The following is a 44484-nucleotide window of genomic DNA, read 5'->3' on the forward strand; positions in this document are numbered from 1 at the left end:
GGTCGGCAGCACCACCCGCGCCCCCGAGACCTTGCCCAGAACCCGCGCGCAGGCGGCGGCCAGACCGGCGGCGGCCCGCCGCATCAGCGCCCCCTCGGGCAGTCGCGCCATCAACCGCCCTTCGGCGGCCCGGACATCGTGCACGGAGTAAGCGATACGCATGGCACCCAGTCTGGCCCGGACCGGCCACCGGCGCCGCCGGGCCGCGCCCGATGGCGCCCAGCGGGCCGCGCCCGACCGCGATGTCCTCAGCCCTCGGCGATGACCACGGCCGAGGCGATGCCCGCGTCATGGCTGAGCGAGACATGCCAGGAGCGCACCCCCAGCTTCTCGGCACACGCCAGAACCGTTCCGGTGACCTTCAGGGTGGGGCGGCCGCTGTCCTCGGCGACCACCTCCACATCCGTCCAGCGCAGCCCTCCCGGCGCACCGAGCGCCTTCGCCAGGGCCTCCTTGGCGGCGAACCGGGCGGCCAGCGAGGCGACACCCCGGGGCTCGCCGTCGGGCAGCCGGAGCTCCGCGTCCACGAACAGCCGGTCGGCCAGTGCCGGGGTGCGGCGCAGCGACTCCCGGAACCGCTCGATCTCCGCCACGTCGATGCCCACTCCCACGATCACAGCGCCGCCACCTCGCCCCGCGCGTCGTCACCGGAAGCGGGGTGCGGAACGGCGGCCGCGCGGCGCGCGCGCCCGGCGTGCGCGGGGTGCCCGCCCAGGTGGCCCACCATGCCTGTCATGGTCAGCGAGCCTAGCCAGCTCCCGGTCCGCACGGCCACCCGGCACCGGGCCCGGAGGTGACGCGTGCGGCCGGAGCGCGCGACGGCGCGGGGGCGGTGCCCGGGCGGCGCGGGGGTGGCGCGCACAATGGGTGACGTGTCCACGCAATCGCATCCGCGCCCGCCCGTCGACCCGTCGGCCGGATCCGGCCCCGCCCGCCCGGCGGCAACACCCGCCGGGGCCGCGCCCGCCGGGGCCGCCCCAGCCCACGGCGGGACGAGCCCGTACGTGGACCTCAGCCGCGCCGAGTGGTCCGCACTGCGCGAACGGTCCGCCTCCGCCGCCCCGCTGGCCGCCGAGGAGGTGGCACAGCTGCGCGGCCTGGGCGACGTCAGCGACCTCGACGAGGTGCGCGAGGTCTACCTCCCGCTCTCCCGGCTGCTGAACCTCTACGTCGGCGCCACCCACGGCCTGCGCGGCGCGCTCACCACCTTCCTCGGCGACGCCGCCGGCGAAGGCGCCCGCCAGGGGACGCCGTTCGTGATCGGGGTGGCCGGCAGCGTCGCGGTCGGCAAGTCCACCGTCTCCCGGCTGCTGCGCGCACTGCTGGCGCGCTGGCCCGAGCACCCCCGGGTGGAGCTGGTGACGACCGACGGGTTCCTGCTGCCCAACGCGGAGCTGCGGCGGCGCGGCCTGATGTCACGCAAGGGGTTCCCCGAGTCCTACGACCGGCGCGCGCTCACCCGGTTCGTGGCGGATGTGAAGGCCGGGAAGCCGGAGGTGTCCGCGCCGGTCTACTCGCACCTGATCTACGACATCGTGCCCGGCGAGCGGCTGACCGTCCGCCGCCCGGACATCCTGATCGTGGAGGGGCTCAACGTCCTCCAGCCGGCTCTGCCGGGCGCCGACGGCCGGACCCGGGTGGCGGTCGCGGACTTCTTCGACTTCTCCGTCTACGTGGACGCCAGTACCGCCGACATCCGCGCCTGGTACCTGGACCGCTTCCGGAAGCTGCGGCAGACCGCCTTCCAGGACCCGTCCTCCTACTTCCGCCGCTACACCGAGGTGTCGGAGGACGAGGCCCTGGCCTACGCGCGGACCATCTGGGACACCATCAACGAGCCGAACCTGGTCGAGAACATCGCCCCCACCCGCGGCCGCGCCACCCTCATCCTCCGCAAGGGCGCGGACCACACCGTGCAACGTCTCGCCCTCCGCAAGGTCTGACCGGCCACCGTTCTGAGCCGCTCCGTCAGATACCGGACGGCGGCGGACCCTGCCCCCGGGCGCGCAGCCGGAATCGTTCCTCGAAGTCGATCTCACCGAGGTTGTGGAGGCGGTCGATCATGGAGGAGACGCTGACCGCGCCGCGCGGCAACGACAGTCGGCCCGGCCACGGAGTGGCGTCGGCCATCACGGGCGGACAGGCGCCACCACCGCGGCCCGACCAAGTTCATTCACCCACACGGGTGAGAACGCTCTGTCATGTCTCACCACGGCGCCCCCGCCGAACGCAGCGGGGGCGGAGCACGCGGAACGGACCGGGTCAGGGGCCGGCCGGGGCCGGGACCTCGATGGAGAGGCTGGAGCGCACCACACCGGCGAGCCGTTCGGCGACGGCCGCCGCCCGGTCGGCGTCGGCGGCCTCGACCATGACGCGGACCAGCGGCTCGGTGCCCGAGGGGCGCAGCAGCACCCGGCCGGTCTCCCCCAGCTCCCGCTCGGCGTCCGCGACGGCGGTGGCCAGTTCCTCGGAGGTGGCCGCGCGGCTCTTGTCGACACCACGGACGTTGATCAGGACCTGCGGCAGGCGGCGCATCACCCCGGCCAGGTCGGCGAGGCCGCGGCCGGTGGCGGCCATGCGGGCGGCGAGCAGCAGGCCGGTGAGGGTGCCGTCGCCGGTGGTGGCGTGGTCCAGCACGATGACGTGCCCGGACTGCTCGCCGCCCAGGGCGAATCCGCCGGCCTTCATCTCCTCCATGACGTAGCGGTCGCCGACAGCGGTCTGGCGCAGCGTCAGGCCCTCGGCCTCCATGGCGAGTTTGAAGCCGAGGTTGGACATCACGGTGGAGACGACGGTGTCGTGGCGGAGCTTGCCGGCCTCCCGCAGGGCGAGGGCGAGCACGGCCAGGATCTGGTCGCCGTCGACGTCGGCGCCGGCGGCGTCGACGGCCAGGCAGCGGTCGGCGTCGCCGTCGACGGCGATACCCAGGTGGGCTCCGTGCTCGACGACCGCGGCGCGCAGCGGTTCGAGGTGGGTGGAGCCGTAACCGTCGTTGATGTTGAGGCCGTCCGGGTCGGTGCCGATGGTGATCACCTCGGCGCCGGCGCGGGCGAACGCCTCGGGGGCGACCCGGGAGGCCGCGCCGTGCGCGCCGTCGACCACCACCTTGAGCCCGTCGAGGCGGTTGGGCAGCACCCCGATCAGGTGGGAGACGTAGGTGTCCAGCCCGGCGGCGTGGTCGGTGACGCGGCCGACGCCGGCCCCGACGGGGCGGTCCCACGGCTTGCCCTCGGCCATGTCCCGGTAGACGGCCTCGATGCGGTCCTCCAGCTCGTCGGCCAGTTTGAGGCCGCCGCGGGCGAAGAACTTGATGCCGTTGTCGGGCATCGGGTTGTGGCTGGCGGAGAGCATCACGCCGAAGTCGGCGCCCAGGGCGCCGGTGAGGTGGGCGATCGCCGGGGTGGGCAGCACTCCGACGCGCCGGACGTCGACACCGGCGGCGGCCAGACCGGCCACCACGGCGGACTCCAGGAACTCGCCCGAGGCGCGCGGGTCACGGCCGACGACGGCGACGGGCCGGCGGGATTCGCCGCTGCCGGGCGCCACCAGCACTCTGGCGGCGGCGGAGGAGAGTCCGAGGGCCAGCTCTGCCGTGAGTTCCACGTTGGCGACGCCACGAACGCCGTCGGTGCCGAACAGTCGTCCCACAGTTTTCCTCCGAGATAGCCGGGCCGCCCCCACACGATTAACCTTATTAACCATATCCCGTGGATTTCAACGCGCCGCTATTCACGCACATGAGTTGTTCACAGGATTTACGCGCACAGCAACGCCCCGCCAGTGAATCGTCACTGGCGGGGCGTCAGCGAACGTCGTCAGACGGCGTGAGCCGACATTAACGCTTGCTGTACTGCGTACCCTTACGGGCCTTCTTGAGACCGGCCTTCTTGCGCTCAACGGCGCGGGCGTCACGGGTCAGGAAGCCGGCCTTCTTGAGCGGGGCGCGGTTGTTGTCCGCGTCCGCCTCGTTCAGGGCGCGGGCCACACCGAGGCGCAGCGCACCGGCCTGGCCGGAGATGCCGCCGCCGGAGATGCGGGCGACGACGTCGTAACGCTCGTCGAGCTCCAGCACCTTGAAGGGCTCGTTGACTTCCTGCTGGTGCACCTTGTTGGGGAAGTACCCCTCGAGGGTGCGACCGTTGATCTTCCACTTGCCGCTGCCCGGCACGATGCGCACGCGGGCGATGGCGTTCTTGCGACGGCCGGTGCCGGCGCCCGGCAGCGGGTCGCCGAAGTGCGCGGTGGCGTCGGCGGCGAAGTCCTCGGAGGGCACGCTCTCGGTCGTGTACTCCTGGACGTCCGGCACGGCGGCGTCGAGGGTCTCGGTCTCGGTCTCAGTGGTGTTCTCGGCCACGATTTTCCTCAGATTCTCTGTGTCTTAGGGGTGGCCGGGACTACTGCGCGACCTGGGTGATCTCGAACGGCACCGGCTGCTGGGCACCGTGCGGGTGCTCGGCGCCGGCGTACACCTTCAGCTTGGAAAGCATCTGGCGACCCAGGCTGTTCTTGGGGAGCATGCCCTTGACGGCCTTCTCGACGGCCTTCTCCGGGTTCTTCTCCAGCAGCTCGTCGTAGCGGATCGACCGCAGACCACCCGGGTAGCCGGAGTGGCGGTAGGCGAGCTTCTGGGTCCGCTTGTTGCCGGACAGGTGCACCTTGGCGGCGTTGACGATGATGACGAAGTCACCGGTGTCGACGTGCGGCGCGTAGACGGGCTTGTGCTTGCCGCGCAGGAGGGTCGCGGTCTGGGATGCCAGACGGCCGAGAACGATGTCCTCGGCGTCGATGACATGCCACTGACGCTGGACGTCGCCGGGCTTGGGGCTGTACGTACGCACGGTCGTAGCCTTCGCTTAAGTGTGAGTGGGTCCTTAACTGGCCGGCAAAAGACTCAGCGGACCCGTCGCACCACGGTGACGCAACCGGGTGAGAAGGTCCGATGATCCTCCGGACGACCGGCGCAAGGCCCCTCTCGTGAGATCGAGCAAGCCATACGCATATCGACCAGGCAGAATACCGGGCTCCACCCGGACGGGTCAAAACGGGTCCCCGCCACCCACCCGGCGACCACCTGCCGCCGGCCCCCGCCGACCACGTCGCCGCTGGTCGAGCCGCCATCGACCGACTCGACTCCGCCACGTTCGTCAACATCTCACATACTTTCTCCCGTCTGGGCGAATGTGTGTGCGATGAGGGATATCCGCCCTGCGGGAAGCCAAGGATCCCGGTGCGGCGCCCACCCACCGCCCCGCCTCCGGGCGGCCCGACCGTGAGGATCCGCAGTGACCCATCTCTCCCGCACCCCCACTTCCGCCACCGCGACGGACCCGGCCCCGACGCCGACGGCCGGGCGGCCCGGCTCCGGCGGCGGTCGCCTCAGCGGGCGCGGACCACCCTGGCCTCGTCCCAGACGGGCTCCGGGACCTCCCGCACCACGCCGTCCGAGCCGAAGACCAGATAGCGGTCGAAGCCGCGCGCGAACCAGCGGTCGTGGGTGACGGCCAGCACGGTGCCCTCGTACGCCTCCAGCCCGGTCTGGAGCGCCTCGGCGCTCTCCAGGTCGAGGTTGTCGGTGGGTTCGTCCAGCAGCAGCGCGGTGGCGCCGCCCAGTTCCAGGAGCAGGATCTGGAAACGCGCCTGCTGCCCGCCTGAGAGCCGTTCGTAGGGCTGCTCGGCCTGGCGGTCCAGCTCGTACCTGCGCAGCGCCGACATGGCCGCTCCGCGGTCCTTGGCGTGCTCCTTCCACAGGATCTCCAGAAGCGTCCGGCGCGGGGTGGCCCGGCCCGGGGCGGTCGCCGACGGCTCGGCCGTCACCGGGGCGCCCTCGCGCGGCGCCGTCGGCGACGGCGCGGTGAGCGCGTTGGTCTGCGAGAAGTGGCCGGCCACCACACGGGCGCCCAGCTTCCACTGCCCGCCGTGCGCCACCTGCTCGCCCGCCAGCAACCGGAGGAAGTGCGACTTGCCCGAGCCGTTGGAGCCCAGGACGGCCACCCGCTCGCCGTAGAAGACCTCCAGCGAGAACGGCTTCATCAGCCCCGTCAGCTCCAGCCCCTCCGCGGTGACGGCGCGCACCCCGGTGCGGCCACCGCGCAGCCGCATGGTGATCTCCTGCTCGCGCGGCGGCTGCTGGGGCGGGCCGGCCTCCTCCCACTTCCGCAGCCGGGTCTGGGCCGCCTGGTAGCGCGAGGCGAGTCCGTCGTTGAAGGCGGCCTTCTGCTTGAGCGTGTGGACCAGTTGCTTGAGCTGGGCGTGCTTCTCGTCCCAGCGGCGGCGCAGCTCCTCGAACCGCGCGAACCGCTCCCGCCGGGCCTGCGGGAAGTCCTCGAAGCCGCCGCCGTGCACCCACACGTCGGAGCCGGCCGGTCCGGGCTCCACGCTGATGATCTTCTGTGCGGAGCGGGCCAGCAGCTCCCGGTCGTGGGAGATGAACAGCACCGTCTTGCGGGTCTCGCGCAGCTGCTCCTCCAGCCACCGCTTGCCGGGGACGTCGAGGTAGTTGTCCGGCTCGTCCAGCAGCAGCACCTGGTCGCTGCCGCGCAGCAGCGACTCCAGGACCAGCCGCTTCTGCTCGCCGCCGGAGAGCGTGTTCAGCTTCCGCCACTGGGCCTGGTCGTAGGGGACGCCGAGGGCGGCGGTGGTGCAGATGTCCCAGCGGGTCTCGGCCTCGTACCCCTGCGCCTCGGCCCAGTCGGCCAGGGCCTGCGCGTAGCGCATCTGGTCGGCCTCGGTGTCGGTGGTCATCACGGCCAGCTCGGCCGCGTCCACGGCGAGCGCGGCGTCCCGCAGCCGCGGCGGGGCCACGGAGACCAGCAGGTCGCGGACGGTCCCGTCGTCGCGGGTCGAACCGATGAACTGCGGCATCACCCCGAGACCACCGCTCACGGTGACCGTGCCCGCGTCGGGGCTCAGCTCACCCGCGATCATCCGCAGCAGGGTCGTCTTCCCGGCGCCGTTGGCGCCGACCAGGGCGACGGCGCTGCTCTCCCCCACCCGGAACGAGACGTCCTGGAGGAGCGGACGCCCGTCCGGCAGTACGTAGTCCAGATGCGCGACCTCAACATGACCCATGGCACCGATTGTCAGGGGTCACGGCTGCCGTTCCCAACCGTTTTCCGGCGGGCTCCGGCGCGGGCGGCGCCCGTGCGGCCGGATTGTGACCGGCCGGGCGGCGGCCGGTGACCGGCCGCTCCCTAAAATGCGGCCATGAGTTCTTGGCAGGGGGGACCGCAGTGGAGTCCCGGAGATCCACAGTGGGGGCAGCAGCCCCCCACCACGTCCGCGCCGGACTGGGACCAGCTGGCGGCTGAGGCCGACCAGCGGCGCAAGCGCAAGCGGCTGCTGGTGATCGGGGGCGGAGCCGCGGCCACGCTGGCGATCGGCGCTGCCGTGGCCTTCGGCATCGTGCGCGAGAGCGGCGGTGACGACGATGTCGCGGGAGGCCGGAACGCCACGTCCGACCCGGCCGCGGCGGATTCGCCCAGTGACAGCCCCTCCCCGGAGCCCAGCTTCGAGGAGACCTCGCTGCCCCCGCTGCCCAAGCCGCGGGAGTTCATCACCGACGCCGACAAGGACATCGCGCCGTTCAGCGCCGAGTCCTTCTTCGCGGGCGAGACCATGGAGATCGACGACCGCGAGTACACGCGCCGGGCGGTGGCGGACTCCGACAGCTGTGTGGACGGCGCGACCGTCGCGCTGGGCGAGGTGCTCTCCGAGCACGGCTGCTCGAGGCTGGTCCGGGCCACCTTCACCGGGGGCTCGGTCGCGGTGACCGTCGGCGTCGCGCAGTTCCCCACGGAGACCGACGCACAGGCGGCCAAGGAGGCGGCGGCGTCCCACATCACGGCTCTGACCAGCGGCGACGCCCCGGCGTTCTGTGAGCGCGGCGGCTGCCGGACCACCAAGAACCAGGTGGGCCGCTACGCGTACTTCACCATCGCGGGCAACAGCGACAACACCCCCGACCGCGGAGACGGGACCCCCGCGCAGCAGGCGGCCCGGGACGGCAACCAGCACGCCCACGCCCGGATCGTCCAGCGCGGCGAGAACCAGGCGTCGGAGTCGGCCGACGCGATCATCCGCGAGCGCAACAGCGGCGGCGCGGGCGAGGAGGCCGAGGACTGAGCCACCGGGTTCGGGCCGTGCACCGGCGGTGGCTCCTCGCCCCGCCGGTGGTCAGCAGCAGCCGCCGGACACCGGGAGCGTGCGACGGTTGCGCGCCTCCCGGTTACGGGCGGCCAGCAGCTCCGCCGAGGGGTAGCCGACCTCCTCCAGCGTCAGCCCGTGCGGCCGGACCACGTGCACCGCGGAGTCGCGCACCCGGGCGGCCAGCACCTCGGACGCCCAGCCCGGAGGCCGGTGACCGTCGCCCACGAACAGCATCGCGCCCACGAGCGAGCGCACCATGTTGTGGCAGAACGCGTCGGCCTGGACCGTCGCCTCCAGCACCCCGTCGGGGTGCCGCTCCCACTCCAGCCGCCGCAGGGTGCGGATCGTCGTGGCCCCCTCGCGCTTCTTGCAGAACGCGGCGAAGTCGTGCTCGCCCAGCAGGCCCGCCGCGGCCTCGTTCATGGCGTCGAGGTCGAGCGGCCAGTTGTGCCACAGCACGTGCCCGCGCCGCAGCGGGTCCACCCCGCCGGGGTGGTCGCTGACCCGGTAGGCGTAGCGGCGCCACACGGCCGAGAAGCGGGCGTTGAAGTGCTCGGGGGCCGCCGCCACCCGCCACACCCGCACGTCCTGCGGCAGCCTGCCCGCCAGCCGCCGCAGCAGCTTGTCGTGCTGCTCGGCCCAGACCTCCTCGGGCAGGTCCACGTGGGCCACCTGCCCACGGGCGTGGACGCCCGCGTCGGTGCGCCCGGCGACCGTCAGCTCGTATCGCTCCGGGGAGCGGGTGACGACGCGCAGCGCCTCCTCCAGCTCCTCCTGCACCGTGCGGCGGCCGCCCTTCTGCCGCGCCCAGCCGGAGAAGCCGGCACCGTCGTAGGCGAGGTCCAGCCGCACCCGGACCATGCCGGGCGCCACGTCGTCCCGGTGGCCCCGCGCGGCCCCGTCGGCCGTCCCGTCCTGTTCGTGCCGCTCCACCCCGGCGTCCTCCGCTTCCCGCACGTTCGTCCCTCGCCTCGTCACGTCCTGCCCGTCCCGCCCACGTCCCGCGCCACCGCGCCCGACCGACCGCCCGCCCGACCGCGCCACCGCGCCCGACCGACCGCGCCACACACCCCGCACCGGCCACGGACGGCGAACGGGCCCGCCCCCTGGTGTGGGGGCGGGCCCGTTCGACGAGCGGAGTCCGGGCGCCTGGATCAGGCGTCCTTCTTCTCCTCGTCCTTGGCCTCGGTGCCCTCGGCCTCGGCGGCGTCGGACTTCTTCGCCAGCGAGTCCTCCTTCACCGCGCGCTGGGTGGCGGCCTCGGCCTCGCCGACCGCCTCCTGCTGCACGGTCAGGGCCTCCACCAGCTCGATGACCGCCATCGGGGCGTTGTCGCCACGACGGGGACCGATCTTGGTGATCCGGGTGTAGCCACCCGGACGGTTGGCGAACTGCGGACCGATCTCGGTGAAGAGCGAGTGGACCACGCTCTTGTCACGGATGGTCTGCATCACCTGGCGGCGGTTGTGCAGGTCGCCCTTGCGCGCCTTGGTGATCAGGCGCTCGGCCAGCGGGCGGAGCCGGCGGGCCTTGGCCTCGGTGGTCTTGATGCGGCCGTGCTCGAACAGCGCCGTGGCGAGGTTCGCCAGCATCATCCGCTCGTGGGCGGGGCCACCGCCCAGCCGGCGGCCCTTGGTGGGCTTCGGCATGGTGTTTCTCCTCCGTGTCTGCACCGGCCGTGTCAGGTACCGATGTCAGGGCCCGCGCGGGCGGATCTGCCCACGCGGGTCTCCGGGCGAGCCCGGAAGTCAGGGTGCTGCACGGCGGGCGGGCACAGGGCCCGCCCGCCGGCCGCCGCGGACCGGCTCGGGAGCCGGACCGCTCAGTACTGCTCGGTCTCGACGAAGCCGGTGTCGCCGTCGTCGTCGGCGCCGAAGGCGTCGGCGGCGGTGGTCGGGTCGAATCCGGGCGGGCTGTCCTTGAGGGCCAGGCCCATGCCGGCCAGCTTCGCCTTGACCTCGTCGATCGACTTGGCGCCGAAGTTGCGGATGTCGAGCAGGTCCGCCTCGGAGCGGGCCACCAGCTCGCCCACCGAGTGGATGCCCTCACGCTTGAGGCAGTTGTAGGAGCGGACAGTCAGCTCCAGCTCCTCGATCGGCAGCGCCAGATCGGCGGCGAGCGCCGCGTCGGTCGGCGAGGGGCCCATGTCGATGCCCTCGGCGTCGACGTTGAGCTCACGCGCCAGGCCGAACAGCTCGACCAGGGTCTTACCGGCGGACGCCATGGCGTCACGCGGACGCATGGCCTCCTTGGTCTCGACGTCGACGATCAGCTTGTCGAAGTCGGTCCGCTGCTCGACTCGGGTCGCCTCGACCTTGTAGGTGACCTTGAGCACCGGGCTGTAGATGGAGTCGACCGGGATGCGGCCGATCTCCTGGCCCGCCTGCTTGTTCTGGACGGCCGAGACGTAGCCGCGACCGCGCTCGACGGTCAGCTCCATCTCCAGCTTGCCCTTGGCGTTCAGCGTGGCCAGGACCAGGTCGGGGTTGTGCACCTCGACACCGGCCGGGGGCGCGATGTCGGCGGCGGTGACCAGGCCGGGGCCCTGCTTGCGCAGGTACATCACGACCGGCTCGTCGTGCTCCGAGGAGACGACCAGCTGCTTGATGTTGAGGATGAGGTCGGTGACGTCCTCCTTGACGCCCGGCACGGTGGTGAACTCGTGCAGGACCCCGTCGATCCGGATGCTGGTGACGGCGGCACCGGGGATCGAGGAGAGCAGCGTGCGGCGCAGGGAGTTGCCGAGGGTGTAGCCGAAGCCCGGCTCCAGCGGCTCGATCACGAACCGCGAGCGGAACTCGTCGACGACCTCTTCGGTCAGGGAGGGACGCTGAGCGATCAGCATGGGTGATGACTCCAGTCTCCGGCACCCACTATTTGATGCCGGGCCAGACGACAGCGAGTGTCGTACTCCGTGGTGGTGCGAGATGGTGCGGTACTGCGGTACTGCGGTGGTGCGGTACTGCGGTGGTGCGCCGTGGCGGAGCGCCCCGCTCTGCCACGGTACGGCCTCCCCCGCCGAACGGGAGAACCCGCGAGGGGCGGGCCCGCCTCGCGGCGGACCCGCCCCCGGGTACGAACGGCGTCCCGGTCACCCGGGGGCCACCCGGCGGACCGGGTGGTGCCGGGCGTCAGACGCGGCGGCGCTTGGGCGGGCGGCAGCCGTTGTGCGGGGTGGGGGTGACGTCCTGGATGGAGCCGACCTCCAGGCCGGTGGCCTGGAGCGAGCGGATCGCGGTCTCACGGCCGGAGCCGGGACCCTTGACGAAGACGTCGACCTTGCGCATGCCGTGCTCCTGCGCGCGGCGGGCGGCCGACTCGGCGGCCATCTGCGCGGCGAACGGAGTGGACTTGCGCGAGCCCTTGAAGCCGACGTGGCCGGCAGAGGCCCAGGAGATCACGTTCCCGGTCGGGTCGGTGATCGAGACGATCGTGTTGTTGAACGTGCTCTTGATGTGAGCGTGCCCGTGGGCGACGTTCTTCTTCTCCTTGCGGCGCACCTTCTTGGCGCCGGCCGTACGGCCCTTCGGAGGCATATGGATGTACTCCCGTGGAGGTGGTCGGTCCTGTGCACACGGACCTGAGAATCAGAGACCGGTGAGGACTACTTCTTGCCCGGCTTCTTCTTGCCGGCGATCGCGCGACGCGGGCCCTTGCGGGTGCGGGCGTTGGTCTTGGTGCGCTGGCCGTGGACCGGCAGGCCCCGACGGTGACGCAGACCCTCGTAGCAGCCGATCTCGACCTTGCGGCGGATGTCGGCCTGGATCTCGCGACGGAGGTCACCCTCGGTCTTGAAGTTGGCGTCCACGTAGTCGCGGAGCTTGACGAGGTCTTCCTCGTCGAGGTCGCGAACGCGGGTGTCGGGGCTGATGCCCGTGCTGCTCAGGGTCTCCTTGGCCAGCGTGCGGCCGATCCCGAACACGTAGGTCAGAGCGACCTCGACGCGCTTTTCGCGCGGGAGGTCAACGCCTGCGAGGCGTGCCATCTACGGCTCCATGTATTCGTCGGAGGTCTTCCGCAGCACCGTTCCCGTAAGTGTGTTACGAGCCGGGTCCCCGGCCTCCGACCGGGGGTGTCGCCGCCGCGCGGACGCGGTGGCGGGTGTCTGCGTATTAAGGGTGATGTCGCGTGATGCGTGCGTCGCGCGAAGCTGCCGCGAGAAGTGCGGGCGGCTGCGTCAGCCCTGGCGCTGCTTGTGGCGCAGGTTGTCGCAGATGACCATGACCCGGCCGTGGCGGCGGATCACCTTGCACTTGTCGCAGATCTTCTTGACGCTCGGCTTGACCTTCATGAGGTGAGGTTCTCCGGGACTTGATGATCTACGGATCTCCCCGCAGGGGCGCGGGGACCTACTTGTAGCGGTAGACGATCCGCCCGCGGGTCAGGTCGTAGGGAGAGAGCTCCACCACGACCCGGTCGTCGGGAAGAATACGGATGTAGTGCATCCGCATCTTGCCGCTGATGTGCGCGAGGACCTGGTGCCCGTTCTGGAGCTCCACTTTGAACATGGCGTTCGGCAGAGACTCGACGACGGTGCCCTCGATCTCGATGGCCCCTTGTTTTTTGGCCATACTTGAGCGCTTCACCTTCCGGGATCGGCTACCTGGACAGCCCTCATACATAGGTGTACCAGGACCGACGCACCAGTCTACGGTACGTCGCCCGAAAAGACGAATCCCGTATGTATTCCCCACCGGCCCCCGGGATATGCACGCGATCCCGCGGTCTCCCGCGACGGCGCACACCGTACATCCGGACGAGGGATGAGACGGCGGTGCGGCCCTTGCCGCCCCCGTCTGAGCTTCAGGCCAGCGGGTCCGGCGCCACGGTGACGCCCAGCTCGGCCAGCCGCGCCCGCCCGCCGTCGGGAGCGGTCAGCACCAGCGGACCGTCCTCGGTCAGCGCGACGGAGTGCTCCCAGTGCGCCGCCCAGGTGCCGTCGTCGGTCTTGACCGTCCAGTCGTCCTCCAGGACGTGGGTCCGGGCGGTGCCGAGCGAGATCATCGGCTCGATCGCCAGGCACATCCCCGGGACCAGCTTCGGTCCCCGGCCGCGGCGGCGCTCGACGTAGTTCAGCACGTGCGGGTCCATGTGCATCTCGCTGCCGATGCCGTGGCCGCCGTACTCCTCGATGATCCCGTAGCGGCCCGAGGCGGGCTTGGGGCGGCTGCGGACGAGGTTCTGGACGGCCCGGGAGATGTCCACCAGCCGGTTGCCCTCACGCATCGCCGCGAGCCCGGCCCACAGCGAGTCCTCGGTGACCCGGCTCAGCTCCAGCAGCTGCGGGTCGTGGCCCTCCCCGACGAAGACGGTCACGGCGGCGTCCGCGTGCCAGCCGTCGACGATCGCGCCGGCGTCGATGGAGAGCAGGTCGCCGGAGTTCAGCGTCTCGGCGTCGGAGGGGATGCCGTGCACGACGACGTCGTTGACCGAGGTGCAGATGTTTCCGGGGAAGCCGCCGTAGCCGAGGAAGTTCGGCTTGGCGCCGTGGTCGGCGAGGACCTGGGCGGCGATCCGGTCCAGCTCCCCGGTGGTGGCCCCCGGCACCGCGGCCTCGGAGCACCGGCGGTGCATCTCCGCCACCACCAGACCGGCGGCACGCATGCTGGCGATCTGCTGGGGGTTCTTGAGTTCCACCATCGGGGGTTCCTCACACATTCGGCGGCGTCGGGCGCAAGGCTACGGCCGTGGCGCCCGGCGGGGGCACCACGGCCGGGGCCGTGCGGGGCCGGCGGGCACGGGGCCCGCCGGCCGGAAGGGCGGTGGTGACGCCGCTCAGGCGGCGTCGCCGGAGCGGAGCGCCGCGAGCGCCCGCTGGGTGACCTCGGGGACCGCGCCGAGCGCGGACAGCGTCACCACGAGACCCTGCTCGCGGTAGTAGTCGATGATCGGCTCGGTCTCCTGGTGGTAGACCTCCAGGCGCTTGCGAACCGTCTCCTCGCTGTCGTCCTCGCGCTGGTACAGCTCGCCACCGCAGACGTCGCAGACGTCCTCGACGGCCGGCTTGGAGTACTCGGCGTGGAAGATGTGGCTGCTGTCCTTGCGGCACATCCGGCGGCCGGCGATCCGGCGGACCACCTCTTCCTCCGGGACCTCCAGGTCCAGCACACCGTCCAGGGCGAGCCCGGCCTCCTCCAGCTGCTTGTCCAGCGACCTCGCCTGCGCGATGTTGCGCGGGAAACCGTCCAGGAGGAAGCCGTCCTCGGCGTCCGGCTGCGCCATGCGCTCCGTCGCCATCCCCACGGTGATCTCGTCCGGCACCAGGTTGCCCTCGCGCATGTAGCGCTGGGCCTCGCGCCCGAGCTCGGTGCCCTGGCTGATGTTGGCGCGGAAGAGGTCTCCGGTGGAGATGTGCGGGATGCCGAGGTTCTCGGCGAGCAGCGCGGCCTGCGTGCCCTTGCCCGCACCGGGCGGTCCGACGAGGACGATTCTCATCAGCGGAGGAACCCTTCGTAGTTTCGCTGGTGAAGCTGGCTCTCGATCTGCCGGCAGGTCTCCAGACCGACGCCCACGATGATCAGGATGGAGGTTCCGCCGAAGGGGAACTCACCCTGCGCACCGAACATGATCAGCGCGACCGCGGGGATCAGAGCGATCATGCCCAGATAGAGGGCACCCGGCCAGGTGATGCGGTTGAGCACGTAGCTCAGGTACTCCACCGTGGGGCGGCCGGCCCGGATTCCGGGAATGAACCCACCATACTTCTTCATATTCTCGGCCACGTCTTCGGGGTTGAAGGTGATGGCCACGTAGAAGAAGGCGAAGAAGACGATCAGAGTGAAGTAGGTGACCAGGTAGACCGGGCTGTCCATGGACTCCAGGTTGCGCTGGATCCAGTCGGCCCAGGCGGCCTCGGAGTCGCTGAAGGTCACCAGCAGCATCGGGATGTACAGCAGCGACGACGCGAAGATCACGGGGATGACGCCGGCCTGGTTCACCTTGAGCGGGATGTAGGTCGAGGTCCCGCCGTAGGCGCGTCGGCCGATCATCCGCTTCGCGTACTGCACCGGGATGCGGCGCTGGGCCAGCTCGACGAAGACCACCAGGAAGACGATCGCCAGACCGACCGCGACGACGACGCCGAACTCGATCCAGCCGTCGGCCAGGTCGCCGCCCTGCTTGATGGACCACAGGGCCGCCGGGAAGCCGGAGGCGATCGAGACGAACATCAGCATCGACATGCCGTTGCCGATACCGCGGTCGGTGATGAGCTCACCCATCCACATGATGAGCGCGGTCGCGGCGGTCAGCGCGATGATCATCAACAGCGTGGTGTAGATACTGTCGTCAGGGATGATGTCCCGGTCACAGCCGCCGAAGAGCGAGCCGCTGCGCGCGGTGGCGACCAGGCCGGTGGCCTGCAGCACGGCGAGGGCGACGGTCAGGTAGCGGGTGTACTGCGTGATCTTCGCCTGACCCGACTGCCCTTCCTTCTTCAGGGCTTCCAGTCGAGGAATGACCACCACCAGCAGCTGGAGGATGATGCTCGCCGTGATGTACGGCATGATCCCCAGGGCGAAGATGGTCAGCTGCATCAGCGCGCCACCACTGAACATGTTGACGAGGCCGAACAGTCCGGCGTTGCCGTCGTCGATCCGGTCCATGCAGTACTGGACGTTCTGGTAGCTGACGCCCGGCGTGGGCACATGGGCCCCGAACCGGAACAGCGCCACAACGCCGAGCGTGAAGAGCAGCTTCTTACGCAGGTCGGGGGTCTGGAACGCCCGGGCGAACGCGGTGAGCACGGTTCCTCCTGCGCCCCCCGCGGTACCGCGAGAGGTGACGGTCTTGATGGTTCAACGGATAAGTCGGGTCGGGCACATGGGACGGCCACCGGGGCTGACGGACGTCACGCGGCCCCGACCCTCGTGCGGGGCGGAACGCATGGCCCGTCAGGCCCCGGAAGTCGGCACCGGCAGACACCTTACCGGCGCAGGCGCTCCGCCGGAACGAGCGACCGGGGATGCCCTTGATGGGCATCCCCGGTCACCTCTGCATCGTTGGGCTCAGTCCTCGGCCCGAAGCAGCTCGCTGACGGTACCGCCGGCAGCGGTGATCTTCTCCTTGGCGGAGCCGGAAACGGCGTCCACCGTCACCTGGAGCGCCACCGAGACCTCACCGGTACCGAGCACCTTGACCAGCTCGTTCTTGCGAACGGCGCCCTTGGCGACCAGGTCGGCCACCGTCACCTCGCCACCCTCCGGATAGAGGGAAACGAGACGCTCCAGGTTGACGACCTGGAACTGCTTGTGGGCGGGGTTCTTGAAACCCTTGAGCTTGGGCAGCCGCATGTGCAGCGGCAGCTGTCCACCCTCGAAGCCCGCCTTGACCTGGTACCGGGCCTTGGTGCCCTTGGTACCGCGACCGGCGGTCTTGCCCTTGGACGCCTCACCACGACCCACACGGGTCTTGGCGGTCTTGGCACCCGGGGCGGGGCGGAGGTTGTGGACCTTGAGCGGGTTGCTCTCGCTCATATCAGTCGACCTCCTCGACCGTCACGAGGTGCCGCACGGCGTTGGCCATGCCGCGGATCTCCGGACGGTCATCCTTCACCACCGTGTGGTGGAGACGCTTGAGCCCGAGCGAGCGCAGGGTCTCCCGGTGGTGCTGCTTGCTACCGATGTAGGACTTGGTCTGCGTGATCTTCAGGCGAGCCATCAGGCACCCACCCCGGCACGCGCCCGCAGCAGAGCGGCGGGAGCCACGTCCTCCAGCGGCAGGCCACGGCGCGCGGCGATCTCCTCGGGGCGCTGAAGACCCCGCAGAGCCGCCACCGTGGCGTGCACGATGTTGATCGGGTTCGACGAACCGAGCGACTTGCTCAGCACGTCGTGGATGCCGGCGCACTCGAGCACCGCACGCACCGGGCCACCGGCGATGACGCCGGTACCGGGGGACGCGGGCTTGAGCAGAACGACACCGGCCGCCTTCTCACCCTGGAACGGGTGAGGAATGGTGCCCTGGATACGGGGGACCTTGAAGAAGTTCTTCTTGGCCTCCTCAACACCCTTGGCGATGGCGGCCGGAACCTCCTTCGCCTTCCCGTACCCGACTCCGACGGTGCCGTCACCATCGCCCACCACGACCAGCGCGGTGAAGCTGAAGCGACGACCACCCTTCACAACCTTGGCGACGCGGTTGATCGCGACAACGCGCTCAACGTACGCGGTCTTCTCGGCAGCTGCGCCGCCGTCACGGCCCTTCCGGTCCCGCCGCTCGCCGCCACCGGCGCCGCCACCGCGGCGCTGGGGTCCAGCCATTGGAATTACCTCTCTCTGTTTCCGCTAGCTACGGAACCGGCTCAGAACCTGAGCCCGGCTTCGCGGGCGGCGTCCGCGAGAGCGGCGATGCGCCCCGCGTACCTGTTGCCACCGCGGTCGAACACGACAGCCTCGATGCCGGCGGACTTGGCCCGCTCGGCAAGCAGCGCGCCGACCTGCTTGGCCTTGTCGCTCTTGTCACCGTCCGCACCGCGGATGGACACGTCCAGCGACGACGCGGAGGCCAGCGTGTGGCCCTGAACGTCGTCGATGACCTGAGCCACCATGTGACGGTTGGAGCGCGTCACCACCAGACGGGGACGCTCGGAGGTACCCGAGATCCGCTTCCGGATGCGGATGTGACGGCGCTTGGTGGCGGTCCGCTTGCGGGCGTCACCCTTCGCGATCTTCACACCGTATGCCATGGCTTACTTACCAGCCTTTCCGACCTTGCGGCGGATGACTTCGCCCTCGTACTTGACACCCTTGGCCTTGTACGGGTCGGGCTTGCGCAGCTTGCGGATCCGGGCGGCGACCTCACCGACCCGCTGCTTGTCGATGCCCTCGACACTCAGCTTGGTCGGGGACTCCACCTTGAAGGTGATGCCCTCGGGGGCCTCGATCAGGATGGGGTGGCTGTAGCCCAGGGCGAACTCCAGGTTGGAGCCCTTCGCCTGGACCCGGTAACCCACACCGCTGATCTCGAGCCGCTTGACGTAGCCCTCGGTCACGCCAGTGATCAGGTTCGCCACCAGCGTGCGGGACAGGCCGTGCAGGGCCCTGTTCCGGTTCTCGTCGTTCGGGCGTGTGACGACGATGGCGCCGTCCTCACCCTTGGCGACCTCGATGGGCTCCACGACGGTGTGCGACAGGTTGCCCTTGGGGCCCTTGACGCCGACCGTCCGGCCGTCGATGGTGACGTCCACACCGGCGGGAACCTGGATGGGGAGCTTGCCGATACGCGACATTGCTGTTCCTCCGTTCCCTTCCGTTACCAGACGTAGGCGAGGACTTCCCCACCCACGCCCTTCTTGTGCGCCTGCTTGTCGGTGAGCAGACCGTGCGACGTGGAGATGATCGCCACGCCCAGGCCGCCGAGCACCTTCGGCAGGTTGGTGGACTTTGCGTAGACCCGCAGGCCCGGCTTGGAGATGCGCTTGATGCCGGCAATCGAGCGCTCGCGGTTCGGGCCGAACTTCAGCTCGAGCACGAGGCTCTTGCCCACAGGGGCGTCCTCGGTCTTCCAGCCGGTGATGTAGCCCTCCTGCTGGAGGATCTCCGCGATGTGCGACTTGATCTTGCTGTGCGGCATCACGACGTCGTCGTGGTAAGCCGAGTTGGCGTTTCGCAGACGCGTCAGCATGTCTGCGATCGGGTCGGTCATAGTCATGTGATGGCCTTGGGCCTCTCTCGCCGGGGTTTCCTGTCTGCGCCGTCCCTCTCCCCGCACGGTGGCGGGACGGGTGTGGCACGGGGACCTACGGCGTAGTAGTTGGGGTCCGTTACCAGGAGCTCTTGGTCACGCCCGGCAGTTCGCCGCGGTGAGCCATCTCGCGAAGGCACACACGGCACAGGCCGAACTTGCGGTAGACCGAGTGCGGCCGGCCGCAGCGCTGGCAGCGGGTGTAGGCGCGCACCGCGAACTTCGGCTTGCGGGCGGACTTGGCGATCAGTGCCTTCTTCGCCATGGCTCAGGCCTCCTTGAACGGGAATCCGAGGTGGCGCAGGAGCGCGCGGCCCTCGTCGTCGTTGGTGGCCGTGGTGACCACGGTGATGTCCATGCCGCGGACCCGGTCGATCTTGTCCTGGTCGATCTCGTGGAACATGACCTGCTCCGTGAGACCGAAGGTGTAGTTGCCGCGACCGTCGAACTGCTTCGGGGACAGGCCCCGGAAGTCGCGGATACGCGGGAGCGCGAGCGACAGCAGCCGGTCCGTGAACTCCCACATGCGGTCGCCGCGCAGCGTGACGTGCGCGCCGATCGGCTGACCCTCACGCAGCTTGAACTGCGCGATGGACTTGCGGGCCTTGGTGACGGCCGGCTTCTGGCCGGTGATCGTGGCGAGGTCGCGGATGGCGCCCTCGATCAGCTTGGAGTCGCGGGCGGCGTCGCCCACACCCATGTTGACCACGATCTTGGTGAGACCGGGGGTCTGCATGACGTTCTCGTACTTGAACTCGTCACGCAGCTTGCCCGCGATCTCCTCGCGGTAACGCGTCTTGAGGCGCGGTGCGTTGGTGGTGGCAGTCATCAGATGTCCTCACCGGTCCGCTTGGCAACGCGGATCTTGTTGCCCTCGTCGTCGAAGCGGTAGCCGACGCGGGTGGTGACCTTCTTGCCGTCCTGCTCCACAACCAGCGCGACGTTGCTCACGTGCACGGGGGCCTCGGTCGTCACGATGCCGCCGGTCTTCGAACCACGGGCGGTCTGGCCGGCCTTGGTGTGCTTCTTGACCCGGTTGACACCCTCGACCAGAACACGGTCGTCGCTGGGGTAGGCCACGATGACCTTGCCCTGCTTGCCCTTGTCCTTGCCGGTGATGACCTGGACCAGGTCACCCTTCTTGATCTTCATCGGTTACAGCACCTCCGGCGCGAGGGAGATGATCTTCATGAACTTCTTCTCGCGCAGCTCTCGGCCGACAGGGCCGAAGATACGGGTGCCGCGGGGGTCGCCGTCGTTCTTCAGAATGACGGCGGCGTTCTCGTCGAAGCGAATGTACGAGCCATCGGGACGACGGCGCTCCTTGACGGCGCGCACGATGACCGCCTTGACGACGTCACCCTTCTTCACGTTGCCACCGGGGATCGCGTCCTTGACGGTGGCGACGATGACGTCACCGATACCCGCGTAGCGACGACCCGAGCCACCGAGGACACGGATGCAAAGGATCTCCTTCGCACCAGTGTTGTCGGCGACCCGCAGTCGCGACTCCTGCTGGATCACGTCTCTCTCCTGATCGTCTGCCGGTTCCCGACGGGGGCCGGATGAGCTCCGGCCCCCGCCGAGCCTGGCGGAACTGGTCCCGAGGCATGAGTGGCCTCAGGAATGAGTGCTGGTTACTTCGCCTTTTCGAGGATCTCGACGATGCGCCAGCGCTTGCTCGCGGACAGCGGCCGGGTCTCCATGAGGAGGACACGGTCACCGATACCCGCGGCGTTCTGCTCGTCGTGCGCCTTCAGCTTGCTGGTGCGGCGAAGGATCTTGCCGTACCGGGCGTGCTTCACGCGGTCCTCGACGGCGACGACGACGGTCTTGTCCATCTTGTCGCTGACCACGAGGCCCTCACGGACCTTGCGGGCGGCGCGCTCGTCGGTGTCAGTAGTCACGGTGTTCTCGACGTCCTCGCTCATCAGGCGCCCTCCACCGTCTCGATGCCCAGCTCGCGCTCACGCATCAGAGTGTAGATCCGGGCGATGTCCTTCCGGACGGCCCGCAGTCGGCTGTTGTTCTCCAGCTGACCCGTCGCCGCCTGGAAACGGAGCCGGAACAGCTCCTCCTTGGCCTCGCGCAGCTTCACAACGAGCTCCTCGTTGTTCAGCTCACGCAGCTCGGCCGCCTTGGTACCGGCCGCCATCACGCCTCACCTGCCTCGCGCCGAACGATCCGGCACTTCATCGGAAGCTTGTGAGAAGCGCGGATGAGCGCCTCACGAGCAATCTTCTCGTTCGGGTAGGACAGCTCGAACATCACCCGTCCGGGCTTGACGTTCGCGATCCACCACTCCGGCGAACCCTTACCGGAACCCATGCGGGTCTCGGCCGGCTTCTTGGTCAGCGGGCGGTCGGGGTAGATGTTGATCCACACCTTGCCACCACGCTTGATGTGCCGGGTCATCGAGATACGTGCGGCCTCGATCTGCCGGTTGGTCACGTAGGCGGCGGTGACGGCCTGGATGCCCCAGTCGCCGAATGCCACCTCGGTGCCGCCCTTGGCCATGCCCGAGCGCTTGGGGTGGTGCTGCTTGCGGTGCTTGACCCTGCGGGGGATCAGCATGGGTCAGCTCTCCTTTCCGGTGCTCTCAGCCGGAGCGGCGGCCTCGGCCTTGGGGGCCTCGGTCTTCGCGCCGTCGGCGGCGGGAGCCTGCTGCGGCTTGCGGCCACCACGGCCGCCACGCTCGCCACGCCCACCACGGGCGGGACGGTCGCTGCCGCCGCCGGCGCCACCACGGGACGGGCGGTTGCCCGCACGCGCCGCGGCGTTCTCGGCGCGGACCTCGGCGATGTTCTTGACGTCGCCCTTGTAGATCCAGACCTTCACACCGATGCGGCCGAAGGTGGTCCGGGCCTCGAAGAAGCCGTAGTCCACGTTGGCGCGCAGCGTGTGCAGCGGCACCCGGCCCTCGCGGTAGAACTCCGAACGGGACATCTCGGCACCGCCGAGACGACCGCTGCACTGGACCTTGATGCCCTTGGCGCCGGCCTTCATCGTCGACTGCATGCTCTTACGCATGGCCCGACGGAAGGAGACGCGGGAGGACAGCTGCTCGGCGACGGCCTGGGCCACCAGCTGAGCGTCGGTCTCGGGGTTCTTGACCTCGAGGATGTTGAACTGGATCTGCTTGCCGGTGAGCTTCTCCAGGTTGCCCCGGAGCCGGTCGGCCTCCGCGCCGCGGCGGCCGATGACGATGCCCGGCCGGGCGGTGTGGACGTCGACGCGCACCCGGTCACGGGTCCGCTCGATCTCCACCTTGGAGATGCCGGCCCGCTCCATGCCCTGGGTGAGCATGCGGCGGATCGCCACGTCTTCCTTGACGTAGTCCTTGTACAGCTTGTCGGCGTACCAACGCGACTTGAAGTCGGTGGTGATGCCGAGCCGGAACCCGTGCGGGTTAACCTTCTGGCCCATTACCGGGTTCCTTCCTTGCTGCTGACGACCACGGTGATGTGGCTGGTCCGCTTACGGATCCGGTAGGCGCGGCCCTGGGCACGCGGCCGGAACCGCTTCAGGGTCGGGCCCTCGTCGACGTACGCCTCAGTGATGACGAGGCTGTCGGCATCGGTGTGGTCGTAGTTGTGCGCGGCGTTGGCGATGGCGCTGTCGAGCACCTTGCCCACCGGCACACTCGCGGCCTGCGGAGCGAAACGCAGGACCGCCTGAGCCTCCGTGGCGGGGAGGCCACGGACGAGGTCCACCACCCGGCGGGCCTTCATGGGCGTGACACGCACGTAGCGTGCCTGGGCCCTGGCTTCCATGGTTGTCCCTTCGGTGTCAGTCATAAGAGTCTTCGCACTCCGCCGATCAGCGACGACGCGACTTGCGGTCGTCCTTCACGTGGCCGCGGAAGGTACGGGTCGGCGCGAACTCGCCGAGCTTGTGGCCGACCATCGACTCGGTGACGAACACCGGGACGTGCTTGCGGCCGTCGTGCACCGCGATCGTGTGGCCGAGCATGGCCGGGACGATCATGGAGCGGCGGGACCAGGTCTTGATGACGTTCTTGGTGCCGGCTTCGTTCTGGACATCCACCTTCTTGCTCAGGTGGTCGTCGACGAAGGGCCCCTTCTTGAGACTGCGCGGCATCTAAACCCGCTCCTAGCGCTTCTTGTTCGTCTTGCGGCGGCGGACGATGTACTTGTTGCTGGCCTTCTTCGGCGAGCGAGTACGTCCTTCCTTCTTGCCCCAGGGCGAGACCGGGTGGCGACCACCGGAGGTCTTGCCCTCACCACCACCGTGCGGGTGGTCGACCGGGTTCATGACCACACCGCGGACGGTCGGGCGAACGCCCTTCCAGCGCATGCGGCCGGCCTTGCCCCAGTTGATGTTCGACTGCTCGGCGTTGCCGACCTCGCCGACAGTGGCGCGGCAGCGGACGTCGACCAGGCGGATCTCACCCGACGGCATACGCAGGTGGGCCATGCGGCCCTCCCGCGCCAGCAGCTGCACGGAGGCACCCGCGGAGCGGGCGAACTTCGCGCCGCCGCCGGGCCGCAGCTCGATGGCGTGGATGACCGTACCGACCGGGATGTTGCGCAGCGGCAGGTTGTTGCCGGGCTTGATGTCGGCGCCCTGGCCGTTCTCGACGCGGTCGCCCTGCTTCAGGCCGGCCGGCGCGATGATGTAGCGCTTCTCGCCGTCGGCGTAGTGCAGCAGCGCGATGCGCGCGGTGCGGTTCGGGTCGTACTCGATGTGCGCGACCTTGGCGGGCACGCCGTCCTTGTCGTGCCGACGGAAGTCGATGACACGGTAGGCGCGCTTGTGGCCACCGCCCTGGTGGCGGACGGTCACACGACCGGCGTTGTTACGGCCGCCCTTGCTGTGCAGCGGGCGAACCAGTGACTTCTCCGGCGTGGACCGCGTGACCTCGACGAAGTCGGCGACGCTGGCGCCACGACGGCCAGGAGTCGTCGGCTTGTACTTGCGGATTCCCATTTCTCAGTCCTCGTCCAAAATCGGACAGCTCATGGACCCCACCTCCGTCAGGAGGTAGGCCCGCCGAAGATGTCGATGCTGTCGCCCTCGGTAAGGGTCACAATCGCGCGCTTGGTGTCAGCGCGCTTGCCGTAACCGGTGCGGGTGCGCTTGCGCTTGCCCTGCCGGTTGATCGTGTTGACCGCCGCGACCTTGACCGAGAAGACCGTCTCGACGGCCTGCTTGATCTGGGTCTTGTTGGCACGCGGGTCGACGATGAACGTGTACTTGTTCTCGTCCAGCAGCGCGTAGCTCTTCTCCGACACGACGGGCTTGATCAGCAGGTCACGGGGGTCCGTGAACGTCTTGCTGGTCACACCCTCTTCGGTGATCGGCGTTTCCTCGGTCATCAGGCGTCGCTCCCTTCGAGCTCGCTCTCGGAGGCGACAGCCTTGCCGCCGGCGGCCGGGCCGGCCACGAAGCGGTCGTAGGCGGCCTTGGTGAAGACCACGTCGTCGGAGACGAGCACGTCGTAGGTGTTCAGCTGGCCCGCGTCCAGGATGTGCACCTGGGGCAGGTTGCGCGCCGACAGCCACGCGTTCTCGTCGTCCCGCTCGATGACCAGGAGCAGGTTCTTGCGCTCGCTGATCTTGCCGAACAGGGTCTTGGCGGCCTTGGTGGAGATGTCGCTGTCCACGACGCCGGTCACCAGGTGCACCCGGCCGTGACGGGCACGGTCGGAGAGGGCACCGCGCAGGGCGGCGGCCTTCATCTTCTTCGGGGTGCGCTGGGAGTAGTCACGCGGCACGGGACCGTGCACGACGCCACCACCGGCGAACTGCGGGGCGCGGGTGGAGCCCTGACGGGCGCGGCCGGTGCCCTTCTGGCGGTACGGCTTGCGGCCACCGCCGCGGACCTCGCCACGGGTCTTGGTCTTGTGCGTGCCCTGACGGGCAGCGGCCAGCTGCGCGACGACGACCTGGTGGATCAGCGGAACGCTGACCTGCGCGTCGAAGATCTCCGCGGGGAGGTCGACGGTTCCGGTCGTCTCGCCGGCCGGCGAAAGGATGTTAACGGTGCTCATTTACCTCAGGCCCCCTTGGCCGCGGTGCGGACCAGGACGAGGCCGCCGTTCGGACCAGGAACCGCGCCCTTGATGAGCAGCAGGCCCTTCTCCGCGTCAACGGCATGGACGGTCAGGTTCTGGGTGGTGACCCGCTCGTTTCCGGCGCGGCCGGCCATCCGCATGCCCTTGAAGACGCGGCCCGGGGTGGCGCAGCCACCGATGGAGCCCGGCTTGCGGTGAACACGGTGGGCACCGTGGGAAGCCTTGCCACCGGCGAAGCCGTGGCGCTTCATGACACCGGCGGTGCCCTTGCCCTTGGACTTGCCGGTCACATCGACCTTGAGGCCGGACTCGAACACCTCGACGGTGAGTTCCTGGCCCAGGGTGTACTCGGCGGCGTCCGTGGTGCGGATCTCCACCAGGTGACGGCGGGGGGTCACGCCCGACTTGGCGAAGTGGCCCTTGATGGGCTTGTTCACCTTGCGCGGGTCGATCTCGCCGAAGGCGATCTGGACGGCGTCGTAGCCGTCCGAGTCATTGGTGCGGACCTGGGACACGACGCACGGTCCGGCCTTGACCACGGTGACCGGGACGACACGGTTGTTCTCGTCCCAGACCTGGGTCATGCCGAGCTTCTCGCCCAGGACGCCCTTGATCTGCTTAGCCATCTCTTCCGCGCCTCTCAGAGCTTGATCTCGATGTCAACGCCGGCCGGAAGGTCCAGGCGCATCAGCGAGTCAACGGTCTTGGGGGTGGGGTCGAGGATGTCGATCAGCCGCTTGTGGGTGCGCATCTCGAAGTGCTCGCGCGCGTCCTTGTACTTGTGCGGCGACTTGATGACGCAGTACACGTTCTTCTCAGTGGGAAGCGGCACCGGGCCTGCGACCGACGCACCAGTACGAGTCACCGTCTCGACGATCTTCTTCGCCGAGTTGTCGATGACCTCGTGGTCGTAGGCCTTGAGCCGGATGCGGATCTTCTGTCCCGCCATGGCTACTTAGTAGTCCTGTCTCTCGTCAACGCTCTGGAACTCGGTCTCTGTCGCTCCCCGACCCACGCGGTCGGGCGTGTCGCGCCGCCGAGCGGATTGATCCGCAGGGGTTTCTCCGGGAGGGAGAGGGGGGAGAACTTCCACCGAGTGCCTGGCCACAGCCCCGCCCACGCTTCCCGGAAGATCCCGGTACTTCCGTCCCTACCCCTGTGACCAGGGCATACATGGAACGACGAATACGGTGGGACTCGCTTCCGGTCCTCCCGGCGGGAGGCGCGCAGCATCGGCTGACGACCGAGCAACCCGCCCAGTGTGCCATACCGGACACAGCGCCCGCCAATCGCCTACCGCCCCCTGACCTGGACGTGACGATCATCACCAAGCCCCGTGTCACGGACGGCAGTCGGGGCACCCCCGTGACCCGCACCGGCGGGACCGCCCACATGGTGACGCGGGTCACGCCCGCCGGATGAGGAGTTGGGCCGCCCGGACCGGACCGGCGCCCCGCTCAGCGCCTGGGGTAGCCGTCGCCACCCGGCATGTGCAGCCGCAGCACGGCGCGTTCCGCCCATTCCGGCGGTGTCCCGAGCCGGGAGACGCCGTACATGACCGTGAAGGCCAGCGGTACGGTCCAGGCGGCCGGTTGGGCGAGCAGGACCGTGAGCCAGCCGTGGGGCGCGTCGACCGCTACCGAGGCGAGCGCCGCTCCGGTGGAGGCGCACACGCCCGCCGCCAGTCCGGCCGCGGCACCCGCGACCGTCAGCCCGCGCCACCAGATGCCGAGGACCAGCAGGGGGCAGAAGGTGGAGGCGGCCACCGCGAAGGCCCAGCCGACCAGCACGTTGATGTCCACCGCGGCGGCGGGCAGGGAGAGCAGTACCGCGACCAGTGCCCCGGCTGCCACCGCCAGCCGCAGCCGCCGCACGTCCGTCGCCCCGGTCCGGCTGAGGTCGTGCGAGAGCCCGCCGGCCAGCGCCAGCAGCAGCCCGGAGGAGGTGGAGAGGAACGCGGCGAAGGCCCCGGCCGCCACCAGCGCCGTCAGCACCGCCCCCCAGGTACCGGGCAGCGCCACCGCCGGGAGCACCACCGTCACCGTGTCGGTGTCACCCGTGGTCGCCAGTTCGGGGGTGAAGACCCGGCCCAGCAGCCCGTAGACGGCCGGGAAGAGGTAGAAGAGGCCGAGCAGCACGATCACCCACACCGCCACCCGCCGGGCGGCACGCGCCGACTGGGTGGTGGTGAACCGCATGATCACGTGCGGCAGTCCGGCGGCGCCCAGCGTGGTGGCGATCAGCACCGACCAGGTGGCCAGCAGCGGCTGCCCCGAGTTGTCCAGGTCCAGCAGCGGCCTGCTCCACGCGGTGAGGTCCACATGAAACGCCTCGGCCCGCACCTCGCTCCCGGCCGTCGCCAGCAGCACCAGCGCCGGTACGGCGATGAAGACCAGCTTGACCAGGTAGTGGAAACCCTGGACATAGGTGGCCGAACGCATCCCGCCGGCCAGGATCGACACCGAGACCACCAGCCCGGCCAGCACCACGCCCACCCAGTACGGGGTGCCGCTGACCAGGTGCAGCACCACGCCGGCGCCCTTGAACTGCGGTATCAGGTAGAGCCACATGATCACCAGCAGGATCACGGCGCACAGTTTGCGGATGGTCTGCGAGCCGAGCCGGTAGTCCGCGAAGTCCGGGACGGTGTAGGCACCCGAACGCCGCATCGGTCCGGCGACCAGGGCGGCCACCGCGACATAGCCGGCCGTGAAACCGACCGCGTACCAGAGGGTGCCGATGCCGTGCTTGAGCATCAGCCCCGCCAGGCCCAGCACCGACGCGGCCGAGACGTACTCGCCCGCGATGGCCAGCGCGTTCCAGCCCGGCTTGATCTCCCGGGAGGCGACCAGGAAGTCGGGCGTGGACCGGGCCGCCCGGACCCCGTAGACACCGATCAGCATGCTGACGCCGAGCAGCAGGCCGATGGCGAGGAGGCCGGTCACCCGGGACCGTCCCCGGTGGTTGGGCGGTGGCGGGGGCGACCCTGTCGGGGGCGGTCGGTGGCCGCCGGGGCGCGGGCGGCCGACGGCGCGACCAGGCGGGCGGGCGCTGCCGTCTCGCCGGGAACGGTCCCGGCGCCTCCGTCAGCGTCCGCGACCGCGACCGCGACCGCGTGGGTGTCTGTATCGGTGTCGCCGCCGGTTCCCGGATCGGTGTCGGCGTCGCTGCCCCTGGGCCCCGGCCCGGGTGCGTACCGGGGGCGGCCCGGCGGCGGGGGCTGTCCGTCCTCCAGCCGCTCCGCGGCCCGGACGTGGAGGGCCGCGATCAGCAGCAGCATCGGGTAGGTGGCCGTCATCAGCAGCAGCCAGGAGGCCGGGGCGGGGCCGATGGTGAGCCGGTCCAGCACCGGCAGCGCCGCCAGCAGCCCGCTGAGTCCGAGCAACAGCCCGCCGAGCAGCCCCAGCGTGCCGAGGGCGAGCCGGCGCTGCCGGGCGAACGCTGCCCGCGCCGCGTCCAGCGCGGGGCCGTCCATGGACTCGTCCGCGACGGGCAGCAGCTGCTGCACCGGCCGGTGGTGCCGGGAGAGGGCGATCCGCGTCTGCGGGCTGGTCACCCGGACCCGGCGGTTCGGCGGGCGCGAGGGCAGGCTCACGGCGTGCCCTTCATCGCTGCTCGTCCCGGACGGCGGCGAACAGCCGCTCCTTGAGCGCGCGGGCGTGCCGGCGGCTGACCGGGACCTCCCCGGCGGGCGTGCAGGCCAGCAGCCCGGCGGAGCTGGTCACCCGCAGGTCGCGGACCCAGCGGACGGCGACCAGGTAGCCGCGGTGGGCGCGGACGAACCCCGCGTGCCCCCACGCCTCCTCCAGGTAGGAGAGGGAGAGGCGGATCAGGTGGCTGTCCTCGGCGGTGTGCAGCCGCACGTAGTCGCCGTGCGCCTCCGCGAACTGGATGTCGTCGCGGTGCACGAAGACGGTGTGACGGCCGGTCTCGATCTGCACCACCGACATCTCGTCCACCGCCGGCTCCCCGGAGCCCCCCGGGCCGGCCGCGTCCGGCCCGGGTGCGGGCGGGCGGCGCAGTGCCCGGACCCGCGCGGCGGCCTCCGCCAGCCGCTCCGGGCGGATCGGCTTGAGCAGGTAGTCGGCGGCGCCGATCCCGAACGCCTCGACGGCGTGCCGCTCGGAGGCGGTGACGAAGACGATGGCGGGCGGTTCGGACAGCATGTGGAGCACCCGTGCCACCTCCATGCCGTCCAGGCCCGGCATGGAGATGTCCAGGAAGACGGCGTCGAAGGTCTCGGTGCCCAGCACGCGGACGGCGGCCTCGCCGCTCTCCGCCTGGCTGACGCTGCCGATCTCGGGGAGTTCCGCGAGCATCTCGGCCAGCTCCTGGCGGGTGAAGGTCTCGTCCTCGACGACGAGGGCCCGCATCGGGCGCGGTATGTCGTTCACCCCACTGCCCTTCCCGGACTTCCGTGTGCTGACTCCGACTGAGGCGGTGCCGCCGGCCGTCCGCGCGCGGTGGCACCGGGACCAGCGGGACCACTGGCACGACCGCCACGACCGGGCCCGCCGGCCTGGACACCGCGCATGAAGCGTGGGACGCGGATGACCACCTTGGTGCCCTGGCCGGGGGCGGTCTCGATGACCAGCCCGTACTCGGGCCCGTAGACCGTGCGCAGCCGCTGGTCGACGTTGGCCAGGCCGACGCTGCCGGCGATGTCCTCGGCGGCGGGACGCTGCCACTGGCCGGCGAGGATGTCCCGGGCCAGTTCGGGGTCCATGCCGACGCCGTCGTCCTCGACGACGATCACGCACAGCGGGCCCTCGCCGAAGCCGGAGACGGTGATGCTGCCCTTGCCGGGGCGGGGCTCCAGCCCGTGGCGCACGGCGTTCTCGACGATCGGCTGGACGACGAGGAAGGGCACCGAGACCGGCAGGATCTCCGGCGCCATCCGGACGGTGATCTCCATGCGGTCGTCGAACCGGGCGCGCTGGAGCTCCAGATAGGTCTGGGTGGCCTGGAGTTCGGCGGCGACCGTGGCGTAGTCGCCCTGGCTGGAGAAGCTGTATCGCAGGTAGTCGGCGAAGTCGTTGAGCAGGGTGCGGGCCCGGTCGGGGTCGGCGCGGATACGGGCGGCGATCACGGCCAGGGCGTTGTGGAGGAAGTGCGGCGATATCTGGGCGCGCAGGGTGCGCAGCTCGGCCTGGGCGATGCGGGTCCTGGCGCGGCGCAGCGCCGAGTGGTCCAGTGAGCGGGCGACCAGCCGGCCGGCCGCCTCCAGGTCGCGTTCGTCGGCACCGGTGGCGGCGAGGGCGCCGGTCAGCTCGCCCGCGACCATCAGCGGGACGGCGGTCCAGGCGGCGTGCCGGGCGGTGGCTCCGTGGTCGAAGGTGCGGGCCAGCAGGGCGGTCAGCTCGCCGGGCCCGGGCGGGGGGCCGGATATCGCCAGCGGGCGTTCGAGGTCGGCGAGGACCAGGGCGTCGGCGCGGATCAGCCGGCGGAGCCGCCGGGCGGCGGAGGCGGTGCCGCGTCCGTGCAGCCCGTCCCGGAGCTGCTCCCCTATATCGTGCGCGGCGTCGAGCACCGTGGCGGTGTCCCCCACGGGCTGAACGCGTCGTCGCATTCGGAGCGGCATGGCCGGACCATAGCCCAGCGGAGACCCCGGCTGTAGGGTCCGCGTCCCCTGACCCGGCAACCGTGCCCGCACCGACACCTGGGCGGGCGGGGCCGGCGACGTGCCGCCGCCCCCGGCGTCGGCCCTGGTCGGGCGGGCGCGCCGGGGGCGGCGGTGGTGTGGTGACGTCGTGGTGTGGTGACGTCCGTGTGGTGTGCTCCCCGGCGGGGTCAGCCCACGGCGTCGTTGTACTCGTCGATCTTCCGCTGGACGGTCTCCTTGGCCTTGGTCATCGCGGTCTCGGCGGAGTCGCTGGTGGTGAGGGCGGCCTCCCAGCCCTCCTCCGAGGCCATCCGGGAGTCGGCCATGACGCCCATCATGCAGCCGGCGGTGTTGACGTTGGTCTCGGAGTCGGCGAGCTGGGCGGCGGCGACCGCGAACTGCGGGAACTCCGCGGCGCGCTCCTTCGCCTCGGGGCCGTCGTAGCCGTTGGTGTTGACCGAGAGGTAGCCGGTGCCGGCGTGCCACTTGGACTGCGACTCCGCGGTCATCAGGAACTGCACGAACTCCCAGGATCCGCGGATCTGTTCCTGGCTGTGGCCCTCACCGTTGATCCACAGGGAGGCACCGCCGATGATCGAGCCGCCCGGGTCGTCGGCAGAGATCAGCGGGAAGTAGCCGGCGCCGACCTCGAAGTCGGACTGCTCCAGGAACCCGCCGAGGGAGCCGGTGGACTCCAGCGTCATCGCGGCGCGGCCGGAGGTGAAGGCGGCCTGGGCGTCGTCGGTGGAGCGGCCGACCTGGACGGCGAGTTCGTCCTCGATCATCGACTGCCACCACTCGACGACCTCGATGATCTCCGGGTCGTCGAAGAGGACCTCTCCGGCGCGGCCCTCGCGGCCGTTGCCGTTGTCGCAGTAGGGCACGGCGGCGCGGGCCATGAACTGCTCGACGAACCAGCCGTAGACGGCGGCGCCGAAGCCGTACTGCTGGATCTGGCCGTCGGAGCCCCGGACGGTGAGCTTCTCGGCGAACTCGCGGATCTCGGCGAGGTCCTTCGGCGGCACGTCGGGGTCGAGGCCGGCCTCCTCGAACGCGTCCCGGTTGACGTACATCAGCGGGGTCGAGTTGTTGAAGGGGAAGGAGCGCAGGTCGCCGTCGACGGTGAAGTAGTTGAGCAGCGCGTCCTCGAGGTCGCCGGTGTCGTAGTCGTCCTTGTCGATGAACGCCTGCGCGGGGACGGTCTGGCCCGAGTCGATCATGAACTGGGTGCCCAGGTCGTAGACCATGATCAGGTTGGCGGTGTCGCCCTGCTGGATCGCGGCACGGTGCTGGGCCAGGGTGGTGTCGTAGTCGCCCTGGAAGGTGCCGGTGACCTTGACGCGCCCCTCGTTCTCGGCGTTGAACTCGCTGATCAGGCCGTTGAGCACCTGGCCGTTGGTGGAGTCCATGCTGTGCCAGAACTCGACGTCGACAGCGCTGTCGAGGTCGTCCAGGACCTCGGCGCCGGGCACGTCGGACGCCGAGGCGCCGCCGCCACCGCCCCCTCCGCCGTCGTCGCTGGAACAGCCGCTGAGCAGCAGGGCCAGGCCGGCCCCGGCGGCGACCAGCGCGGTGGAGCGTCTGCGTGTCGTCATCTGTGGTGTCCGTTCTCGTCGTTGAGCGTCGGCGGGCGCGGATGCGCGCGCGTCGGTGGTGGTGTCCCCGGCTGTACGGCCGGGGTCGTGCGCCGCCGGGGCGCGGTGAGGGCGTGAACATCGCCGGTCCGGCGGTCGTCCTCGAACTGGGTTACGGGCGCGACTACTTCACGGCGCCGGCCGTCAGGCCGCGGACGATGAAGCGCTGCCCGAAGATCACCAGGGCGAGGGTGGGGAGCACCGACAGCGCGGCACCCGCCAGCCAGAGTCCGGGGTTGGCGGACTCGGCGTTCTTGAGGCTGTTCAGCCCGATCTGCAGCGTCTGCATCTCGGTGGTCCTGGTCATGATCAGCGGCCAGAAGTACATGTTCCAGGAGCTGATGAAGACGTAGACGCCGACGGCACTGAGCGCCGGCTTGTTCAGCGGCAGCAGGATCGTCCACAGGAACCGCAGGTGTCCCATGCCGTCGACCCGGGCGGCGTCGCGCAGTTCCAGCGGGAACTGCTTGAAGCTCTGCCGCAGCAGGAAGGTGCCGAACGCGTACGCCAGGAAGGGCAGTACGAGGCCCAGGTAGCTGTTGTGCATCCCCCACCCGGAGATGGTCAGGTAGTTGGGGATGAAGGTGGCCTCGGCCGGCACCATCAGGGTGGAGAGGAAGAGCGCGAAGACCACCGCGCTGCCCCTGAACTTCAGGAAGACGAAGGCGTAGGCCGCCAGTACCGAGGTGGCCAGCTGCGCGACCGTGATGATCCCGGCCATGACGATCGAGTTGCCGTACATCCGCATCAGCGGTACCGCGTCGAGCACCCGCTGGATGTTGTCCAGGTGGAAACCGGTGGGTATCAACTGCGGCGGGAAGGTCGAGAGTTCTCGCGGCTCCATGAAGGTGCCCGCGAAGACGTAGTAGACCGGGAAGAGCACCGGGATCAGCGCGAGCAGCAGCACCGCGTAGATCAGCACCCGTCCGAGCGTGGTCCTCATGAGTAGTGCACCTTCCGCTCGATGACGCCGAACTGGACCGCGGTGCAGATCAGCACCATCAGCAGCAGGACCAGGGCCTGCGCGCTGGCGCGGCCGAAGTCACTGGTGCCGTAGGCGAAGGCGTTCTCGTAGATGGAGTAGACGAGGGTGGTCGTCGAGCCGACCGGGCCGCCCTGGGTGAGGATGTGGATCTGCCCGAACCCCTGGAGGGCGTTGATGGTCGAGATCACGATGAGGAAGAAGAGCTGCGGGCCGAGCAGCGGGATCGTGATGTACCAGGCGCGACGCGGGCCGGCGGCGCCGTCGAGCAGCGCGGCCTCGTTCACCTCCTTGGGTATGGAGCCGACGCCGGCGGCGAGGATCAGCACCCCGTAGCCCAGGTTCATCCAGACCGTGGTGAGGCAGATCGAGATCAGCGCCATCTCGGTCGAGGTCAGCCAGGCGACCTGGCCGAGGCCGAGTTGGTAGAGCAGCCCGTTGAGCACTCCGCTTGCCGGGTTGTAGAACACGGCGAAGATGACGGACGCGGAGGCGACGGAGAACGCGAACGGCAGCACGAAGGCGCTGCGGAAGAAGCGCTGCGCGCGGATCTGCGACTCCAGCAAGAGCACCACCGCGAGGGCGCCGATCGCACCGGGCACGACCACACCGAGCGTGAAGAGCGCGGTGACGAGGAGGATCTTGCCGAACTCGCCGGTGAACATCTCCTCGAAGTGGCTCAGGCCGACGAACCGGGACGGGCGCCCGATGATGTCGTTGCCGTGCATCGACAGGTAGACGGTGCGGCCGAGCGGATAGAGGAGGAAGAGCAGGAAGACGACGATGGAGGGGGCGAGGAAGCCCCACGCGAGCATGGTTTCCCGGCGGGGACCCGTGGCGCGGCTGGCGCTCGGGATCTGCCGGCGGGCAGCGGTCGTGGCCGTGGAGGCGGGGGCGGCGTCGCCGTCCGCCCGGTCACTGGCCTGGGTTGTTGGTGTGGGCACGGTCGGCAGCATGTACACCTCAGGTGAAGCCGTCAATCCCCTGAGGAGAATCGAACGCCAACAGTGTTCACCCAGCCGGTGTCGCGGCTGACGCCGCTCGCACGGACGGTGGCGCAGGACACGTCGTCGCGGGCCACGGCGACAGTGGTCCGACCACCCGCGGGCGGAGAACGGGCTTGTGGCACCAGGCGGTTGGGCAACGGGCGGTCGAACACCGCCGGTGCGGCCCGGTTGTCGCCGTTCACCGGGAGCACGTTCGGCAGCGCCCCCACGGCCGCTCACCCGGACAGGCCGCCCAACCGGACGGGCCGGCCACCCGGGTGGGCGGCCGGCCCGGTGGATCAGTGCTTGCTGGCTCCCTCCGCACCGGCGCCGGTGAGGGCGCGGACCTGGAGCTCGGCGAACCTCACGGCGTCGTTCTCCCGCGAGGTCAGCGTGCCGATGACCGCGCAGAGCACACCGATGGGCACCGACACCAGGGCGGGGTTCTCCAGCGGGAACCAGGCGAAATCGATGTTCTCGGGGAACAGCGACAGGCTGTTTCCGTCGGCGTCGGTCTTGCCCGACACCACCGGCGAGAAGAAGACCAGTCCCACCGCGGCGATCAGACCGCCGTAGATGCCGGCCAGCGCGCCGTTCGTGTTGAACCGCTTCCAGAACAGGCTGAGCAGGATCGTCGGAAGGTTCGCGGAAGCCGCGATGGCGAATGCCAGCGCCACCAGGAACGCCACGTTGAGGTTCTGGGCGAAGACCGCCAGCACGATCGCGATCGTCCCGACGCCGAACGCCGCGAACTTCGCCACCCGGATCTCGTCGCGCTCGCTGGCCTGTCCCTTGCGCAGCACGTTGTTGTAGAAGTCGTGCGCCAGTGACGAGGAGGAGGCGATCGTGAGGCCCGCGACCGTCGACAGGATCGCGGCGAACGCGACCGCGGCGATCAGGGCCAGCATCACAGCGGCGAGGAAGTCACCGCCGAAGTGGGCCCCGACCTGCTCGGCGAGCTGTGGCGCGGCGGTGTTGCCCGCGGCGTTCTGCTCGACGATCGCGTCCCGGCCCACCATGGCGGCGGCACCGAAGCCCAGCACCAGGGTCATCAGATAGAAGGTGCCGATCAGGCCGATTCCCCAGTTCACCGACTTCCGCGCGGTCTTGGCGTCGGGCACGGTGTAGAAGCGGATCAGGATGTGCGGCAGGCCCGCGGTGCCGAGCACCAGCGCCAGCCCGAGACTGATCAGGTCCAGCTTGTTGATCATGGTCTGCCACGCGTCGCCGACGACTTCTCTGCCGTAGACCTGGCCGGGTTCGAGGAACGCCGCTCCCGCCCCGCTCGCGTCGGCCGCGTCGTTCATGAGCGCCGCGAGGTCGAACTTGTAGACCGCCAGCACCATGATGGTCAGCAGGGCTGCGCCGCCCATCAGCATGCCGGCCTTGATGATCTGTACCCAGGTGGTGCCCGTCATCCCGCCGAAGGTGACGTAGACGATCATCAGGATGCCGACCACGACGATGCCCGCGATCTTCGCGGTGTCGGCGCTCATCCCCAGATAGGTCTCGCCGGGCTGGATTCCGAGGAGCAGTGCGATCAGCGCGCCGGCACCGACCATCTGCGCGAGCAGATAGAAGATCGACACGGTGAGCGTGGAGACCGACGCCGCCGTCCGCACCGGGCGTTGCCGCATGCGGTACGAGAGCACGTCCGCCATGGTGTAGCGGCCGGAGTTGCGAAGTAGCTCGGCGACGAGCAGCAGCGCCACCAGCCAGGCGACGAGGAAGCCGATCGAGTAGAGGAAACCGTCGTAGCCGAAGAGCGCGATCGTGCCGGCGATGCCGAGGAAGGACGCCGCGGACATGTAGTCACTGCCGATGGCGAAGCCGTTCTGCACCCCGGAGAAGCCTCGGCCACCGGAATGGAAGTCGCTGGCGGAGTTGACCCGCCGGCTGGCCCACACCGTGATCAGCAGGGTCACCGCGATCATCACGGTGAAGAGGATGACGGTGATCAGGCGGCTCTCCGCGGAGACGCCCTGCGCGAGTACGTTCATCGGTCACGCCCTCCGTTCTCCAGTTCCTCGCGGAGCTCGTCCGCCAGCGGGTCGAACCGGCGGTTGGCGAAGCGGGAGTAGGCGATGGCGATACCGAAGGTCGAGACGAACTGGAGCAGTCCGAAGACCAGCGCCAGGTTGAAGTTGCCCACCAGCTGGGTGGACATGACGCCGCGGGCGTAGGCGGACATCACCACGTAGAGGAGGTACCAGGCGAGGAACGCGATCGTCATGGGGACCACGAAGCGCAGCAGTCGGCTCCGCAGCTCCAGGAACCGGGGGTCCTCGTGCATGGCCACCGAGCGGGTCCTGAGATCGTCTTCCGGTGGCTCGCTGGCCTCCGTTGTCGCTGGCTGGGTCGTCATGACCGGCTCCTGTGTCGGGGACGTCTCACCCGGGGGGCGCCCGGATGAAGGGGGTGCGTTCGCGCGAATGTAAGGAACGTCACTCGCACATGGCAGTGGGCCTACCTGCCGAGTCGCTGAAAGCGGAGTACCCGCGCCGAACGGTCACCCGGTGTGCGACGAACGGTCTACGAACGGGCGACGAACGGTCGCCGCGCACGTCACGGCCGTCCCCGGTCGCCGGCCCGCGGACGCGGCCCGGCGCTCGACCGCCTGCCTGTCCCACCCCGTTCCGGACATGCGACAGGGCCCGGTCCCACCGCACGAAGCGGTGGGGCCGGGCCCTGTCAAGGCCGTTCACGGCCGCCCCTGCGAACAGGGGCGTCAGATCACTTGAGGATCTTGGTGACCTGGCCGGCGCCCACGGTCCGACCACCCTCACGGATGGCGAACTTCAGGCCCTCCTCCATGGCGATGGGCTGGATCAGCTCAACGCGCATCTCGGTGTTGTCGCCCGGCATGACCATCTCGGTGCCCTCGGGGAGGTGCACCACACCGGTCACGTCGGTGGTACGGAAGTAGAACTGCGGGCGGTAGTTGTTGAAGAAGGGGGTGTGACGGCCACCCTCGTCCTTCGACAGGATGTACGCCTGCGCCTCGAACTCCGTGTGCGGGGTGACCGAGCCGGGCTTGATGATGACCTGGCCGCGCTCGACGTCCTCGCGCTTGATGCCGCGGAGCAGCAGACCGACGTTCTCACCGGCCTGACCCTCGTCCAGCAGCTTCCGGAACATCTCGATGCCGGTGACCGTGGTGGTGGTCTTCTCTTCCTTGATGCCGATGATGTCGACGGTCTCGTTGACCTTGAGGACACCACGCTCGATGCGGCCGGTGACGACCGTACCGCGACCGGTGATGGTGAAGACATCCTCGATCGGCATGAGGAAGGGCTTCTCGACGTCGCGCTCCGGCTGCGGGATGGCGTCGTCGACGGCCTTCATGAGCTCCAGGACGGACTTGCCCCACTCGGCGTCGCCCTCCAGCGCCTTCAGCGCGGAGACCTTGACGACGGGAACGTCGTCGCCGGGGAACTCGTACTCGGAGAGCAGCTCACGGACCTCGAGCTCGACGAGCTCCATGATCTCCTCGTCGTCCACCATGTCGGCCTTGTTCAGCGCGACGACGATGTACGGAACGCCGACCTGGCGGGCCAGGAGCACGTGCTCCTTGGTCTGCGGCATCGGGCCGTCGGTGGCGGCGACCACGAGGATGGCGCCGTCCATCTGGGCGGCACCGGTGATCATGTTCTTGATGTAGTCCGCGTGACCCGGGCAGTCGACGTGGGCGTAGTGACGGCTCTCCGTCTGGTACTCGACGTGCGCGATGGAGATGGTGATACCACGCTGACGCTCTTCGGGCGCCTTGTCGATCTGGTCGAAGGCCGAGGCCTCGTTCAGGTCCGGGTACGCGTCGTGCAGCACCTTGGTGATCGCCGCGGTAAGAGTGGTCTTACCGTGGTCGATGTGACCGATGGTGCCGATGTTGACGTGCGGCTTAGTCCGCTCGAACTTCGCCTTCGCCACTGGGGTCCTCCTGATGGACTGGTGCTGGACGCCCCTCCGCGTCTTACGGAGAGGGTCAGGTGGTCTTACCGAAGCGGCCAGGACCCCGAGGGGGACGCCCTTGGCCGGTTCGCTGGGGGTCTGGCGGTCCGGGGCACCCCGGCCGACCGTCCTCTCGGACGATCCGGCCGGGACAAAGGCCCCGTTTGCCGTTTTGCTCCAGCTTAATGGGTGAGTGATCCGGGGTCCCCGGACTATTCGCCCTTGGCCTTCGCGATGATCTCTTCGGAGACGTTCTTGGGAACCTCACCGTAGGAATCGAACTGCATGCTGTAGCTGGCCCGGCCGGAGGTCTTGCTCCGGAGGTCGCCGACGTAACCGAACATCTCCGACAGCGGGACGAGGGCCTTGACGACCTTGTTGCCCGTGCGGTCCTCCATGGCCTGGATCTGGCCACGGCGGGAGTTGATGTCACCGATCACGTCACCCATGTAGTCCTCGGGCGTGGTGACCTCGACGGCCATCAGCGGTTCGAGGATGGCCGGGCTGGCCTTCCGCGCGGCCTCCTTGAACACCATGGAACCGGCGATCTTGAAGGCCATCTCGGACGAGTCGACGTCGTGGTAGGCGCCGTCCAGCAGCGTCACCTTGACACCGGTCAGCGGGTAGCCGGCGAGCACGCCGAACTCCATCGCTTCCTGGCAGCCGGCGTCCACCGAGGGGATGTACTCCTTGGGGATGCGGCCACCGGTGACCTTGTTCACGAACTCGTAGCCGTCACCCTCGAGAGGCTCGAGAGCGATCTGCACCTTCGCGAACTGGCCGGAACCACCGGTCTGCTTCTTGTGCGTGTAGTCGATCTTCTCGACCGCCTTGCGAAGCGTCTCGCGGTAGGCCACCTGCGGCTTGCCGACGTTCGCCTCGACCCGGAACTCCCGCTTCATGCGGTCGACCAGCACGTCGAGGTGGAGCTCGCCCATCCCCTTGATGATGGTCTGGCCGGTCTCCTCGTTCGTCTGGACCTGGAAGGACGGGTCCTCCTCGGCCAGCCGCTGGATCGCGACACCCAGCTTCTCCTGGTCGCCCTTGGACTTGGGCTCGATGGCGACCTCGATGACCGGGGCCGGGAACTCCATCGACTCCAGGATCACCGGGTTCGACGCGTCGGAGAGGGTCTCACCGGTGGTGGTCTGCTTGAGACCCATGACGGCGACGATGTCGCCGGCACCCACCGAGCTGATCTCCTCACGCTTGTTCGCGTGCATCCGGTAGATCTTGCCGATCCGCTCCTTCTTGCCCTTCACCGAGTTCAGCACCTGGGTGCCGGTCTCGATGCGGCCGGAGTAGACGCGGATGAAGGTCAGCCGGCCGAGGTGCGGGTCGCTGGCGATCTTGAACGCCAGCGCCGACATCGGCTCGTCCTCAGAAGGCTTGCGGGCGATGACCTCGTCCGCGTTCTTCGGGGACTGACCCTCGATCGCCTCGACGTCCAGCGGCGAGGGGAGGTAGCGGACCACGGAGTCGAGCAGGGGCTGAACGCCCTTGTTCTTGAACGCGGTGCCGCAGAAGACCGGGGTGATGGTGACGTCGCCCTCGGCGAGGGTGATGCGGCGGATCGCCGCGCGCAGCTGGTCCTGGGTGGGCTCGGTGCCCTCCAGGAACAGCTCCATCAGCTCCTCGTCGTTCTCGGAGACGGCCTCGACCAGCTTGGCGTGGTACTCGTTCGCCTGGTCCTGGAGGTCGGCGGGGATGTCGACGGTGTCGTACATCTCACCGAGCTTGGTCTCCTCGGACCAGACCAGCGCCTTCATCTGGACCAGGTCGACAACGCCCTGGAAACCGGCCTCGGCACCGATCGGCAGCTGCATGACCAGCGGGACGGCGTGCAGCCGCTCGACGATCATGTCGACGCAGCGGAAGAAGTCCGCGCCCGTGCGATCCAGCTTGTTCACGAAGCAGATGCGCGGCACGCCGTACCGGTCCGCCTGACGCCAGACGGTCTCGGACTGCGGCTCGACGCCGGCCACACCGTCGAACACGGTGACAGCACCGTCGAGCACCCGCAGGGAGCGCTCCACCTCGACGGTGAAGTCCACGTGCCCGGGGGTGTCGATGATGTTGATCGTGTGATCGACATCGTCGAGCGGCCAGTGGCAGGTCGTCGCGGCGGACGTGATGGTGATGCCGCGCTCCTGCTCCTGCTCCATCCAGTCCATCGTGGCAGCGCCGTCGTGGACCTCACCGATCTTGTAGCTGACGCCGGTGTAGTACAGGATCCGCTCGGTGGTGGTCGTCTTGCCCGCGTCGATGTGGGCCATGATCCCGATGTTGCGGACCTTGGCCAGGTCAAGTGAAGTGGTAGCCATAAGGCTTCAGTCTTCTCTCGGTCTCGATGGGGTAGCGACTACCAGCGGTAGTGCGCGAAGGCCTTGTTGGACTCGGCCATCTTGTGAGTGTCCTCACGCTTCTTGACGGAAGCGCCAAGGCCGTTCGACGCGTCGAGGAGCTCGTTCATGAGCCGCTCGGTCATCGTCTTCTCACGGCGGGCACGGGAGTAGCCCACGAGCCAGCGCAGGGCCAGCGTCGAGGAGCGGCCCGGGCGAACCTCCACCGGAACCTGGTAGGTGGCGCCACCGACTCGGCGGGAGCGGACCTCCAGGGTCGGCTTGACGTTCTCCAGTGCGCGCTTGAGCGTGATGACCGGGTCGTTGCCGGTCTTCTCACGAAGCCCTTCGAGGGCGCCGTACACGATGCGCTCGGCGGTGGAGCGCTTGCCGTGCAGGAGCACCTTGTTGATCAGGGACGTCACCAGAGGAGAGCCGTAGACCGGGTCGATGTGGACCGGGCGCTTCGGGGCAGGGCCCTTACGAGGCATTCTTACTTCTCCTTCTTGGCGCCGTAGCGGCTGCGAGCCTGCTTGCGGTTCTTGACGCCCTGGGTGTCGAGCGAGCCGCGGATGATCTTGTAACGAACACCCGGCAGGTCCCTGACCCGACCGCCACGCACGAGCACGATGGAGTGCTCCTGCAGGTTGTGGCCCTCACCCGGAATGTAGGCCGTGACCTCGATCCCGCTGGTCAGACGCACACGCGCGACCTTACGCAGGGCCGAGTTCGGCTTCTTCGGGGTGGTCGTGAAGACACGCGTGCAGACGCCACGCCGCTGGGGCGAACCGTCGAGCGCGAGAGTCTTGTTCTTCTCGGTCTTGTCCTGCCGGCCCTTTCGGACCAGCTGCTGGATCGTTGGCACAGTCTCTCCGGTTTCTGTGTGCCGTCTCGGTACTACTAACCTGGGCCACATCGCCGACCCACGCGGTCGGGTGTGTCGTAGCTGCCGACCCCACCACGAACGGGTTCCCGTCAGGGGCGGGGGTGCAGATGCGGGGTCCGGCGACGCGAACACGGTCCGCGGGACGGATCGGGACGCGCGCAGGGGACACCCCAGGCACGAGGTCAGAGCCTACCCAGCACACCGGCCACGGTCAAAAAAGAAGGCACGCGCAGCAGGCCCGCGGTGCTTCTCCGGCCGGTCCCCGAGCGGCAGAATGACCGCATGAACAGCGGAGGGGACAGCCCCGGCGACGCCGAGGGTGACATAGCGGGCGAGAGACGGGCAGCGGGAGACCGCCCCGGGAACGAGCCCACGGGCGGTACCGACGACTCGGCCACGGGTGGTTCCGGAGCCGAGGCAGACATACCCAACGGCGACAGCGCTGACACACCCGGCGCAGCCGATTCCACCACCGCGCCCCCGGCAGAGCCCGGGGGCGCGAGCGGTACGGACCACGAGGACGCCGGCGAACGGCCCCGGCCGTCTCGGTACGACGGGACGCCCGGAGAGGAACCCGGGAGCGGCGCCCCGGACACCGGCGGCGACGGCACGGCACCCGCCGCCGCCCCACCCTCCAAGCGCCGACGGCGGCGCTGGCTACGCGTGTTGACCGCTGCCCTCGTCGGCGTCCTGCTGATCGGCGCGGCCGGCGCCGGCTGGGCGTACTGGCGCACCGAGCAGTCCCTCGACTCCATCCAGCGCATCCCGCAGGCGATGCCCACCGTCCCCGAGGAGCAGCAGCCGACCCGGATCGAAGGCGACTCGCTGGTCTTCCTGCTGGTCGGGCTCGACGCCGAGTCCGCCGACACCGGTGTCGGGGACACCGAGATCAACGCGGAGGGCGAACCGGAGGAGTGGAAGGCGGGCGAGGCCCGCAGCGACACCATGATGCTGCTGCAACTGCCCGCCGACCGCTCCACCGCGACCGTAGTCTCCCTCCCCCGCGACAGCTGGGTGGAGGTGCCGGGCCGCGGCAGCGCCAAGCTCAACGCCGCCTACTCCTGGGGCGGTCCGGCGCTGATGGTGGAGACCGTCCAGAACCTCACCGACCTGCGCGTCGACCATCTCGCGGTGATCGACTGGGCCGGCTTCCGGGAGCTGACCGACGCGGTCGGCGGCGTCCGCGTCGACGGCGAGCGGATGGACGGGCGCGCCGCCCTGGACTACGTCCGCGAGCGCAAGGGACTCCCGGAGGGCGACCTCGACCGCACCCGCCGGCAGCAGCACTTCCTCCGTTCGCTGCTGAACCAGACCCTCAGCTCCGACACCCTCTCCAGCCCCTCGCGCCTCAACGGCCTGCTCAACACGGTCGGGGACGTCGTCAGCGTGGACGAGGGCCTCAGCAACGGCGACATCCGCGAGCTGGCCTGGGCTCTGCGGGGCCTGCGCGGCGACGAGGTGCGGTTCATGAACGCGCCGGTCCTCGGCACCGACACCATCGACGGCCAGTCGGTGGTGCTGCTGGACGAGGAGTCCGCCGCACCGCTCTGGAAGGCGATGAAGGAGGACGAGGTCCAGCGGCTGATCGACAGCGGGGAAGCCCCCGACGACCTCGGCGACGACGTGGCCTGACGGGACGCGGGGAACCGGACCGCCCGGCTCCCCCACCCCCGCTCCGACCCGCACCCGCGTGGCCGGCCGCCTCCCGGCCGGGCCACAGCCCTGTCACACCCCGGCAACAGCCCCTGCCGTCCTACCGGTTCGCCGCATAGCGTGAGAAGGCCGGACAGGTACACGGACGACGGGCGGAACACCAGATGACGGGGCGGACACGCCGCGCGCTCACCGGCGCGGCACTGATCACCATGCTCGCGGCCACCGCGTGCGGCGGAGGCGACGCCGACCGGGCCGAGGACGACGGCCCCGGCACGGGCGCTGGCGCTGGCACGGCGGCCACCGTGCTCAGCCCGCTGTGGGAACAGCCGTCGGACGCCCGCGGCTTCGGCGCCGTGTGGACGACCACCGACGCGCTGGTGCTGCGGGCCGGGGACGAGGTACGGGCGCTCGACCCCGCCGACGGCGCACCGCTGTGGACCCTCGACCACCCGGACGGCGCGGGCCGGATCTGTCAGCTGTCCCGTACGGCCGGCGGCTCCGGGATCGGGGGCGTCCTCTTCGCCACCGCCCCGGAACCGGCGGACGACGAGACCGCGGCGGGGAGCCCGGAAGAGTGCTCCCTGGTCGCCGCCGTGGACACCGCGACCGGCGACATCCTGTGGACCGACACCCCCGGCACGGAGACGAACACCGGCACCGACACCGACGCCCCCGACGCCCGCCCCGCGCAGCCGGTCGGCGTCTCCGCCGGTGAGAGCGTGCTGACCGTCAGCACCGGTGACGGCGGACTCCACCGCTACGCCCTCACCGACGGCGCCCACCTGCCCGCCCTCTCCGGCCCGGACGACGCGTGCACCCGTGGGACCGTCCACGACGGCACACTCGTGGCGGCGGTGCGCGACCCGGCCGAGACCGGGACCGACTGCGCGGAGCGGGCCGGCGGCTCACCGCTGCGGCTGGACATCCACGACGCGGAGACCGGCGCGTTGAGCTGGTCGGCCGAGATCGAGCACGAGGCGTTCGCGCTGCGCAGGGTGCTGGCCGGTGACCCGCTGGTGGTGGAGGCCACCGGCGCGCCCTGGGACGGCGCGGCGGTGCTGTCCTTCCCGGACGACGGCGATGGCGCCCGGACGCTCGGCCCCGCCGAGGGCCACATCGGCACGGTGCAGTCCGGCGGCCAGCAGGCCGTGAGCGACCCCGCCCAGCAGCTCCCGGTGTCGGTGGACGGTGTGTTCGTCGCCGCCCATGACGTGCGGACCGGGCTGACGGCGCACGACACGCGGACCGGCGAGGAACTGTGGGCGCGCCAGCAGCCGGACGCCACTCCGGTCGGCGCCCGCGGAACGTCGCTGCTGGCCACCGGCGTGCTCGACGGCGAGCAGCACCTGCTGCTGAGCGACCCCCGGGACCAGGAGTCCACCGAGAGCATCGGGGCCCTGGAGTGCGCCGACTGCGTGCCGCCCGGGCAGGGCGCCGCCGGCGCCCCGAGCAGGCTGTGGGTGGTCGGCACCGACGGCGAACGGTTCTACGCCCTCGTCGACGCCCCGCAGGGCGACCACCTGGGCCGCCTCGTCGCCTACCCCGTCCCCGACTAGAGCCCGGCACCGCCGGCCCGGCACCGC

54 protein-coding genes and 1 pseudogene are annotated in these 44484 nt (G+C 69.9%); 4 read left to right on the forward strand and 51 right to left on the reverse strand.

All coding sequences use genetic code 11. From position 1 onward, the window contains the following. The 3 genes and pseudogenes from E0D90_RS01725 to E0D90_RS28245 form a co-directional block, all read right to left on the reverse strand. Positions 1–162, reverse strand: a pseudogene (locus tag E0D90_RS01725) (bifunctional ADP-dependent NAD(P)H-hydrate dehydratase/NAD(P)H-hydrate epimerase); the annotation flags it as partial. 86 nt (positions 163–248) lie between these two features. After that, positions 249–617: a holo-ACP synthase gene (locus E0D90_RS01730; protein ID WP_130796357.1), complete on the reverse strand. Its 369-nt coding sequence runs from the start codon at positions 615–617 to the stop codon at positions 249–251. Beyond that, a complete protein-coding gene (locus E0D90_RS28245) occupies positions 614–736 on the reverse strand; it encodes a hypothetical protein (RefSeq protein WP_265415930.1) in 123 nt (40 codons plus the stop codon). The genes E0D90_RS01730 and E0D90_RS28245 overlap by 4 nt, the downstream gene beginning before the upstream one ends. Before the next feature lie 127 nt (positions 737–863). Here E0D90_RS28245 and coaA point away from each other — a divergent pair, with 127 nt between their 5' ends. Then, on the forward strand, positions 864–1943 hold the full coding sequence (gene coaA / locus E0D90_RS01735) for a type I pantothenate kinase (protein WP_130796358.1): 1080 nt from the start codon (positions 864–866) through the stop codon (positions 1941–1943). Positions 1944–2262: 319 nt separating this feature from the next. Here the strand turns inward: coaA and glmM are convergent, their stop codons facing one another. The 4 genes from glmM to E0D90_RS01755 all read right to left on the reverse strand — a co-directional run bounded on the left by glmM (position 2263) and on the right by E0D90_RS01755 (position 7068). Beyond that, a complete protein-coding gene (gene glmM, locus E0D90_RS01740; protein WP_130796359.1) occupies positions 2263–3648 on the reverse strand; it encodes a phosphoglucosamine mutase in 1386 nt (461 codons plus the stop codon). Positions 3649–3835: 187 nt separating this feature from the next. After that, complete coding sequence (gene rpsI, locus E0D90_RS01745) at positions 3836–4354, reverse strand: 30S ribosomal protein S9 (RefSeq protein WP_103501064.1); 519 nt, start codon at positions 4352–4354, stop codon at positions 3836–3838. Positions 4355–4394: 40 nt separating this feature from the next. Next, positions 4395–4838: a 50S ribosomal protein L13 gene (gene rplM / locus E0D90_RS01750; protein WP_103501065.1), complete on the reverse strand. Its 444-nt coding sequence runs from the start codon at positions 4836–4838 to the stop codon at positions 4395–4397. 538 nt (positions 4839–5376) lie between these two features. Next, complete coding sequence (locus E0D90_RS01755) at positions 5377–7068, reverse strand: ABC-F family ATP-binding cassette domain-containing protein (protein ID WP_130796360.1); 1692 nt, start codon at positions 7066–7068, stop codon at positions 5377–5379. Positions 7069–7203: 135 nt separating this feature from the next. Between E0D90_RS01755 and E0D90_RS01760 the strand changes: the two genes are divergently transcribed. After that, the gene (locus tag E0D90_RS01760; protein WP_130796361.1) at positions 7204–8121 is read left to right on the forward strand and encodes a hypothetical protein; all 918 of its coding nucleotides are present in this window, start codon (positions 7204–7206) and stop codon (positions 8119–8121) included. A gap of 51 nt (positions 8122–8172) precedes the next feature. On the opposite strand, the gene truA is transcribed toward E0D90_RS01760, so the two are convergent. The 44 genes from truA to rpsL all read right to left on the reverse strand — a co-directional run bounded on the left by truA (position 8173) and on the right by rpsL (position 41224). Then, on the reverse strand, positions 8173–9006 hold the full coding sequence (gene truA / locus E0D90_RS01765; protein WP_103501118.1) for a tRNA pseudouridine(38-40) synthase TruA: 834 nt from the start codon (positions 9004–9006) through the stop codon (positions 8173–8175). Positions 9007–9299: 293 nt separating this feature from the next. Next, positions 9300–9794 (reverse strand): 50S ribosomal protein L17, encoded by a 495-nt coding sequence (gene rplQ / locus E0D90_RS01770; RefSeq protein ID WP_103501068.1) that lies wholly within the window; start codon positions 9792–9794, stop codon positions 9300–9302. Between the two features lie 173 nt (positions 9795–9967). Further along, entirely contained in the window at positions 9968–10990 is a 1023-nt protein-coding gene (locus E0D90_RS01775) for a DNA-directed RNA polymerase subunit alpha (RefSeq protein WP_103501069.1), read from the reverse strand. 286 nt (positions 10991–11276) lie between these two features. Further along, entirely contained in the window at positions 11277–11681 is a 405-nt protein-coding gene (gene rpsK, locus E0D90_RS01780) for a 30S ribosomal protein S11 (protein ID WP_004571845.1), read from the reverse strand. 68 nt (positions 11682–11749) lie between these two features. After that, positions 11750–12130, reverse strand: a complete 381-nt coding sequence (gene rpsM, locus E0D90_RS01785) for a 30S ribosomal protein S13 (RefSeq protein WP_103501070.1) — start codon at positions 12128–12130, stop codon at positions 11750–11752. Between the two features lie 192 nt (positions 12131–12322). Continuing rightward, positions 12323–12436, reverse strand: coding sequence for a 50S ribosomal protein L36 (gene rpmJ / locus E0D90_RS01790; RefSeq protein ID WP_003956441.1), 114 nt, complete (start codon positions 12434–12436; stop codon positions 12323–12325). Between the two features lie 58 nt (positions 12437–12494). Then, a complete protein-coding gene (gene infA / locus E0D90_RS01795) occupies positions 12495–12716 on the reverse strand; it encodes a translation initiation factor IF-1 (protein ID WP_003948620.1) in 222 nt (73 codons plus the stop codon). 232 nt (positions 12717–12948) lie between these two features. Next, complete coding sequence (gene map, locus E0D90_RS01800) at positions 12949–13785, reverse strand: type I methionyl aminopeptidase (protein ID WP_103501071.1); 837 nt, start codon at positions 13783–13785, stop codon at positions 12949–12951. A 135-nt stretch (positions 13786–13920) separates the two neighbouring features. Next, positions 13921–14580: an adenylate kinase gene (locus E0D90_RS01805; protein ID WP_130796362.1), complete on the reverse strand. Its 660-nt coding sequence runs from the start codon at positions 14578–14580 to the stop codon at positions 13921–13923. Further along, entirely contained in the window at positions 14580–15890 is a 1311-nt protein-coding gene (secY, locus tag E0D90_RS01810; RefSeq protein WP_103501073.1) for a preprotein translocase subunit SecY, read from the reverse strand. Before secY ends, E0D90_RS01805 begins: the two co-directional genes overlap by 1 nt. Positions 15891–16151: 261 nt before the next feature. Next, positions 16152–16619, reverse strand: a complete 468-nt coding sequence (rplO, locus tag E0D90_RS01815) for a 50S ribosomal protein L15 (protein WP_103501074.1) — start codon at positions 16617–16619, stop codon at positions 16152–16154. A 1-nt stretch (position 16620) separates the two neighbouring features. After that, the gene (rpmD, locus tag E0D90_RS01820; protein WP_103501075.1) at positions 16621–16803 is read right to left on the reverse strand and encodes a 50S ribosomal protein L30; all 183 of its coding nucleotides are present in this window, start codon (positions 16801–16803) and stop codon (positions 16621–16623) included. Further along, on the reverse strand, positions 16803–17405 hold the full coding sequence (gene rpsE, locus E0D90_RS01825; RefSeq protein ID WP_103501076.1) for a 30S ribosomal protein S5: 603 nt from the start codon (positions 17403–17405) through the stop codon (positions 16803–16805). The genes rpmD and rpsE overlap by 1 nt, the downstream gene beginning before the upstream one ends. Before the next feature lie 41 nt (positions 17406–17446). Then, a complete protein-coding gene (gene rplR / locus E0D90_RS01830; protein ID WP_103501077.1) occupies positions 17447–17830 on the reverse strand; it encodes a 50S ribosomal protein L18 in 384 nt (127 codons plus the stop codon). A 3-nt stretch (positions 17831–17833) separates the two neighbouring features. Next, positions 17834–18373: a 50S ribosomal protein L6 gene (gene rplF / locus E0D90_RS01835; protein WP_103501078.1), complete on the reverse strand. Its 540-nt coding sequence runs from the start codon at positions 18371–18373 to the stop codon at positions 17834–17836. Positions 18374–18396: 23 nt separating this feature from the next. Then, the gene (rpsH, locus tag E0D90_RS01840) at positions 18397–18795 is read right to left on the reverse strand and encodes a 30S ribosomal protein S8 (RefSeq protein ID WP_103501079.1); all 399 of its coding nucleotides are present in this window, start codon (positions 18793–18795) and stop codon (positions 18397–18399) included. 112 nt (positions 18796–18907) lie between these two features. Further along, on the reverse strand, positions 18908–19093 hold the full coding sequence (locus E0D90_RS01850) for a type Z 30S ribosomal protein S14 (RefSeq protein WP_103501081.1): 186 nt from the start codon (positions 19091–19093) through the stop codon (positions 18908–18910). A gap of 3 nt (positions 19094–19096) precedes the next feature. Next, a complete protein-coding gene (rplE, locus tag E0D90_RS01855) occupies positions 19097–19657 on the reverse strand; it encodes a 50S ribosomal protein L5 (RefSeq protein WP_103501082.1) in 561 nt (186 codons plus the stop codon). Further along, positions 19657–19980, reverse strand: coding sequence for a 50S ribosomal protein L24 (rplX, locus tag E0D90_RS01860; protein WP_103501083.1), 324 nt, complete (start codon positions 19978–19980; stop codon positions 19657–19659). The genes rplE and rplX overlap by 1 nt, the downstream gene beginning before the upstream one ends. A 3-nt stretch (positions 19981–19983) precedes the next feature. Further along, complete coding sequence (rplN, locus tag E0D90_RS01865; RefSeq protein ID WP_019433424.1) at positions 19984–20352, reverse strand: 50S ribosomal protein L14; 369 nt, start codon at positions 20350–20352, stop codon at positions 19984–19986. 113 nt (positions 20353–20465) lie between these two features. After that, positions 20466–20759 (reverse strand): 30S ribosomal protein S17, encoded by a 294-nt coding sequence (gene rpsQ / locus E0D90_RS01870; RefSeq protein ID WP_103501084.1) that lies wholly within the window; start codon positions 20757–20759, stop codon positions 20466–20468. Further along, a complete protein-coding gene (rpmC, locus tag E0D90_RS01875; RefSeq protein WP_103501085.1) occupies positions 20759–20983 on the reverse strand; it encodes a 50S ribosomal protein L29 in 225 nt (74 codons plus the stop codon). Before rpmC ends, rpsQ begins: the two co-directional genes overlap by 1 nt. Further along, the gene (gene rplP, locus E0D90_RS01880) at positions 20983–21402 is read right to left on the reverse strand and encodes a 50S ribosomal protein L16 (RefSeq protein ID WP_103501086.1); all 420 of its coding nucleotides are present in this window, start codon (positions 21400–21402) and stop codon (positions 20983–20985) included. The genes rpmC and rplP overlap by 1 nt, the downstream gene beginning before the upstream one ends. Positions 21403–21405: 3 nt before the next feature. Further along, positions 21406–22254, reverse strand: coding sequence for a 30S ribosomal protein S3 (gene rpsC / locus E0D90_RS01885; protein WP_103501087.1), 849 nt, complete (start codon positions 22252–22254; stop codon positions 21406–21408). Further along, on the reverse strand, positions 22254–22601 hold the full coding sequence (gene rplV / locus E0D90_RS01890) for a 50S ribosomal protein L22 (RefSeq protein WP_103501088.1): 348 nt from the start codon (positions 22599–22601) through the stop codon (positions 22254–22256). Before rplV ends, rpsC begins: the two co-directional genes overlap by 1 nt. 46 nt (positions 22602–22647) lie before the next feature. Further along, positions 22648–22929, reverse strand: coding sequence for a 30S ribosomal protein S19 (gene rpsS, locus E0D90_RS01895; protein WP_103501089.1), 282 nt, complete (start codon positions 22927–22929; stop codon positions 22648–22650). A gap of 12 nt (positions 22930–22941) precedes the next feature. Then, positions 22942–23778 carry a 50S ribosomal protein L2 gene (gene rplB, locus E0D90_RS01900; protein WP_103501090.1) on the reverse strand — a complete coding sequence of 279 codons (837 nt, stop codon included), beginning with the start codon at positions 23776–23778 and terminating at the stop codon, positions 22942–22944. A 47-nt stretch (positions 23779–23825) separates the two neighbouring features. Then, positions 23826–24149 carry a 50S ribosomal protein L23 gene (rplW, locus tag E0D90_RS01905; protein ID WP_103501119.1) on the reverse strand — a complete coding sequence of 108 codons (324 nt, stop codon included), beginning with the start codon at positions 24147–24149 and terminating at the stop codon, positions 23826–23828. Positions 24150–24166: 17 nt separating this feature from the next. Then, positions 24167–24841 (reverse strand): 50S ribosomal protein L4, encoded by a 675-nt coding sequence (gene rplD / locus E0D90_RS01910; protein WP_103501091.1) that lies wholly within the window; start codon positions 24839–24841, stop codon positions 24167–24169. A gap of 5 nt (positions 24842–24846) precedes the next feature. Next, a complete protein-coding gene (gene rplC / locus E0D90_RS01915; protein WP_103501092.1) occupies positions 24847–25491 on the reverse strand; it encodes a 50S ribosomal protein L3 in 645 nt (214 codons plus the stop codon). A gap of 14 nt (positions 25492–25505) precedes the next feature. Continuing rightward, positions 25506–25814: a 30S ribosomal protein S10 gene (gene rpsJ / locus E0D90_RS01920; protein ID WP_016909683.1), complete on the reverse strand. Its 309-nt coding sequence runs from the start codon at positions 25812–25814 to the stop codon at positions 25506–25508. A gap of 508 nt (positions 25815–26322) precedes the next feature. Continuing rightward, positions 26323–27810: a sodium/solute symporter gene (locus E0D90_RS01925; protein WP_130796363.1), complete on the reverse strand. Its 1488-nt coding sequence runs from the start codon at positions 27808–27810 to the stop codon at positions 26323–26325. Further along, a complete protein-coding gene (locus tag E0D90_RS01930; RefSeq protein ID WP_130796364.1) occupies positions 27807–28460 on the reverse strand; it encodes a hypothetical protein in 654 nt (217 codons plus the stop codon). Before E0D90_RS01930 ends, E0D90_RS01925 begins: the two co-directional genes overlap by 4 nt. Before the next feature lie 10 nt (positions 28461–28470). Next, the gene (locus tag E0D90_RS01935) at positions 28471–29259 is read right to left on the reverse strand and encodes a LytR/AlgR family response regulator transcription factor (RefSeq protein WP_227869922.1); all 789 of its coding nucleotides are present in this window, start codon (positions 29257–29259) and stop codon (positions 28471–28473) included. Then, positions 29256–30446: a sensor histidine kinase gene (locus E0D90_RS01940; protein WP_227869923.1), complete on the reverse strand. Its 1191-nt coding sequence runs from the start codon at positions 30444–30446 to the stop codon at positions 29256–29258. The genes E0D90_RS01935 and E0D90_RS01940 overlap by 4 nt, the downstream gene beginning before the upstream one ends. Before the next feature lie 209 nt (positions 30447–30655). Beyond that, positions 30656–32062 (reverse strand): ABC transporter substrate-binding protein, encoded by a 1407-nt coding sequence (locus tag E0D90_RS01945; protein ID WP_103501098.1) that lies wholly within the window; start codon positions 32060–32062, stop codon positions 30656–30658. A 163-nt stretch (positions 32063–32225) separates the two neighbouring features. Then, positions 32226–33044, reverse strand: coding sequence for a carbohydrate ABC transporter permease (locus E0D90_RS01950; RefSeq protein ID WP_103501099.1), 819 nt, complete (start codon positions 33042–33044; stop codon positions 32226–32228). After that, entirely contained in the window at positions 33041–34063 is a 1023-nt protein-coding gene (locus E0D90_RS01955; protein ID WP_227869924.1) for a carbohydrate ABC transporter permease, read from the reverse strand. The genes E0D90_RS01950 and E0D90_RS01955 overlap by 4 nt, the downstream gene beginning before the upstream one ends. A gap of 305 nt (positions 34064–34368) precedes the next feature. Beyond that, positions 34369–36069 (reverse strand): monocarboxylic acid transporter, encoded by a 1701-nt coding sequence (locus tag E0D90_RS01960; protein WP_103501100.1) that lies wholly within the window; start codon positions 36067–36069, stop codon positions 34369–34371. Continuing rightward, positions 36066–36434 (reverse strand): DUF485 domain-containing protein, encoded by a 369-nt coding sequence (locus tag E0D90_RS01965; RefSeq protein WP_103501101.1) that lies wholly within the window; start codon positions 36432–36434, stop codon positions 36066–36068. Before E0D90_RS01965 ends, E0D90_RS01960 begins: the two co-directional genes overlap by 4 nt. 368 nt (positions 36435–36802) lie before the next feature. Continuing rightward, entirely contained in the window at positions 36803–37996 is a 1194-nt protein-coding gene (gene tuf, locus E0D90_RS01970; RefSeq protein WP_130796365.1) for an elongation factor Tu, read from the reverse strand. Positions 37997–38229: 233 nt separating this feature from the next. Further along, positions 38230–40341, reverse strand: a complete 2112-nt coding sequence (gene fusA, locus E0D90_RS01975; protein ID WP_103501103.1) for an elongation factor G — start codon at positions 40339–40341, stop codon at positions 38230–38232. A 38-nt stretch (positions 40342–40379) separates the two neighbouring features. After that, positions 40380–40850 carry a 30S ribosomal protein S7 gene (rpsG, locus tag E0D90_RS01980; RefSeq protein ID WP_103501104.1) on the reverse strand — a complete coding sequence of 157 codons (471 nt, stop codon included), beginning with the start codon at positions 40848–40850 and terminating at the stop codon, positions 40380–40382. 2 nt (positions 40851–40852) lie between these two features. Further along, complete coding sequence (gene rpsL, locus E0D90_RS01985) at positions 40853–41224, reverse strand: 30S ribosomal protein S12 (protein ID WP_103501105.1); 372 nt, start codon at positions 41222–41224, stop codon at positions 40853–40855. Between the two features lie 303 nt (positions 41225–41527). Here rpsL and E0D90_RS01990 point away from each other — a divergent pair, with 303 nt between their 5' ends. Both E0D90_RS01990 and E0D90_RS01995 read left to right on the forward strand, forming a co-directional pair. Further along, positions 41528–42877, forward strand: coding sequence for an LCP family protein (locus tag E0D90_RS01990; protein ID WP_227869925.1), 1350 nt, complete (start codon positions 41528–41530; stop codon positions 42875–42877). Between the two features lie 185 nt (positions 42878–43062). Further along, on the forward strand, positions 43063–44457 hold the full coding sequence (locus E0D90_RS01995) for an outer membrane protein assembly factor BamB family protein (protein ID WP_130796366.1): 1395 nt from the start codon (positions 43063–43065) through the stop codon (positions 44455–44457). Positions 44458–44484: the final 27 nt, after the last annotated feature.

It is taken from the genome of Streptomyces otsuchiensis (genome assembly GCF_004305975.1).
Lineage (GTDB): Bacteria > Actinomycetota > Actinomycetes > Streptomycetales > Streptomycetaceae > Streptomyces > Streptomyces otsuchiensis.

Excerpts from the sequence above, each read along its gene's own strand:
- E0D90_RS28245 (WP_265415930.1), bottom strand. The coding sequence starts at position 736 with ATGACAGGCATGGTGGGCCACCTGGGCGGGCACCCCGCGCACGCCGGG.
- coaA (WP_130796358.1), top strand. The coding sequence starts at position 864 with ATGGGTGACGTGTCCACGCAATCGCATCCGCGCCCGCCCGTCGACCCG.
- E0D90_RS01755 (WP_130796360.1), bottom strand. The coding sequence starts at position 7,068 with ATGGGTCATGTTGAGGTCGCGCATCTGGACTACGTACTGCCGGACGGG.
- E0D90_RS01760 (WP_130796361.1), top strand. The coding sequence starts at position 7,204 with ATGAGTTCTTGGCAGGGGGGACCGCAGTGGAGTCCCGGAGATCCACAG.
- truA (WP_103501118.1), bottom strand. The coding sequence starts at position 9,006 with ATGGTCCGGGTGCGGCTGGACCTCGCCTACGACGGTGCCGGCTTCTCC.
- rplQ (WP_103501068.1), bottom strand. The coding sequence starts at position 9,794 with ATGCCGAAGCCCACCAAGGGCCGCCGGCTGGGCGGTGGCCCCGCCCAC.
- E0D90_RS01775 (WP_103501069.1), bottom strand. The coding sequence starts at position 10,990 with ATGCTGATCGCTCAGCGTCCCTCCCTGACCGAAGAGGTCGTCGACGAG.
- rpsK (WP_004571845.1), bottom strand. The coding sequence starts at position 11,681 with ATGCCTCCGAAGGGCCGTACGGCCGGCGCCAAGAAGGTGCGCCGCAAG.
- rpsM (WP_103501070.1), bottom strand. The coding sequence starts at position 12,130 with ATGGCACGCCTCGCAGGCGTTGACCTCCCGCGCGAAAAGCGCGTCGAG.
- rpmJ (WP_003956441.1), bottom strand. The coding sequence starts at position 12,436 with ATGAAGGTCAAGCCGAGCGTCAAGAAGATCTGCGACAAGTGCAAGGTG.
- infA (WP_003948620.1), bottom strand. The coding sequence starts at position 12,716 with ATGGCCAAAAAACAAGGGGCCATCGAGATCGAGGGCACCGTCGTCGAG.
- map (WP_103501071.1), bottom strand. The coding sequence starts at position 13,785 with ATGGTGGAACTCAAGAACCCCCAGCAGATCGCCAGCATGCGTGCCGCC.
- E0D90_RS01805 (WP_130796362.1), bottom strand. The coding sequence starts at position 14,580 with ATGAGAATCGTCCTCGTCGGACCGCCCGGTGCGGGCAAGGGCACGCAG.
- rplO (WP_103501074.1), bottom strand. The coding sequence starts at position 16,619 with ATGAGCGAGAGCAACCCGCTCAAGGTCCACAACCTCCGCCCCGCCCCG.
- rpmD (WP_103501075.1), bottom strand. The coding sequence starts at position 16,803 with ATGGCTCGCCTGAAGATCACGCAGACCAAGTCCTACATCGGTAGCAAG.
- rpsE (WP_103501076.1), bottom strand. The coding sequence starts at position 17,405 with ATGGCTGGACCCCAGCGCCGCGGTGGCGGCGCCGGTGGCGGCGAGCGG.
- rplR (WP_103501077.1), bottom strand. The coding sequence starts at position 17,830 with ATGGCATACGGTGTGAAGATCGCGAAGGGTGACGCCCGCAAGCGGACC.
- rplF (WP_103501078.1), bottom strand. The coding sequence starts at position 18,373 with ATGTCGCGTATCGGCAAGCTCCCCATCCAGGTTCCCGCCGGTGTGGAC.
- rpsH (WP_103501079.1), bottom strand. The coding sequence starts at position 18,795 with ATGACTATGACCGACCCGATCGCAGACATGCTGACGCGTCTGCGAAAC.
- E0D90_RS01850 (WP_103501081.1), bottom strand. The coding sequence starts at position 19,093 with ATGGCGAAGAAGGCACTGATCGCCAAGTCCGCCCGCAAGCCGAAGTTC.
- rplE (WP_103501082.1), bottom strand. The coding sequence starts at position 19,657 with ATGACTGCCACCACCAACGCACCGCGCCTCAAGACGCGTTACCGCGAG.
- rplX (WP_103501083.1), bottom strand. The coding sequence starts at position 19,980 with ATGAAGATCAAGAAGGGTGACCTGGTCCAGGTCATCACCGGCAAGGAC.
- rpsQ (WP_103501084.1), bottom strand. The coding sequence starts at position 20,759 with ATGAGCGAGGACGTCGAGAACACCGTGACTACTGACACCGACGAGCGC.
- rpmC (WP_103501085.1), bottom strand. The coding sequence starts at position 20,983 with ATGGCGGCCGGTACCAAGGCGGCCGAGCTGCGTGAGCTGAACAACGAG.
- rplP (WP_103501086.1), bottom strand. The coding sequence starts at position 21,402 with ATGCTGATCCCCCGCAGGGTCAAGCACCGCAAGCAGCACCACCCCAAG.
- rpsC (WP_103501087.1), bottom strand. The coding sequence starts at position 22,254 with ATGGGCCAGAAGGTTAACCCGCACGGGTTCCGGCTCGGCATCACCACC.
- rplV (WP_103501088.1), bottom strand. The coding sequence starts at position 22,601 with ATGGAAGCCAGGGCCCAGGCACGCTACGTGCGTGTCACGCCCATGAAG.
- rpsS (WP_103501089.1), bottom strand. The coding sequence starts at position 22,929 with ATGCCGCGCAGTCTCAAGAAGGGGCCCTTCGTCGACGACCACCTGAGC.
- rplB (WP_103501090.1), bottom strand. The coding sequence starts at position 23,778 with ATGGGAATCCGCAAGTACAAGCCGACGACTCCTGGCCGTCGTGGCGCC.
- rplD (WP_103501091.1), bottom strand. The coding sequence starts at position 24,841 with ATGAGCACCGTTAACATCCTTTCGCCGGCCGGCGAGACGACCGGAACC.
- rplC (WP_103501092.1), bottom strand. The coding sequence starts at position 25,491 with ATGGCTAAGCAGATCAAGGGCGTCCTGGGCGAGAAGCTCGGCATGACC.
- rpsJ (WP_016909683.1), bottom strand. The coding sequence starts at position 25,814 with ATGGCGGGACAGAAGATCCGCATCCGGCTCAAGGCCTACGACCACGAG.
- E0D90_RS01940 (WP_227869923.1), bottom strand. The coding sequence starts at position 30,446 with ATGCCGCTCCGAATGCGACGACGCGTTCAGCCCGTGGGGGACACCGCC.
- E0D90_RS01945 (WP_103501098.1), bottom strand. The coding sequence starts at position 32,062 with ATGACGACACGCAGACGCTCCACCGCGCTGGTCGCCGCCGGGGCCGGC.
- E0D90_RS01950 (WP_103501099.1), bottom strand. The coding sequence starts at position 33,044 with ATGAGGACCACGCTCGGACGGGTGCTGATCTACGCGGTGCTGCTGCTC.
- E0D90_RS01960 (WP_103501100.1), bottom strand. The coding sequence starts at position 36,069 with ATGAACGTACTCGCGCAGGGCGTCTCCGCGGAGAGCCGCCTGATCACC.
- E0D90_RS01965 (WP_103501101.1), bottom strand. The coding sequence starts at position 36,434 with ATGACGACCCAGCCAGCGACAACGGAGGCCAGCGAGCCACCGGAAGAC.
- fusA (WP_103501103.1), bottom strand. The coding sequence starts at position 40,341 with ATGGCTACCACTTCACTTGACCTGGCCAAGGTCCGCAACATCGGGATC.
- rpsG (WP_103501104.1), bottom strand. The coding sequence starts at position 40,850 with ATGCCTCGTAAGGGCCCTGCCCCGAAGCGCCCGGTCCACATCGACCCG.
- E0D90_RS01990 (WP_227869925.1), top strand. The coding sequence starts at position 41,528 with ATGAACAGCGGAGGGGACAGCCCCGGCGACGCCGAGGGTGACATAGCG.
- E0D90_RS01995 (WP_130796366.1), top strand. The coding sequence starts at position 43,063 with ATGACGGGGCGGACACGCCGCGCGCTCACCGGCGCGGCACTGATCACC.